The organism is Mycolicibacterium sp. lyk4-40-TYG-92, from assembly GCF_030209435.1.
GTDB lineage: Bacteria > Actinomycetota > Actinomycetes > Mycobacteriales > Mycobacteriaceae > Mycobacterium.
In genome coordinates, this window is sequence record NZ_JARVRX010000030.1 from 1 (window position 1) to 57,086 (window position 57,086).

Sequence of the window (57,086 nt, forward strand, 5' to 3'; positions counted from 1 at the left end):
AACCTCACCCTGGCCTGCGGACCCGACAACCGCCTCGCCGACACCGGCGGCTGGAGCACCACCATGGGCCCCGACGGCCGCACCCACTGGACCCCACCACCACTACTCGATGTCGGCCAACCCCGCACCAACCAGCACCACCGCCCCACGCTGTACACCACAGAGCGCGGCGGAGACGCCGACTGCGATGGTGAAAGCGACAGTCCCGCAAGGTGATACGGCGCGCTGAGCTGGTCGCGCCGGGCTGGCGGCCGCCTTGCTAAGGGGCGGACGGTGTCGCCGCGCGAGCCGTGCGGCTGCGGCAAACCCGCTGCGTGGATAAAGGCGAACAAGACCCTGCCGCAGTGCCTTGGTTCGGCGGGCCGTCCCATGCGCGCGGGTTCGATATGAAGCTTCGGCAGCTATGCACGGGTGGGCCACCGACGCAGGCCCCGCAGACTCCTACCGGTTGGCGACAACTACGAGAGGCGAATATGGTGCGCTGCAGACGAATTGGCTGCGACCTACCACCAAGGGTCGGCGGCGACACCCAGGGCCGCAGTGGTCACCGAGGCAAGTCACGCCGAGGTTCGGTCAGTCAGTAGGGCCGCGGGTCAGGCATGGCGGTCAGGCCGGGAGTCGGTCAGCTCGGGAAGAAGCCGTCACCGGTCTTGAAGCCGGGCTGCCAGCCCTGCGGGCCGAGGCACAGCAGCGGGCGGCCGTCCGGGGCCTGCGCAGCGGTCTGCGGGCCCGGGCACGGCGAACCGATGTCCTTCACACCCTGGATCGCGTAGGAGTAGCCCCAGAATCCGGTGTCGACCGGCGGCCACTGGTTGGGGATCCAGTGACAGGCCATCGAGGCGCCACCCGGGCCGCGGCCGAAGATGAAGATGTCGTGGTTGTCGCACGGCGCGCCGTTGACGGCCTGGTAGTTCATGCCGGGGACGTCGGTGGGGTAGCGGCCGGGATCGTCGCTGCCGCCCAGGGCCGGATCGGCGCTCGCGAACGGTGCCAGCCCGATGGCGGTTCCGGCGATCGCCGCGGCCACCGTCAGTACCCGAAACATCCTGGTCATCTCCCCTCGCACTACTGCCACACGACAATGTGGCAAAGCGTAGCGTGTCAGCCGCGTCGCCGGGGATATTGTCGGAAGGTCAATATCAGTGGGGTTCGGGCCGCGGCGTTTGGTCGTCCTGGGACGGACTCACCTGCTCCGGTGCGTCCAACACACTCACCCCGATGCCGTACGGGAGGAACCTGACCTTCCGGGACGGGTCGGTGTTGTTCTTGTTGGCCCGCAGGGCCTCCAGTTCGGAGGGGTAGACCTCCTCGACGTGTGCCCCGCCGTCCGCGGCCACGGTGTACACCACCCACACTCCGTCGCCCGTGTCGCCGGTGGTCTCGGGCTGTGCGGCGGGCCGCGGCGTCCGGGTCAGGTCGTTCACCACGTTGGCCCAGGCGGCACCGCGCCCGAGGCGGTCGAACACGCCGCGGATGCCCTCGCCCGTCTCGCGCAGAACGCGATCGAACTCTTCCGGATCGATGCCGAACGGGCCGTTGTTGCTCATACCGACCAGTGTGCGCGCCATCGGCCACATCTGCCACGGCGATCCGCCGGCCATCCCCTCGCAGCTGAACTCGGCGGTGGTGGACGATGGAGACATGTCCGTACCGCAATCGCCGACCCGCGACGACCTCCTGGCCACCGTCGAGCGTTCGCCCGCCGCCACGGCCGCGCACGACAAGGCCGCCTGGGTGGGTCTGTTCAGCGCCGATGGCCGCGTCGAGGACCCGGTCGGTTCGCGGCCGCACGTCGGGCACCGCGCCATCGGGCAGTTCTACGACACCTTCATCGGGCCGCGCACCATCGTGTTCCACCGGGACACCGACATCGTGGTCGGAAACACCGTCGTGCGTGACCTGGAGCTGGAAGTGCACATGGGTACCAACGTGCAGCTGCGCATTCCGGTTTACCTGCAGTACGACGTGGTGACCGAGGGGTCCGACCCGTCGCTGAAAATCTCTCGGCTGCAAGCATTTTGGGAGCTGCCGGGCATGGTCGTGCAGTTCGTGCGGTGCGGCGCCGCGGCGCTGCCGGCGGGGTTGGGGCTCTCGGGCGCGCTGCTGCGCAACCAGGGGCCCGGCGGCGCGGTGGGTTTCCTTGCTGGTCTGCGCACCGGTGGTACCCGGGCAAAACGGTCGCTGACCGCGCTGCTGGCCGACGCCGCGACCGGCGACGAGCTGGCGGTCAAGCGGCGGCTCAGCGAGCCGGTACAGCTCACCCGCGGCTCCGACGCCCGGCTCAGCGTCTCCGAACTGGTCGAGGAGCTCGCCGGCTGCCGGGTGCAGAAGGTGCTCGCCGCAGGCCGGTACGTCCTGGCCGGTGTCCGGCGGGACGGCTACCGCGGTGTGGTCATCGCCGAGCTGGCTCTCGCCGGCCGGGGGATCATCGGCCTGCGACTCTTTGCCGAATGAAGCCGCCAGTTGCCGCGGCTTCCGTCCCCGACATGAGAACGTAGTCACACCATGCCAGTGCAACCACAACACGAATACATGTCCTACGAGGAATTCGGCCGACGATTCTTCGAGGTCGCCGTCAGTGAGGAACGTGTCGCGGACGCGATCGGCGGTATCGCCGGTGAGGCCTTCGACATGGGTCCCATCGCGCAGGGCCCCGGCGGGCTCGCGAAGGTCACCGCGCGGGTGCAGATCAAACACCCGGTGGTGGCCAGGACGCTCGGTGAGGAGATCACCTTTGCGATCCGCATCCCGCTGGAGATCGACATGACGCTGGACCTGCGCATCGACCGGCCCCGGTTCATGGTGTTCGGCGAGATCAACCTGACCGCGACCGCGCGGGCCGCCCACCCGCTGCTGCTCGTCATCGACGTCAAGACGCCCCGGTCGTCGGACATCGCCATCCACGTCACGTCGTCGTCGATCCGCGCGGAGCTGCTACGCATCGTCGGTAACGTCGACGGCGAGATCCGGCGGTTCATCGCCCACCATGTGGCAGGCGAGATCAACAGTGCAGATGCCAAGGTCATCGACATCGGGACCCGGATCGCGAGCGCCTGGACGGGCGTCTGAGACGGCCGCGAAGCGGTATCGGCAACCTGCTTCCCCTATGATGAGGGCATCATGAAGAGCACATTCGGCACCGCCATCGCAATCGCAGCAACCACCGTAGGCCTCGTGGGCAGCCTGGTCACGGCCGGTGCGGCCAGCGCCGATGCAGGTGTCGACGCCTTCAACAACGCGCTCAGCAACGCTGACATGATGATGCCGAACGGCTCAGATCCGGTCGCGCTGGGCGAGTCGGTGTGCCCGATGCTCGCTCAGCCCGGCCAGACGCTGGCCGACGCCGCGGCCAAGGTCGCCGACGGATCGGGTATGTCGCTGGGCCCGGCCACGATGTTCACGGGCTTCGCGATCTCGGCCTTCTGCCCCGGGGTCATGGGCGCGCTCGGCCGCGGCGAATCCCCGCTGCCGCTGGGACTACTCGGCCTCGGATAACGCGGGGCTGGCGTCGAGCGGCGCCATGACCGGGCGCTTCGGCTCGAGCCCCTTGCCCCGAGAACTGCCCAACGTGTGCCGCCACACCCAGGGCATCAGCATGTTCTGCGCCCACATCAGCTGCGAGTACATCCGCTCGCGCAGTCGCGGCAGCACGAGTTCGCCCTCGACCTCTGCCCAGCGGTGATCGCTGCCCGGCAGACCCAGCGCCTCGGCGGCGGCATCGGCGAACAGTTGGTGACCGTGCGGGGAGCCGTGCACCCTGTCCACGGCCCAGGTCGCGGGGTCCAACATCGAGGTGGCCGCCGACAGGTCGACCAGCCGGAAGCCGAAGTGGGCCGAGTCGGCCCGGATCACCTCATTGATCCGGCGTAGCCGGCCGCTCAGCACCCGTCCGACCGGCAGGATGCGGGCGATGTCGGGAAACGTCGTCGTGACGACGGTCGCGCCGGTGGCGGCGAGCTCGGTATGCACGCGGCGCATGTCTGCCAGCGCCTTGTCGAAGCTGCGCACCGGCCGTGTCACGTCGTTCATCCCGATGCAGCTGGTGATGAGGTCGGGGTTCATGTCCCGGGCCAGCGGCAGTTGCCGGTCCAGCACGTCACTGATGCGGCGACCCCGCACTGCGAGGTTCGCGTATCGGAGTCCGGGCTGTAGGGCGTTGAGTCGCCAGGCCAGGCGGTCGGCGAAGCCGTGGATCCCCGTGTTGTCATCGCCGTCCAACAGGCCTTCGGTCTGGCTGTCGCCGAGCGCGACGTATCGGGAGTAGCCGATGGTCACGTCCGTGACTGTAATGAAGGATCGGCAGATCTTCAGCGCAGCGGATCAGCCCGGCCAGATCAGATCGAGCGGACGGCCCACGACGCCGAGTTGGTTGATCAGTTCGTCCAGTACGGCGCGTGGCAGGTCGAACCGCCATTCCGGCAGAGTCGCGCCGAACCGTACGACGCCCGGACCGAGCTCAACCGAGGTCACGGTCATGCCGTATGGCAGCTCGGGCAGCCGCACCGGGTATGCCGGGGCGAGCCCGGGCACCGGCACCCGGGCGGAGCCCAGCGTCAGGCCGCGGGGCTTGAGCCACAGCGTGTTGCCGTGCAGGTGGGGATCGACCTCGACGACCCCGGAGCGGAACCGGGACAACCGGATTCGGGCGACGCCGTCCCCGCCGATCTCGGTGCTGACGCGCGGTTCGGCGGCCCGGATCAGCTCATCGAGCGAGTCGGACGGCACCTCCACCGTCAATTCGACGGGTGCGGCGGCCAGCATGGGCGGAACCGAGGGCCGGATATGCAGGTTGTTCAGCTTCGCCGAAATCGAATTCAGCATGGTGCCAGCCCATTTCACCTTGTGTGCGGTGATGCTGACGGTGCCGATGTGGCCGACAGCGAACATGCCGGCATCCCACCGGGAATCGAACTCCGTCACGGTCAGGGCCAGGTCACTGGTGCTCAGGCGGACGGTGATCCGGCGCCCGATCACCAGCGGCCGCACCGTCAGCAACGCCGTCCGATAAGCCGCGGCCGCTCCGGTGCTCACCGGCAGCACCGCGGCGGTCGAGACCACCGAGGTGAACAGGTCGAACGGTCGGAGCGGGTCCCACCGGCGCGGCGGACGCGTCATGGGCTCCAGCATGCCTGGATCTGCCGCCCGTGCACCACTCGGTGCCCAGGGAACGGGCTCCCGGTAGCGTCGAGTCGTGGCTGAGTCTGATGAGCTGTACCGGCAGCGCGACCGAGCTGATTCCTTCGGCGGAGCTGCGCGGTCGTATGACCGGCACCGACCCCGATATCCCGAGGCCATGCTCGACGAACTGGTCGGGGCGGGTTCGGTCCGGGTCCTCGACGTCGGCGCCGGGACCGGGATCGCGTCCCGTCAGCTGATCGCGCATGGGGCGGAACTGGTTGCGCTGGAACCGGATCCGAGGATGGCCGAGATCGCCACCGAGCATGGCGTGGCAGTCGAGGTGGCCACCTTCGAGGACTGGGACGATGCCGGCCGCACCTTCGACGTGGTCCTGTTCGCCCAGTCGTTCCACTGGGTCGACCCGGCCGCGGCACTGCCGAAGATTCGCCGGCTGCTCGCCCCGGGCGGCCGGCTGGCGCTGGCGTGGAACCGCCTGTTCCCGGTTCAGCCGTCGCGGGCGGACTTCGCGGAGGTCTACCGCGACTTCCTCGATGCCGCTTCACCTTTGGTGACCGGGACACCCACCGGCGGAACCGGCTCGGGCATGGACAGCGACGACGTGGTGGCCGATCTGGGGGCCGCGGGTTTCGCGGTGCGGCAGCTGACCTACCCCCGCGGTGAGCAGTACAGCCGCGAGCAGTGGCTGGACCTGGTATTCACCTACTCCAACCACCTGGTGTTGCCCGCCGACCGGGCTGCCGAGCTGCGGGCCCGACTGGGTGCGGTGATCGGCGACGGCGGCGTCCAGGCCGGCGGCGACACGCTGCTGATCGTGGCGGAGCCGACGTAGGCCGCCGCTAGTCCCGCAGGCGGCGGATGGGCCGGGTCTCGATGGCGTTGATCGTCAGGGCGCGGCGCCGGATGCGCCAGCCGTCGCCGGTCCGGGCGTACTCGTCGTCATACCGCAGGTGCCACACCAGATCGGTGACGCCGGAGTCGGCGCCGCGGGTCCAGTGGTGGGCGACGCACGTGATGCGGCCGCGAGCGTGGTCCGCGGCCTCGGAGTAGACCTCGCCGACGATCTCGTGCTGGGTGCGGGCGACACCGGCCAGGGCTGCCATCGCAGCCCGCACCCCGTCGGGTCCGTGCCCGGACCGTACCGGGTCCAGCGCTCGGGGCGGATCCGGCAGAACCAATTCCGCTGTGCTGGTGAAGAGTTCGACGACGTCGTCGAACCGGCGGTCGTCGACGGCCGCGGCGTAGCGATGCACCAAATCCGTCAGCGCCAGCCGGTCGGCGACCGTCAGCGGCACGGCGTGAGCCCGAGTCGTTCAGCGCACGCCGACAACATGTCCCTGGCCTCGTCGATGTCGGTGACCGGTGGCATGGCCAGCACGATGCGGTCGGCGCCCAGCTCCGCGAGCCGGCCCGCCCGGTCGGCGTCGACCTTGGGCACCAGATGTCCGAGGGAGAGTTCGAGGGCATCGGGATCCCGGCCGGCCCGCTCGGCCGATTCCCGCATCAGCGCGATCAAGCCCGACAGTTCCGCGCCGGCGACACCGAGGGGCTGCAGACCATCGCCGCGCCGGCCGGCGCGGCGGGCCGCGGCGCGGCTGTGGCCGCCGATGTGGATCGGTATCGGCGACACCGGCTTGGGATAGCAAGCAGCATGGGCGAATTCGAAGAACTCACCGGAATGGGTTGCCCCGTCCGGCTGGTCCGACCACAGCAGCCGCAGCACGTCGATCTGCTCGTCGGCCCGGCGGCCGCGCTCATCGAACGGGGCTCCGCACGCCTCGATCTCCTCGCGCAGCCAGCCCATGCCGACGGCCAGGCGAATCCGTCCGCCGGACAATGCATTCAGCGTGGTGACCCGCTTGGCGAGCACCACCGGGTGGTGGTTCGGCAGCACCAGCACCCCGGTCGCCAGGCCCAGGGTGCTCGTCTGCCCGGCCAGGAACGTCAGCAGCTCCAGCGGATCCGGGACCGCACAGTCGGCCGGAATGTCGACCCGGCCCGAGGGGTCGTAGGGATAGACACTCGAGTACTCGGTCAGCAGTACCGTATGTTCCACGGCCACAATGGATTCGAAGCCACAGCTCTCCAGGTGGCGGGCGAACTGCGTCATCCAGACCGGATCGGCGGTGACGCCGGCCGCGACCGGGGCGACCACGGCGAACTTGGGTGCCATCAGCGCCGCCGCTCGCTACGGCGAATCTCTTCCCAGCATTGCAGGCGCGTCATCCCGGTCCGGTCCATGCATTCGCGGATCGGCGTTTCCTGTTCCGGCGCAGGCGTTTCGGTGGTGGTCGGGTTGGTCGGGGTGGTGGCCGGCGGGGTGGTGGTCTCGACTGTGACGGTGCTGGTGACCGTCGCCTCGGTGGGTGCGGCGGACGGCTCGGTGGGCGCGACGACCGATGCCGAGCTCGGTGGCGCCGTGGTGGTCGTCGCCGCAGGACGAGGCGCTGCCGGCTGTTCGTCCTTGGCGCGGGTGAACTCGATGGCTGCAAAGACGAGTGTGGCCATCAACAGCACCGTGAGCACCACGGGCAGGATCAGTGAGCGGCGGGTCCGGGTGGCCTTGTCGGGTTGCAGGACCTGTGTCCGGCCGGGCGCGGCGGGCGCCAAGATGGTGGCATCTACGCCCGTACCGCCCAACCCGTGCTGAAGGGCGCGGGCGAAATCGGCGCACTTGTCGAACCGGTCCTTGGGATCCTTGGCAAGTGCTTTGGCCAGCACCGGGTCCAGGGCGGCCAGATCGGGCCGCCGCTCGGAAAGCAAAGGCGGAGCCGCGCTCAGGTGCTTGCCGATGATCACCGCGGCATTGGAGTTCTCGAACGGCGGTGCGCCGGTGAAGAGCTGAAACGCGGTGGCCGCCAACGCATACTGGTCGGCGCGCCCGTCGATGAGGCTGCCGGTCAGCTGCTCGGGGGCGGCGTAGAACACGGTGCCGACCGTCATGTTGGTGGCCGTCAGCCCGGCGGAGTCATTGGCACACCGCGCAATGCCGAAGTCGGCCAACTTGATTCGCCGGCTCGCCGGATCGGTGTCACTGATCAGGATGTTGGCCGGCTTGACGTCGCGGTGCAGTAGATCGTGCTGGTGCGCGTAGTCCAGCGCGTCGGCGACCGCGCTGATGATGACGACCGCCTGATCGTCGGTTACGCCGCCGGCACCCCGGAGCAGGCGGCTGACGTCGATGCCGTCGACGTACTCCATCGAGATCCACAACTGGCCGTCGAACTCGCCGCGGTCGTACACCCCGACGATATTCGGGTGCGACAACGCGGCCGTCAGGTCCGCCTCGCGCAGGAACCTCTCGCGGAACTCCTGATTGGTCGACATCTCAGGGCGCAGGACCTTGAGCGCGTCCTGCCGGGGGAGCCGCGGGTGCTGGGCGACGTAGACCTCGCCCATTCCGCCGGAACCCAGGCACCGGACGATGGTGTACCCGGCGAAGTCGGTCCCCTCGGCCATTGGCATTGGGGCATCGTAAACCGGTGCCGGCAGCACTCTGTCAAAGGTCGAGCGTCAGCGGCCCGTCATCCTGTGCGCGCGACACACAGATCAGTGCCTGACCGGCCTCGCGTTCGGTTTCGGTCAGCAGGCCGTCACGGTGATCGACCGCACCGGCGAGCACCTTCACGCGGCACGTGCCGCAGAAGCCCTGCTGACACGAATACGGTGCGTGCACACCGGCTTTGATCAGTGCCGTCAGCAAGGTTTCGTCGGCCGCGACGGCGACGGTCTGGCCCGTCGACGCGACCTCGACCTTGAACTCGTGGCCGTCGATCACCGGAGGTGCGGCGAAGCGCTCGAAATGCAGTTCGATGTCGTCGGCGTCGACGAGCCGAGCGCGGATGGCGCCCAGCATCGGTGCCGGGCCGCAGGTGTAGACCGCGGTACCGGCCGGGCAGTCGCCGAGCAGATCGTCGGCACTGGGCAGGCCGTGGACATCGTCGGTGCGAATCGTCACACGAGAACCGAATTGGGCGAGTTCGTCCAGGAACGGCAGCGTGTCAGTGCCGCGGCCGGTGTAGATCATCGACCAGTCGATACCGAGCTTCTCGGCGCGGTGGAGCATGGAGAGAATCGGGGTGATGCCGATGCCGCCGGCAATGAACCGCAGCCGTTGCGTGGGTGACCCGAAGCCCGGGACGGTCATCGGGAATGCATTGCGGGGTCCGCTGGTGGTGATCACGTCACCGACCGCGAGCGTATGCGCCTCGATCGAGCCGCCACCGCCGCCCGGTATGCGGCGCACGGCAATTCGGTACGAGCCCTGCTCGTCGGGATTTCCGCACAGCGAGTACTGCCGGATGAGCCCGCTGGGCAGGTGCACGTCGATGTGGGAACCGGGATGCCAGGCGGGCAGGACGGAGCCGTCGGCCGAGCCGAACGTCAGCGCCACCACGTCCTGGTCGTGGGCGACGACCTGCCGTTCGAGCAAGCGGAGCCGAATCTGTCGGTCGACGGTGGCCAGCGGCCGGGTGCGCCGAATGGCCGTCGTCACCGCGAGGCCGCCGCTGATGACGGCGTCGGCAACGGTCACCAGCATGTCGTGGCGCGTCAGCCCGAACACGCTGGGCGGAGCGAGCCGCACCCGGGGGCGGCCGCGCATCAGTGGTGTGCCGCGCGAGCGGCGGGGGAGTTGGCGAGGTACGCGACGGCCTGAGCCGTGGAACCCATGTGTTCGGGGCTGTAGCTGGGTTTGAAGTAGGCCAGGGTCTGCACGAACAGCAGATTCCAGTACTCGGGCAGCAGACCGAGCTTCGAATCGTTCATCCGCATCCGCTGCATCTGCCACCAGCTCAGCTGCAGTTGTGGGTCGCTCTTGACCAGGAACCGCATGCCGCGCTGGAAGAGGACATACAGGCCGCTCCCGGCCACGGCCATGGCGCGGACGCGGGTCAGATAGCTGTCCCGGAAGTAGGTGGCGACGTCATGGGCGACCGAACGGTGTTCGACCTCCTCGGCGCCGTGCCAGCGGTACAGGTCGGTCAGCGTCGGGTCGGCGTCGTAGTCGTCCCAGTTGCAGTTCAGCACGAAATCGCCGAGCACCGCGGTGAAGTGTTCGATGGCGGCGATCAGCCACAGCCGTTCGATGAGGTGGTTCATCTTCCGCCGCGGATTGGTGGTCTTCGACGGGGCCAGGATTCTCTGGAAGACGAATTCGATCTGATCGAGCAGCGGCGCCACGTCGACGCCGGAGGCGATCATGTAGTCGTGCATCACGGTGTCGTGGGCCTCGGCGTGCATGGCCTCCTGGCCGATGAACCCGCGGACATCCTCGGCGAGCTTGGGATCCTTGATGAGGGGCAGTGCCTCGTTGAAGACCTCGACGAACCAGCGCTCGCCGGCCGGCAGCATGACGTTCAGCAGGTTCACGAGGTGCGACGACACCGGGTGGTCGGGAATCCAATACTTCGGCTTGTCCGCGGTCTCGAATGCCACGTTGCGGGCCTGGATCTGCACCGGACCCGGGTCTACCTCGTGAGCGAAACGCTGTGGTCGCAGCATGGAACGGCTACCTCCGGATCCTCAAGCATCGTTGCGAGTGGATTCAGTGTAAGCGTTTTATGTGGGAACGGCGGTACTGGGTTTTGCCGCGATTTGGCGAAGCGGCATCCCGGCAGCTCAAAACAGTGTCTTGACCTGCTGGAATGCCGCTCCGTCAAACAGCTACATACCGGGGACCGACATGCCCGGCTGCGGGCCGACAGGCGTCGCCTGCACCGTCGTCACCCCGTTGGAGCCGACCTGCGGACCCTTGGGTGCGCCGGGAGCGCCGCCACCGGCCGCAGGCGCACCGGCCTGGGCGTCCTCGACGGCCTTGGTGGTGCAGTTCAGCATCAGGATGACGCGGCCGTGGCTGCCCATCTTCTCCTGATCGACGATGCACTGCGCCTGCGGCACATCACTGCCGACCGAGCCGCCGAACGTGGCCTTCACACCCTGGCTCTTGAGAATCGAGACGGCGCGCGCGTAGGACTCACCCACCACATTCATGGAGCTCGAACCGCCGGGATCCGACGTGGCCACCGACGAGCCGAACATCGCAGTGACACCCACCGCCACCGCACCTGCTGCCACGGCACTGGCCGTCAGCATCTTCAGCTTCTTCACCTGACCTCCTCGAGTACAGCGAAGATAGCGCAGATGACGAGGTGGAGAAACTCGAATCAACTCAATCCCGGTGTCACCGCGTCGGCCATCACCTGCGCCAACGCGGCCGCGCGCGGATCGGAAAACAGGTCTTCGAGGAGGATTTTCCGGCCGTCGGGACCCGCCAGCGGCACCCGCCAGTTGGGATATTCGTCGGTGGTGCCCGGCTGATTCTGCGTCCGCACGTCGCCGACGGCGTCGGGCAGCGCCAGCGCCAGAAGCCGCGACGGAGTGCGTGTGAGGTAGCGGTACAGGGCGAGGACGGTCTGGTCGGCGTCGATCGCATCGGGCGCGTTCGGTGGCAACAACCCCGCCGCCCGCAGGACGTCGAGCCAGCGCTGTTGGTCGGCGTGATCGGCCGCGACCTCTTCTTCATAAGGGCGGGTCAGCAGCCCCAGGTCGCGGCGCAGTCGCAGATGCGCGCCGGCCAGGTAGCCGGCCGTCGGCGGCAGGTCATGCGTCGTCACCGCCGACAGGCAGTACTCGCGCCACCGTGGCGCGGGCAGCGGGCCACCGTCCTGATCGGCCTCGAACCACAGGATCGAGGTGCCGAGCAGGCCGCGGTCGCGCAGGTAGTCGCGAACCCACGGTTCGACGGTCCCCAGATCCTCGCCGACCACCACCGCGCCGGCGCGGTGCGCCTCCAGCGCCAGGACGCCGATCATCGCCTCGTGGTCGTAGTGGACGTAGGTGCCGTCGACCGGCGTCGCACCGTCCGGAATCCACCACAGCCGGAACAGACCGATGATGTGGTCGATGCGGACACCGCCGGCGTGCCGCAACACCGCCCTGACCACGGCGCGGAACGGCTCGTAGGCCCGCTCCACGAGCTGGTCCGGACGCCACGGCGGCTGCGACCAGTCCTGCCCGAGCTGATTGAACTCGTCCGGCGGCGCCCCGGCCGACACCCCGGTGGCCAGCACGTCCTGCAAGGCCCAGGCGTCGGCGCCGCCCGGGTGCACGCCGACCGCCAGGTCGTGGACGATGCCCAGGGACATCCCCGTCTGAACCGCGGTGGCCTGCGCGGCGGTCAGCTGGTCATCGAGCTGCCACTGCAGCCACCGATGGAAATCGATACGGCTGCTGTGCTTTTCGGCGAAGACCCGTACCGCCGGATGGTCCGGGTGCTGAAATTCCGCGGGCCAGTCGCGCCAGTCGTCGCCGTGCTTCTCGGCCAGCACGCACCACGTCGCAAAGTCGTCGAGCGTACGTCCGATCCGTTGCCGGTAGCCGTCGTAGGCGACGGCCCGGCCCGCCGAGCGGCCGGCCCGGTACACCTCCTTGAGCGCATTGCGCTTGGACTTCCAGGCCGCGTCGCGATCGATGAAGTCGTTCTTGTCGGCGCGGGACTGGGCGTCGGCCCGCGCCTTGCGCAGCGTGGCCGGCGTGCGGACGGCGGTGTATTCCGGAATGGCCTGCACGCGCAGATACAGCGGGTTGGCGAACTGGCGCGAGGTGGGCAGATACGGCGACGGCTCCATCGGGGCCACCGGGCCGGCGGCGTGCAACGGGTTCACCAGGATGAAATCGGCACGGTGCCGGGCGGCCGACCACACGGCGAGGTCGGTGAGATCCGTGAGATCGCCGGTGCCCCAGGAGTTCTGCGAACGCACGCTGTAGAGCTGCGTGGCCAGGCCCCAGGCCCGACCGCTGCCCAGGCGGCTCGGCAGCGTCAGCGCATCGGGGGTCACGATCAGGACGGCCTCGGCATCCGCCGCAGCGCCGGCCTGGACGTGCAGCCGGTGGTAGCCCAGCGGAAGATCGGCGGGCAGCTCGAAGGTCGCCTCGCCGACCAGGCGGCCACCGAGATCGAACGGCGGCCGGTTGTTCTCCAGCTGGCGCAGCCCGGCCCGCACCGAACCGTCCTCGAGCCGGATCCACACGCCGACAGGTGCGCCGTGGGTGACATGGACCCAGAAACTCGATGCCTGACCCGCCCGGCCGACGATGGTGGGGGACAGGGTGCGCTGCCAGTACGTGCGCTCGTGGTCGGCCAGGGCCGCCGTGCACGCGTCCTCGGAGTCGGCGGGCACGCCCAGCGCCGCGAGCACGGCGACGAGCGTGGACGCGGCGACGGCGTGTTGCGCACCGCTCCAGTCGATGTACTCGGTGGCCACACCGTGGCGTCGGGCGAGCTCGACGAGCGACGCGGTGCGTTCAGTCATGCGCGCCATCTTGCCGCGATTCGGAGCACCATGGGAGCTGAGCCGCTTGTCCGGAACGGGAGGTTGCGGGCGCATATCCGGCCGGCGGACGGTGCGCATCCGGATACGCTGCGCGCGGAGGTGTCGACGTGAGTTCCGATCTGCTGTCCGACGTGCTGCCCACCATGCTGCACGACCCGGTCTCATACGCGATCCCGTTCTTCGTGGTGGCGCTGCTACTGGAGTGGGGCGCGGCCCGCAAGCTCGCGCACGACGAACAGCAGCGGCCACCGTCCGGCGCCTACCTGCGCGCCGATGCCTGGGCCAGCATCTGGATGGGCGCGGTGTCGTTGTTCACCAGCGGTGTGCTGAATTTCCTCGCGCTGGTCGGCTACGCGGCGCTGTACGTGTATGTCGCGCCGTGGCACCTGCCGGGCAACGCCTGGTACACGTGGGTGATCGCGATCCTCGGCGTCGACCTGATCTATTACACCTACCACCGCATGGCCCACCGGGTACGGCTGTTCTGGGCCACCCACCAGGCGCACCATTCCAGCGAGTACTTCAACCTGTCCACCGCGCTGCGGCAGAAGTGGAATCCGTCGGGCGACCTGGCGATGAAGGCCGTGCTACCGGCGCTGGGCGTGCCGCCGTGGATCGTGTTCGCCAGTTTCTCGCTTAATCTGGTGTACCAGTACTGGATTCACACCGAGCGCATCGGAAAACTCTGGCGGCCAATCGAATACATCTTCAACACGCCGTCGCACCACCGTGTGCACCACGGCCGGGATCAGCAGTACCTCGACAAGAACTACGGCGGCATCCTGATCATCTGGGACCGGATGTTCGGCAGCTTCACGCCGGAGACCGCGCGCCCGAACTACGGATTGACCAAACCTGTTGGAACGTATGACATCTGGAAACTGCAGACGCACGAGTATGTCTCGATGGTCCGAGATGTGCGCCAGGCCAATGGATTCGGTGACCGGATGGGTTACGTCTTCGGTCCTCCCGGATGGCAGCAGGCGGGTCCTGGATCCGCGCCAGTTCGCTGACAGGGGCGTCAACACTGTCAGAACGCTGTGATTCCTTCGCGATAACTCATTGTTTGCCAACTGTTTTGATTTCTGCGAGCGCAAAAGCTGGCGTTCCCCGGAACCGTCGGTACTGTCGATGAGCGACAGCGGTCAATCTATTACCGAAGGGCTGGACATTCATGGGTGACACACTTCAAAAGGGCGAGAAGCTCGAGGTCGGCCAGTCGCTGACGTCGAACAACGGTGCCTACCGGCTGGTCCTGCAGGACGACGGCAACCTGGTGCTGTACGCAGGGGAGCAGTCCGTGTGGGCCACCGCCACCGACGGCCAGGACGTCAAGCGCGCCGAGGTGCAGGAGGACGGCAACTTCGTGCTGTACACCCCGGACAAGCCGGTGTGGGCCAGCCAGACCGCCGGCGCCGACAATGTCCGTCTCGTGCTGCAGGACGACCGCAACCTCGTGCTCTACAGCGGCGACGACGCCAAGTGGTCGTCCGAGACCCACACCGACGAGGTCCCCGCGGCGCCCGTCGAGGCCGCGCCGGAGCCCGCGCCCGAGCCCGAGGTGGCTGCCGAGCCGGTCGCCGCCGAGATCGCCCCCGAGCCCGAGCCCGCCCCGGCGCCCGCGCCCGAGGCCCCGGCGGCGCGCACCTACACCGTGCAGTCGGGTGACACCCTGTGGGCCATCGCCGAGCAGTTCTACGGCGACGGCAACCGCTACCCGGAGATTGCCGGTGCCAGCGGAATCGACAACCCGGACCTGATTCAGCCCGGTCAGCTCCTGACTATTCCCTGACCTGGACGGACCCTGGCGGCCCGGATCGAAAGATCCGGGCCGCCAGCGCGTTTCAACGTCCGATTCCGGGGCAGATTGTTTGCTGATGCGGTGCGGGCGCCGGTCGCCCGGGGCGGGGCCTTTCCCGTCCTGGCTTCGGGTTTGCGGGGTAGGCTGGCGCGACGTCCGTCCCGAGGTGATGGGAGCAAGGTCATGTTTGTGGGGGGTTTGCGGGCCGCGGCAGTAGCCGCGGTCGCTGTGCCGATGTTCGCTGTCGGAGGCCCGGCGCCGGTGGCATCGGCTGATCCCGGGGTGCTGGTGTACCCGGGCATGGAGATCCATCAGGGCACCACGCGCTGCACGCTGGGTTACGTCGACCCGGTCGCGCGGACCGGCTACACCGCGGGTCACTGCCGTGGCAACGGCCCGGTGACGGACAAGGACGGCCGCTTCATCGGCACCATGATCACCTTCCGGGACAACACACCGGACGGCGCCACCATCGCGACCGATCACCAGATCTCGGACTGGGAGTCCATCAACATCGCCGGCGATGTCATGGTGAACAACATCCTGCCGGGTGGGCGGATGCTCGTCGCCGATCCAGCGGTGAATCCGCAGCGCGGCGAACCCGTCTGCCACTTCGGCGTCGTCACCGGTGAGACGTGCGGCACCGTCGACGCCGTGAACAACGGCTGGTTCACGATGTCCAACGGCATCGTCAGCCAGAAGGGCGACTCCGGAGGTCCGGTCTACACCGTCACCCCGGACAACCGTGCGGTCCTTGTCGGCGTCTTCAACAGCACGTGGGGGCATTTCCCCGCGGCGGTCTCGTGGAGCGCCACGGACCAGCAGACGGGCGACGGTGTGGTGCAGCAGACGGCCGGCGGGTAGCGGTCAGTCCTGTAGTTCGAACACCGGGATGGTGGGGGCGACCCGGTGCATCTCGCCTTCGGTGGACTGTGGCGTCAGCCCGCCGACGTGACCCTTGACCTCCCAGTACCACCGCTGCAGATACTGCTGCAGCAGTGCGGCTTTCGCTTCGTCGGGCACCTCGACGAGGGCGTGGTCGCGGCTGCGCCAGGTCGGTCCCAGTTGAACGACACCTGCGGCGCGCGCGTTGCGGACCCATTCAGTGTTGCCACGCGGTGAGACGAGGTACCGCCGGCCGTCGACTGTGAGCACGTTGACGACGACTCCGCGAAGTTTGCCGGTGCGCCGGCCACGCACCCGTAGCGCGCTCGTTCCGGCGAGGCTGATGCCGGCCTCGGCCAGCCAGCGGATGACTTCGTTCGCCGCGCGGGTGACGGCTCGGGGTTGGTCGTAGCGAGTGGTCATGGTGGTCCTTTCTGCGATATCTAAAACGAGAGCATTGCTCTCTAATTACGGTGACATGCGCGGGCCGGAAAATCAAGAGCAGTGATCTCGTTTTGTGTCAGACTGGCTCACGTGGGCAAGCGTCAGGACTCGCGGGATCGAATCGAACGTCGGATCATCGAACTCGGCCGTCGGCAGCTGGCGACCGATGGTGCCGCCGGGTTGTCTCTGCGGGCCGTCGCCCGCGACCTCGGCATGGTGTCCTCGGCGGTTTACCGGTACGTCTCCAGCCGGGATGAACTGCTCACGCTGCTCCTGGTCGACGCCTACACCGAGTTGGCCGACGCCGTCGACGCCGCAGTGGCTGCGTCCGGCGACGGCTGGCGTGATCAGGTCAAGGCGCTCGGGCGGGCGACGCGCGCATGGGCAGTGGCGCAGCCGGCCTGCTGGGCGCTGTTGTACGGCAGCCCGGTTCCCGGATACCGCGCCCCGGCGGAACGGACGGTCGGTCCCGGAACCCGGGTGATCGGCACATTGTTCGGCGCTGTCGACGCCGGGATCGCCGCCGGTGCCGTGCGCTCGGCCGAAGTGCCGGTGTCGCAGCCGTTGTCGGCCGATTTTGCCCGTCTGCGCGACGAGTTCGGATTCTCCGGTGACAACGCGGCGGTGGCCAAGTGCATCGTGCTGTGGACCGGACTGGTCGGGGCGGTCAGCATCGAGGTGTTCGGGCAGTACGGTGCCGACACGCTGAGTGATCCGGCTGAGGTGTTCGATCTGCAGCTCGACCTGCTGGTCGGCATGCTGGCCGAGCCGTCGTGAGGGGTCCCGCGGGTCAAAACTAGAACACGTTCTAGCCTTGGTGTCGTCTCGAGGTTATTGTCTAGTCGATCACTGATCAGACACGTGTCCAGGGGCCACCGCACTCGCCGCGCCGGACACCACCGAGACCGGCCCAGGAGAGACGATGCAAACAGTTCCCGAGACCGTCAACGCCGCCGACGTCACCGAATGGTCCGACGAGGCCGACGTCGTGGTGATCGGCTTCGGTATCGCCGGCGGCTGTGCCGCAGTCAGCGCGGCAGCCGCGGGCGCCAAGGTCCTGGTGCTGGAGAAGGCGGCCGGCGCGGGCGGCACGACGTCCATGGCGGGCGGTCACTTCTACCTGGGCGGCGGCACCGCAGTACAGCAGGCCACCGGCCACGACGACTCGGCCGACGAGATGTACAAGTACCTGGTGGCCGTCGCCCACGACCCCGAGCACGACAAGATCCGCGCCTACTGCGACGGCAGCGTCGAGCACTTCAACTGGTTGGAGGACTTGGGTTTTCAGTTCGAGCGCAGCTACTACCCGGGCAAGGTGGTGGTGCCGCCGGGCACGGAGGGCCTGTCCTACACCGGCAACGAGAAGGTGTGGCCGTTCTGTGAGCAGGCCAAGGCCGCGCCGCGCGGGCATTCGGTGCCGGTGCCGGGCGAGTTGGGCGGCGCCGACATGGTCATCAAGTTGCTGCTGAAGCGCGCAGACGAGCTCGGCGTCGAGATGCGCTACGAGACGGGCGCGACCAACCTCGTGGTGGACGACGCCGGTGCGGTCGTCGGCGTCCGCTGGAAGAACTTCGGGGTGACGGGCGCCGTGAAGGCCGGTGCGGTGATCATCGCCGCGGGCGGCTTCGCGATGAACGCGGAGATGGTGGCCGAGCACACGCCGGCGCTCGGGCAGAAGCGAAAGACCAAGCACCACGGCGAAGTTGAGCCCTACATCCTGGGCAACCCGAACGACGACGGACTGGGCATCAAGCTCGGCGTGTCCGCCGGCGGCGTCGCCAAGAACCTGGACCAGCTGTTCATCACCGCTGCCGCCTACCCGCCGGAGACCCTGCTGACCGGCGTCATCGTCAACCAGAACGGTGAGCGCTTCGTCAACGAGGACTCCTACCATTCGCGCACATCGGCTTTCGTGCTCGAGCAGCCCGACCAGGTGGCCTACCTGATCGTCGACGAGGCGCACACCGAGATGCCCGCGATGCCGTTGATCCGGTTCATCGACGGCTGGGAGACGATCGCGGAAATGGAAGAGGCACTGGGGATCCCGGCCGGCAACCTGGCCGCGACGCTGGAGCGCTACAACGCCAACGCCGCGGCGGGCTCGGACCCCGACTTCCACAAGCAGGCGGATTACGTTGCGGCCCAGGACAATGGCCCGTGGGCGGCGTTCGACCTGTCGCTCGGCCGCGCCCTGTACTCCGGGTTCACCATGGGCGGGCTGTCGGTCAGCATCGACGGCGAAGTGCTGCGTGAGGACGGCAGCGCGGTGCCGGGGCTGTACGCCGCGGGTGCCTGTGCGTCGAACATCGCGCAGGACGGCAAGGGCTATGCCAGTGGCACCCAGTTGGGCGAAGGGTCGTTCTTCGGCCGGCGGGCCGGAACCCACGCCGCGACACGCTGATCAGACGCGGGCGGGCGCGTCGTCCTGGTCTTCGATCCGGGTGAGCCGCCAGGTGCCGTCGCCCAGCAGTTCCAGCTCCTGCTGGTGATGCTGTTCGACGGTGCTTCGGTGGCTGACGCTGACCACGGTGGTGCCCGCCAACTCGGTCCGAACCAGTTGGTACAGCATCATTTCCAGGCCCTCGTCGAGTGCCGAGGTCGACTCGTCGAAGAACACGGCCTTCGGCCGGGTGAGCAGCACCCGGGCGAAAGCGACGCGCTGCTGCTCACCCGGGGAGAGCACCTTCGCCCAGTCGTCGACCTCATCGAGACGGCTCGCCAGGTGCGGCAGTGCGACCTTGCCCAGGACCGCCTGCAGCGCTTCGTCGGTGTGGGTGCCGACCTTGCTCGGGTAGGACACCACGGCGCGCAGATCGCCGAGGGGTACATACGGCAGCTGGGACAGGAACAGCGTCTCGTTCTCGTCCATCGGGAAGTGCATGGCGCCGCTGCAGAACGGCCACAGCTTGGCCAGACTGCGCAGCAGGGTCGTCTTGCCGCTGCCGGAGGGGCCGGTGACCACCAGTGCCTCGCCGGGGTACAGGCACAGGTCCAGCGGCGCGATGAGTTCGCGGCCGTCCGGCGTGCTCACCGTGACCTTCTCGAGCGTGATGGTGTCGTCGGGGCAGTCCTCGGTGACGATCACGGGCAGGTGCCGCGCCGCGTCGTTGGCCGTCACCAGACCGTGCAGACGGATGATGGACGCCCGGTAACCGGCGAACTGGTCGTACACGTTGCGGAAGAACGACAGCCCGTCCTGGATGCTGCCGAACGCCGACGCGGTCTGGTTCATGTCGCCGAGCTTGATCTCGCCGGCGAGGAAACGCGGGAACTGCAGGACATACGGCAGCGGCACGATGATCTGGCTCATCGACAGGTTCCAGCCGTTGAACCCGATCATCCGGTTCACGTACCGCTTGTAGTTGTCGACGACCGGCGTGAACAGCCGGCGCAGGCCCGACCGTTCGGCGAGCTCACCGTGGTAGAACGCGACGGCCTCGGCAGCATCGCGCATGCGCACCAGCGCGTACCGGAACGCCGCGTTGAAGCGCTCGTTGTCGAACGACAGCCAGATGATCGGCCGGCCGATCCAGAACGCGACAACCGACGCGATCAACACATAACCGATACCGATCCAGAACATGGCCTTCGGGATGGCGACCCCGGCGACGGTCAGGGTGCCGGACAGATGCCACAGAATCGCGGTGAACGAAAGCATCGACGCGATGGCGTTGATGGCGCCGAACAACAGCGTCGACGTCGACATGTTGTTCGGCGTGTTGGGCAGCGGGCCCACGCCGGCGGTGAAGATGTCGATATCGCTCTGGATGCGCTGATCCGGGTTGTCGATGGTGTCATCGATGAAGCGGGACCGGTAGAACGCCTTGCCCTCCAGCCAGTCACCCGTGAGCCGGTCGGTGAGCCAGGCGCGCCAGGCGAGGATGAACCGCTGCGTCATGAACAGATCGAGCATGATGCGGCCGACGTGCAGCGCTGCCAGCAGCGAGAAGATGCCGATCGACAGCCAGAAGCCGTGTTCGCCCGAGTTCTTCACCGTCTGGTCATGGCCGGCCAGACCGGAGGCCACCACCTGGAAGCTCGTCATGAGATCGTTGCTCTGATAACTGAAAAGCACCGTGAGCCGAACGCCGGTGATCACCGACAGCAGCAGCGCCGCCAGCCACAGCCAGACCTTGATGCTCTCGCGGCCGACGAAGTAGGCGCCGGTGATACGCCAGAACTGCCGGCCCCAGACGGTGAACCGCCCGATGGCGACGAGCACCACCAGCGTCGAGACCGCCGCGATCAGCCAGGCTTTGGCGATCCACCACAGCGAGGTCGTGAGCTCACTGCCCCATTCGAGCGTCGGGGTGAACAAATCCATCCCCGCAAGGTACCCGTGCTCTATTGACGCCGCGCCGCGACAGGCACAGACGGGAGACGTCGGTCACGTTCCGTGGGTCTCCGGCAGGTGGACGGCTGCAGGAGAGCGGATGGAGCGGACCGGTACCTTTGAGCTGTGGCGAAAACCAGCACCGCGAAATCCGGCCGGCTGAGCAGCAAGTTCTGGAAGCTGCTCGGTGCTTCCACCGACAGGAACCAGAACCGATCGATGGATCAGGTTCGGGCGTCGGCGGAATTCGACGACAAGGCCGCGGGGCTGGACGACGAGCAGATCACCAAGGCCGCCAAGCTGCTCGAACTGTCCGAGCTCGCCGATGCCGCCGACATCCCGCAGTTCCTCGCCATCGCCCGGGAGGCGGCAGAGCGCACCACGGGCCTGCGTCCGTTCGACGTTCAGCTTCTCGGCGCCCTGCGCATGATGGCCGGCGACGTCGTCGAGATGGCCACCGGCGAGGGCAAGACCCTGGCCGGCGCGATCGCCGCTGCCGGCTACGCGCTCGCGGGACGGCACGTGCACGTCATCTCGGTCAACGACTATCTGGCCCGCCGCGACGCCGAGTGGATGGGGCCGCTGCTGGCGGCCATGGGCCTGACGGTCGGCTGGATCACCGCCGAGTCGACGGCCGACGAACGGCGCGCCGCCTACGAATGCGACGTCACCTATGCCTCGGTCAACGAGATCGGGTTCGACGTGCTGCGCGACCAGCTGGTGACCCACGTCGACGACCTGGTGTCGCCGCGGCCCGACGTCGCACTGATCGACGAGGCCGACTCCGTGCTCGTCGACGAAGCGCTCGTGCCGCTGGTACTCGCCGGCACCACGCACCGCGAGACCCCGCGCCTGGAGATCATCCGGCTGGTCGGCGAGATGACGTCGGAGAACCGCGTGGACGACTCGCTGCAGTACTACGACACCGACGCCGACCGTCGCAACGTGCACCTCACCGACGCCGGTGCGCGCAAGCTCGAGAAGGCGCTCGGTGGCATCGACCTGTACTCCGAGGAGCACATCGGCACGACCCTGACCGAGGTCAACGTGGCCCTGCACGCGCATGTGCTGCTGCAGCGCGACGTGCATTACATCGTGCGGGACAACGCCGTTCATCTCATCAACGCCTCCCGCGGCCGCATCGCGTCGCTGCAGCGCTGGCCCGACGGCCTGCAGGCCGCCGTCGAGGCCAAGGAAGGCATCGAGACCACCGAGACCGGCGAGGTGCTCGACACCATCACGGTCCAGGCCCTCATCGGCCGCTACCCGACGGTGTGCGGCATGACCGGCACCGCGCTGGCCGCCGGTGAGCAGCTGCGCCAGTTCTACCGGCTCGGGGTGTCGCCGATCCCGCCGAACACGCCGAACATCCGCGAGGACGAGGCCGACCGCGTCTACATCACCGCGGCCGCCAAGAACCAGGCCGTCATCGAGCACATCCAGCAGATCCACGCGACCGGCCAGCCCGTGCTGGTCGGTACCCGTGACGTCGCCGAATCCGAAGAGCTGCACGCGAAACTGGTCAAGGCCGGGGTGCCCGCCGTCGTCCTGAACGCCAAGAACGACGAGGAAGAAGCCGCCGTCATCGCCGAGGCGGGCAAGCTCGCCACCGTCACCGTCTCCACCCAGATGGCCGGCCGCGGCACCGACATCCGTCTCGGCGGGTCGGACGAAGCCGACCACGACGCCGTGGCCGAACTCGGCGGCCTGCACGTCATCGGCACCGGCCGGCACCACACCGAACGCCTCGACAACCAGCTGCGCGGCCGCGCCGGCCGCCAGGGCGACCCGGGATCGTCGGTGTTCTTCTCCAGCTGGGAGGACGACGTCGTCGTCTCGCACCTGGAGCCCGAGAAGCTCCCGATGCAGACCGACGAGGACGGCCGCATCGTCAGCGACCGGGCCGGCCAGATGCTCGAGCACGCGCAGCGCGTCGCCGAGGGCCGGTTGCTGGATGTGCACGCCAACACCTGGCGCTACAACCAGCTCACCGCGCAACAGCGCGCGATCATCGTGGAACGCCGCGAGACCCTGCTGCGCACCACGACCGCGCGTGATGAGCTCAAGGAGCTGTCGCCGGACCGCTACCAGGAACTGGCCAGCCAGATTGGGGAAGCGGGCGCCGAGGACGAGCTCGAGCGCATCTGCCGGCTGATCATGCTGTACCACCTGGACCGCGGCTGGGCCGACCATCTGGCCTACTTGTCCGACATCCGCGAGAGCATCCATCTGCGCGCGCTGGGACGTCAGGATCCGCTCGACGAGTTCCATCGCATGGCGGTCGACGCGTTCGCGTCACTGGCGGCCGACGCCATCGAGGCGGCGCAACAAACCTTCGAGACCGCCAACGTGCTCGAGGACGAGCCCGGCCTGGATCTGTCCAAGCTGGCCCGCCCGACGTCGACGTGGACGTACATGATTCACGACAACCCGCTGGCCGACGACACGATGGCAGCGCTGAGCCTGCCCGGGGTATTCCGTTAGGTTTAGCCCTATGGACCGCCAGCAAGAAGCCGAAGCGGGCGACCGGGTGCTGACGATCCCCAATGCGCTCAGCGCATTGCGGTTGCTGCTGGTCCCGGTGTTCTTGTACCTGCTGTTGTCGGCGCATGCGAACGGCTGGGCTGTCGCGATCCTGATGTTCAGCGGCTTCTCGGACTGGGCCGACGGCAAGATCGCCCGCCTGGTGCCGAACCAGTCGTCGCGGCTGGGCGAGCTGCTGGACCCACTGGTCGACCGGATCTACATGCTCGTCGTGCCGGTCGCACTGGCGATCGCGCACGTCGTGCCGTGGTGGATCGTGCTGACCCTGATCGGCCGTGACCTGGTGCTGGCGGCCACGCTGCCGCTGTTGCGCGGCCGCGGGCTGACGGCACTGCCGGTCACCTACATCGGCAAGGCCGCGACGTTCGCGCTGATGTCCGGCTTCCCGCTGGTGCTGCTGGGGCAGTGGCCGGACGCCTGGAGCCGGGCGGTGCTGGCCTGCGGGTGGGCGTTCCTGGTGTGGGGCATGGCCATGTATCTGTGGTCCGCCGTGCTCTATCTGATCCAGGTCTCCATGGTGCTGCGGCAGCTGCCGCCGGTGACGAGGTCTGCGGCGTGACAGAAGCCGGGACACCTCGGGACCGGGCGCTGGGCGGCTACCGGCCGGAGGCCGGTCGCAACAGTCACGTCGCCGACGAGCCGGTCCGGATTCCGGTGCCGTCACTGCTGCGCTCGCTGCTCACCGACCATCTCGACCCCGGCTACGCCGCCGCGGCCGAGCGCCGCAAGGGTGCGGGTGCCGGCCCGAGCGCGCGCTCGTGGTTCATCGACGGCGCCTGGCTGCTGGTCGGCGTCGCCGCGGTGTCGGTGGTGTTCGTGACGGCGGCGCAGCACGCGGTGTCGATGGCTCCGGCCAACGACCAGACCCAACACGTGCTGTCGGCCAACGCCCGCACCGCCGAAGCGCGGACACGCGACAGCACCGCCACCCGCGACGCCCTGGCCGGTCAGGTGGAGGCTGCCCGCCGCAGCCGGCTGGCCGGTGACGCGACGGGCCGGGAACTGCTGACCGCCCTCGAGCAGGCCGAATTCAGTGCCGGCGTGACCGCCGTGACCGGCCCCGGCCTGACCGTCACCGTCACCGAGCCCCCGGCGAGCCCGAACCTGTCCGACGTGTCCAAACAGCGGGTTGCCGGCAGCCCGCAGATCATCCTGGACCGGGACCTGCAGCTGGGCGTCAACTCGTTGTGGGCGGCCGGGGCCGAGGCGATCTCGGTCGGCGGCGTGCGGATCGGGCCGAACGTGACCATGCGGCAGGCCGGCGGTGGCATCCTCGTCGACAACCAGCCGGTGGCCAGCCCTTACGTCGTCGTGGCCATCGGGCCGCCGCACGCGCTGCAAGAGGTGTTCGAGCAGACTCCTGCCATGCAGCGGCTGATGCTGCTCGCCCAGTCGTACGGGGTGGGAATCAGCGTCCAGACCCGGGACCGGCTCACGGTGTCGGCCGCGTCGGTACGAGATGTCAACTTCGCCAGGCCAAGTGAGCCAAAGTGATTGGAGCCGGATTGAGTACGCGCGCATGATCGGGATCGCGGCACTGGTGGTCGGCATCGTGGTGGGGCTGATCTTCCACCCCAGCGTGCCCGAGGCGGTCCAGCCGTACCTGCCGATCGCCGTGGTGGCAGCGCTGGACGCGGTGTTCGGGGGACTGCGGGCCTACCTGGAGCGCATCTTCGATGCGAAGGTCTTCGTCATCTCGTTCGTCTTCAACGTCCTCGTCGCCGCGGTGATCGTCTACGTGGGCGACCAGCTGGGCGTGGGCACCCAGCTGTCCACCGCGATCATCGTGGTGCTGGGTATCCGGATCTTCGGCAATGCGGCGGCGCTGCGGCGCAGGCTGTTCGGGGCGTGACGGTGGACGAGGAGCACGCGGAAGAGGAACACCACGGCCGGCACGAGCTGCCCGACGGCGTCCCGGCACGGCCGCCGCGCACCCGGTCGCAGTTGATGTTCGGCGCGCTGGCGGTACTGCTCTGCGTGCTGCTGGGGGTGGCCATCGCAACGCAGGTGCGCCAGACCGAATCGGGTGACGCGCTCGACACCGCGCGGCCCGCCGACCTGCTGGTGCTGCTCGACTCGCTGCAACAGCGCGAGGCGGCCCTCAACACCGAGGTCGCCGACCTGCAGAAGACGCTGTCGTCGCTGCAGGCGTCCGGAAACAGCGACCAGGCCGCCATCGAGAATGCGCAGGCGCGGCTGCGTGCCCTGTCGATCCTGATCGGCACCGTCGCGGCCACCGGTCCGGGTGTCACCATCACCATCGAGGACATCGCTCCGGGCGTGTCGCCCGAGACCCTGCTCGACGTCATCAACGAGTTGCGCGCCGCCGGTGCCGAGGCCATGGAGATCCGGTCGGGACGCGGCGACCAGCAGACCGCGGTGCGCGTCGGCGTCGACACCTGGGTGACCGGCACCGCGGGCGCGCTGGTGGTCGACAACGTGACCATGAACCCGCCCTATTCCATTCTCGCCATTGGTGATCCGCCGACACTCGCCGCCGCGATGAACATCCCGGGCGGGGCGATGGACAGTGTGAAACGGGTGGGCGGCACAATGACCGTGCAACAGGCCGACACGATCGACGTGAGTGCCTTGCGGCAACCGAAACCGCGCCAATACGCTCAGCCCGTCAAGTAGACCGCCGGGCCTGATCGTCGAGCCGTATCGTATGTACCCCACCAACACTCAAGGAGCGTCGTGAGCGAAACGCCAGCCGATCTGCTGTACACCACCGAGCACGAATGGGTGCGCCGCACCGGCGAGGGCACCGTGCGGGTCGGAATCACCGATTTCGCGCAGGGCGCGCTGGGTGACGTGGTCTACGTCGATCTGCCCGAGGTCGGCACCACGCTGGCCGCCGGCGACGTGTTCGGCGAGGTCGAATCGCCCAAGACGACCTCGGAGCTGTATGCCCCGATCGCCGCGAAAATCGTTGCGGTCAACGGTGATCTGGAAGGCTCGCCCGACCTGGTCAACTCCGACCCGTACGACGCCGGCTGGCTCATCGAACTGCAGGCCGACGCGGCCGAACTGGACAGCCAGCTCGAAGGTCTGCTCGACGCGGACGGCTACCGGGCGACCCTTGACGAGTAACCCTTTTGTTAGGGTGCTGCGGTCCGGTTCGGCCGTGGCGACACCAAAGTCGGCTCGGCGGATCCGGCGGTGGCGGGCACACCGGCCCGCGCCGCGCGGTACGGTCAATAGTGGGACGTACGCGACATCGATGACTGCTGGCAGCACCTGCCGGCTGGTCGTGCAAAAGAGCGCCACAGCAGCCAGTAGAGGAGCAGCGCGTGACGGATAACGACAGCGGTTCGGGGACCGATTTCGGCTCCGAGGAGGCAACGGTGGAGACCACATCGGTCTTCCGTGCGGACTTCCTCAACGAGCTCGACGCCCCGGCTTCGACGAGCGGCACCACTGCCGTCTCCGGAGTTGAAGGACTGCCGGTGGGCTCGGCCCTGCTGGTGGTCAAGCGCGGGCCGAATGCCGGCTCGCGATTCCTGCTGGATCAGCCGAGCACCTCGGCGGGCCGTCATCCCGACAGCGACATCTTCCTCGACGATGTGACGGTGAGCCGTCGCCACGCCGAGTTCCGGCTCGAGTCCGGTGAGTTCCAGGTGGTCGACGTCGGCAGCCTCAACGGCACCTACGTCAACCGCGAGCCCGTCGACTCGGCGGTACTGGCCAACGGCGACGAGGTCCAGATCGGCAAGTTCCGCCTCGTGTTCCTGACCGGCCCCAAGACCGACGACAGCTCGGCTGGTTAGACCGGCGGTCAGTCCATGACGCAGCCCGACCGCAGTGCAGTGGCCGGGATGTCGATCGGAGCAGTGTTCGACCTGCTCCGGCCAGACTTCCCGGATGTGACCATCTCCAAGATCCGGTTCCTGGAGGAACAGGGTCTGGTCACGCCCGAACGCACTGGGTCGGGCTACCGTCGTTTCACGGCCTATGACTGCGCGCGGCTGCGGTTCATCCTGTCCGCACAGCGCGACCAGTACCTGCCGCTCAAGGTCATCAAGGCGCAGCTGGACGCCCAGCCCGACGGCGCGCTGCCGTCGAACGGATCCGCTTACGGCGTACCGAAATTGGTTCCCGATCTCGACGTCGATGGCGGAGGCCCGGGCCATCCTGATGAGGTAGCGCCTGCCCAGGTCCGGCTCAGCCGCGAGGATCTGCTGCAGCGCTCGGGCGTCACCTCGGAGCTGCTGGCCGCGTTGGTCAAGAGCGGCGTGATCATCCCCGGCCCGGCGGGGTTCTTCGACGAACACGCCGTGGTCATCGCACAATGCGCCCATGCGCTGGGCGAGTACGGTGTCGAACCGCGGCATCTGCGGGCCTTCCGGTCCGCCGCCGACCGGCAGTCGGATTTGATCGCCCAGATCGCCGGCCCCATCGGTAAAGCCGGCAACGCCGGGGCCCGTGACCGGGCCGACGAACTGGCCCGGGAGGTCGCGGCGCTCGCCATCACGCTGCACACTTCACTGATCAAGTCTGCTGTGCGCGACGTTCTCGATCGCTGAGGACTAGACTCGAATTCGTTGATGGCACACGGATTGCGGAGGGCAGACGCTGATGGGCGAGGTTCGTGTGGTCGGCATTCGGGTGGAACAGCCGCAGAACCAACCCGTGCTGTTGCTGCGCGAATCCGACGGCGACCGTTACCTGCCGATCTGGATCGGCCAGTCCGAGGCTGCGGCCATCGCACTGGAGCAGCAGGGTGTTTCGCCGGCGCGGCCCCTCACGCATGATCTGATCAAGGATTTGATTGCCGCGCTTGGGCATTCACTGCGCGAGGTGCGCATCGTGGATCTGCAGGAAGGCACGTTCTACGCCGACCTGGTGTTCGACCGCGACATCACGGTGTCGGCGCGCCCGTCGGATTCGGTGGCCATCGCACTGCGGATGGGTGTACCGATCTACGTCGAGGAGGCAGTGCTGGCCGAAGCCGGTCTGCTCATCCCGGACGAGGCCGACGAAGAGTCGTCGGGGCCGGTCCGCGAGGACGAGGTCGAGAAGTTCAAGGAGTTCCTCGACAGCATTTCGCCGGACGATTTCAAGGCCACGTAGAGAGGTCCGTCCGGGCGTTGTCACGGATGCATCTCAGTTAGGTCAGCGCGTGTCGACACTCGGTGCGCCGTTTGCGGATTCGGCGAATCCGCGCCACATACTTTCCTCGTTCTGGCAACAGTCCGACCGGCGGCTCGCCGCCGATGGGCTGAAGTGGCCCGGCGGGAAGCGTATGCTCGACACATTCGAGCAGCGGACATGCCCGCCGAGCAGCAGCGGCCGCCAGGCAGGGTTAGTTCGATCGGCGAGAGGATCAGGCAGTGGGCGACGAGACGCCACGTCAAGAGCAGTTGGACCTGACGACCAACGGCGCGCCTGAGCAGGCCGCCCCGACACCGGCTCCAGTGCCGGTGCAGGCAGGCCTGTTCCCCGACGAGTCTGTTCCCGATGAACTGGTCGGCTACCGCGGGCCGAGCGCCTGCCAGATCGCCGGCATCACCTACCGCCAGCTCGACTACTGGGCCCGCACCTCGCTGGTCGTCCCGTCGATCCGCGGCGCCGCCGGCTCCGGCAGCCAGCGCCTGTACTCGTTCAAGGACATCCTGGTCCTCAAGATCGTCAAGCGGCTGCTCGACACCGGCATCTCGTTGCACAACATCCGCGTCGCGGTCGACCACCTGCGTCAGCGCGGCGTCCACGACCTGGCCAACATCACGCTGTTCTCGGACGGCACCACGGTGTACGAGTGCACCTCCGCCGAGGAGGTCGTCGACCTGCTGCAAGGCGGTCAGGGCGTCTTCGGCATCGCGGTCTCGGGTGCCATGCGCGAGCTCACCGGTGCCATCGCCGACTTCCCGGGCGAGCGGGCCGACGGCGGCGAGTCCATCGCCACCCCAGAGGACGAGCTCGCATCGCGGCGCAAGCAGCGCGACCGCAAGATCGGCTGAGGCCCCAAAGCAGAGCAACGGCCCCTTTCCCCACGGAGAGGGGCCGTTTGCTGTCGCTTCGCCTCCTTTTGTGACCGACCGGTAGACTGGCGCGCGCATCGTCCCGACGCGGGAGAGTTCTGTGGCCGCCAGCCATGGACGCCGAAGGAGCAATACCTCTCCATCAACCTCTCAGGCCCCCGGACCGCGCCGGAGCCCGATGCCTCTGGAAAGCGGCGAGCTGTGACTCGCCCGCCCATGGGGAAAGGCCGACCACATCGTCGGGCCGAATCTCTCAGGCACCGACGACAGAGGGGGAGGGAAGCCCCTAACGTCTGGAGAGGCCGTCATGACCGACAGCACGTCCCGTTCCTCTGCCGAGCACCACCAACTCCGCTTCGTCGACCGGCACATCGGTCCGGATGCCGACGCGGTGGCCACCATGCTCGGGGTCATCGGCGTCGAGTCATTGGAAGAGCTTGCCGCCAAGGCGTTGCCCGCGGGCATTCTCGACGCGCTGTCCAGCGCCGGCCTGGCGCCCGGTCTCGACGAGCTGCCGGCCCCGGCGTCCGAGGAGCAGTCGCTGGCCGAGTTGCGTGCGCTGGCCGAGACCAACACCGTCGCGGTGTCGATGATCGGTCAGGGCTACTTCGACACCCTGACCCCGGCCGTGTTGCGCCGCAACATTCTCGAGAACCCCGCCTGGTACACGGCCTACACGCCGTACCAGCCGGAGATCAGCCAGGGCCGTCTGGAGGCCCTGCTCAACTTCCAGACCATGGTCACCGACCTGACCGGCATGGAGATCGCCAACGCCTCCATGCTCGACGAGGCCACCGCCGCGGCCGAGGCCATGACGCTGATGCACCGTGCGGTCAAGGGCGACTGCCGCCGCCTCGCGGTCGACGTCGACATCTACCCGCAGACGGCCGCCGTGCTGGCCACCCGCGCCGAACCGCTGAACATCGAGATCGTCACCGTTGACCTGCGCGACGGTCTCCCCGAGGGCGAGTTCTTCGGCGTCATCGTCCAGGTGCCCGGGGCCAGCGGATACGTCAATGACTGGAGCCGACTGGTCGATCAGGCCCACGAGCGCGGCGCGCTGGTCGCCGTCGGCGCGGACCTGCTGGCGCTGACGCTCGTCACCCCGCCCGGTGAGATCGGCGCCGATGTCGCGTTCGGCACCACGCAGCGTTTCGGGGTGCCGATGGGCTTCGGCGGCCCGCACGCCGGCTACCTGGCCGTGCACAGCAAGCACGCCCGGCAGCTGCCCGGCCGTCTGGTCGGTGTCTCGGTCGATGCCGACGGCGCCAAGGCCTACCGGCTGAGCCTGCAGACCCGCGAACAGCACATCCGCCGTGACCGCGCCACCAGCAACATCTGCACCGCCCAGGTGCTGCTCGCGGTGATCGCCGCGATGTACGCCAGCTACCACGGGCCGCGCGGGCTGACCGCGATCGCGCATCGGGTCCACGGCCACGCGCTGGCTGTGGCGATGGGCCTGAAGGAGGCCGGTGTCGAGGTCGTGCACGCGAAGTTCTTCGACACCGTCCTGGCTCGCGTGCCCGGCAAGGCCGAGCAGGTGCAGGCGGCCGCCAAGGAGCGCGGCATCAACGTGTGGCTGGTCGACGCCGACCACATCTCGGTGTCGTGCGACGAGGCGACCACCGCCGACCACGTCGACGCCGTGCTCGCGGCGTTCGGCGCGACGCGCGGCGGCCACCACTGGGACGGCCCCGAGATCCACACCCGCACTTCGGAATTCCTGACGCACCCGGCGTTCTCGCGGTACCGCACCGAGACCGAGATGATGCGCTACCTGCGTTCGCTCGCCGACAAGGACATCGCGCTGGACCGCAGCATGATCCCGCTGGGCTCGTGCACCATGAAGCTCAACGCGGCCGCCGAGATGGAACCCATCACCTGGGCCGAGTTCTCGCGGCAGCATCCGTTCGCCCCGGCCTCGGACACCCCGGGGCTGCGCAAGCTGATCGCCGACGTGGAGTCCTGGCTCGTCAGCATCACCGGCTACGACTCGGTGTCGCTGCAGCCCAACGCCGGGTCGCAGGGCGAGTACGCGGGCCTGCTGGCCATCCGCGCCTACCACGAGGCGCGTGGTGAGGCAGGCCGCAACATCTGCCTGATCCCGTCCAGCGCGCACGGCACCAATGCCGCGTCGGCCGCCATGGTGGGCATGAAGGTCGTCGTCGTGGCGTGCCGCGAGAACGGCGACGTCGACCTGGACGACCTGCGCGCCAAGGTCGCCGAGCACGCCGGTGACCTGGCCGCGCTGATGATCACCTACCCGTCCACGCACGGCGTCTACGAGCACGACGTCGCCGACATCTGCGCCGCGGTGCACGACGCCGGCGGTCAGGTCTACGTCGACGGTGCCAACCTCAACGCCATCGTCGGGCTGGCCCGGCCGGGCAAGTTCGGCGGCGACGTCAGCCACCTGAACCTGCACAAGACGTTCTGCATCCCGCACGGCGGCGGTGGTCCGGGTGTCGGCCCGGTGGCCGTGCGCTCGCACCTCGCGCCGTACCTGCCCGGCCACCCGCTGGCCACCGAGCTCGCCGACGACCACACCGTCTCGGCGGCGCCGTACGGCTCGGCATCCATCCTGCCCATCACGTGGGCGTACATCCGGATGATGGGCGCGGCGGGTCTGCGCGCGGCGACGCTGACCGCCATCGCGTCGGCCAACTACATCGCCCGTCGCCTCGATGAGCACTACCCGGTGCTCTACACCGGCGAGAACGGCATGGTCGCGCACGAGTGCATCCTGGACCTCCGGGCCATCACCAAGGCCACCGGCGTCACCGTCGACGACGTGGCAAAGCGCTTGGCGGACTACGGTTTCCATGCACCGACCATGAGCTTCCCGGTGGCCGGCACGCTGATGGTCGAGCCCACCGAGAGCGAGAGTCTGACCGAGGTCGACGCTTTCATCGCCGCGATGATTGCGATCAAGGCCGAGATCGACCAGGTCGGTTCCGGTGAGTGGCCGGCGGACGACAACCCGCTACACAACGCGCCGCACACCGCCGAGTGCCTGCTGGTCGATGAGTGGAAGCACCCCTACACCCGCGAGCACGCCGCCTACCCGCTGGGCAAGGGCTTCCGGCCGAAGGTGTGGCCGCCCGTCCGCCGCATCGACGGCGCGTTCGGTGACCGCAACCTGGTCTGCTCCTGCCCGCCGATCGAGGCCTTCGCCTGATTCCGCGAGCGGCCGTGTCTGCACACGACACGCCGTGCGTTCCGCGCAAAAACGTCCCGCTCAGAGCTGCTGAGCGGGACGTTTTTGTACATGTCCAGCGGCGTGTTGCCGTACAAACACGGCCGCTCGCGGGAAGTGGGGTTACCTAGGGCAGGGCGGCGGCGACCGCGTTGACCAGTTCAGGGGCCGCCGAAGTGGGCATGCTGGTGAACGTGCCGCCGGTGAGCTGCGCGACGGCCTGCCACGCCGAGCCGTCCGAGTCGCTGCCGATGTCGATGACGTTGACCGCCAGCGGTCGGGCCGGATCGAACGCCGACTTGATGTAGTCCTGCAGGCCCTGGCCGTCCAGCGACTGGTCGGTGTGCGGGCCGGAGGTGATCAGCAGGATCGAGTTCGCCTGGCCGTCGACATATTTGGACATCGCGTCGCCGTAGAGCATGCGCAGCGTCGTGAACGAGACGTGACCGCCGCCCGACGAGCTCTGGTTGTTCAGGTTCGAGATCAGCTGCGTCGAATGCGCCTGGTCGCTCAGCGGAGCCGACGGAATCTCGTTGCGGCCCGACACCCCGTCGAACGTCCACAGGCCCACCGAACTGTTCGGCGACATCGCCTTGAGCCGGTCCATGAGGGCTGTGGTCACGTTGCCGAGCCGGGTCTTGGCGCCGTCACTGGTCGGCATCGACTGGTCCAGCATGATCGTCACGGCGACGTTCTTGGAGGTGCCACCGACGGCATTGGCCAGCGTCGCCCGCGTACCCGTGTCGCCGACTGCGAGGGCGTCGGGCAGGGAGCCGAGGTTCACGACGTCGTTCTTCGGGGGCGTGCCGCCGTCGACGCGGAAGCCGGCCTTGGACAGCTCGGCGAGCTGTTCGGGCTTGCGCAGGAAGCGTTCGAACTCGCTGGCCGCGGTGACCTCCTCGTGCGACAGGCCCTCGGCGGCGAGCAGCACGGCGGGATAGTCGGCGATTGCCGGTGCGCCCGGCGGCAGCCAGGCCGCCAGCTTGCCCTTGGCGTTGTCGGTGTGTTGCGCCCGCTGGTAGAGCTGCTGTTCGGTGGTGACGACGGCGTGCACCGGCGCCGTGGCCGGGTCGCTCGCGGAGATCAGCGCGTCCAGCGCCGTCGAGACCTTGGGATCCGAGAGCTTCGGCTGCGCGGCCGTCAACCGGTGTACGGCACCGGCTCCGGCGTTGACCGGACCACCATTGGCCGCAGCGGAAGCGACGGCCTCGGCGGCCAGGTATGCCGCGTCACTGTTGTCGACGGTCGGCACGGCCAGCCGCAGCGAACCCCAGCCCGGCAGGCTCAGGCCGTCCAGCGCCGTCGGTGTCGTCTGCAGCGCGGGCAGGGTGCCCCAATTCTGTTGGGCCAGTGCATCTTTGAGTTGGGGCCGGACGGCCAACAGCACCGGCGAGGTTGCCAGCGACTTGGCTTCACCGCTGACGGCCTGCTCACCGGCACCGGCCACGAGCCGGGCTGCGGACACCGAGCTGGCCGGAACCCACAACGCGGGCCGCGGCCCCAGGTTCGACGGCCACTTGTTCACCACGCCGTCGACGACGGCGGTCGGATCGGTCGCCTTGACCTCGACCTTGACGCACTTGTCGCCGATGGGCGCGGCGGACTGGTTGTACTTGCCGGCCAGTGAGTTGAGCTGGTCGGAGATCGACGGGTCGGCCAGCACGGGCACGCTGACCGAGCCGGACACGCACCGCGCCGAGGCCTCGCGGCTGCGGTCGGACAGCACGCTGCCGAAGAAGCGCCACAGGATCACCGCGGCGACGACGACCACGACGGTCACCAGCGCGGCGATGACGCCGACGCTGACGCCGCGGCGCTTGGTCTGGATGGCCCGGTGGCTGCCGGTCCATTCGCCGCCCTCCCAGTCGCCGCCGTGCGAGCGGACCGAGGCCCGGCGGGGGACGGACGGGAACGCCTGGGTGACGGTGTCGGAGCCGGTGAGGTCGGGCTGGTCCGAATAGTCGGGCTCACCGTAGTCGGCGTCGGGCTCGTCGGTTTCGTACCGGTCGCCGGGGCCGGCGGGCGGAGCAGCGGCTGGGATATGGGAAGGCGGGGTGGCGGCAGGCGGCATCCCGTGCATCTCGGCCCAGTCGTCCGGGACCCGGAAACCGAGTGCGCCCGTGGCGGTTTCGTCGGCTTCCGGGATGTCCGGCGACAACGCGTCGTTGTCGGAGATCTCGGCGTCGCGTGATTCGTCGGCGTTCGATTCGTCGTCGTCGGGAGCTCTGTGCCTACCCATTGGTGTTTGCTCCTGGTGTCGGCGTGCAATCGGCGGACCCGTGTCGAGTGACGCGGGCCCGCCGAAGTTTAATCAATAGTGATGGGGGAGTTGACCGTTCACGAACCGGCGTGTGCGGCCTTGAACTCCCGCCGGCGCCGATGCAGGATCGGCTCGGTGTAACCGTTGGGCTGGGCGCAACCCTCGAGGATCAGCTCCTGCGCGGCCTGGAAAGCGATGCTGCCCTCCGGATCCGGCGCCATCGGCAGGTACGCCGAGTCGCCGGCGTTCTGCTCGTCGACCACCGCGGCCATCCGGCGCAGGCTCGCCTTCACGTCGTCCTCGGTGATGACGCCGTGCCGCAGCCAGTTGGCCAGCAGCTGGCTGGAGATGCGCAGCGTGGCGCGGTCCTCCATGAGCGCGATGTTGTGGATGTCCGGCACCTTGGAGCAACCGACGCCCTGGTCGATCCAGCGCACCACGTAGCCGAGGATCGACTGGCAGTTGTTGTCGATCTCCTCGTGGATCTCCTCCGGCGCCCAGGCCAGCTCCTTGGCCAGCGGGATGGTCAGCAGTTCGGTCAGCGTGGTGCGCTTCTTGCCGGCCAGTTCCTTCTGGACCTCGGACACGTCGACCTGGTGGTAGTGCATGGCGTGCAGGGTCGCGCCGGTGGGCGAGGGCACCCACGCGGTGGTGGCGCCGGCCTTGGGCTGACCGATCTTCTGCTCGACCATGTCGGCCATCAGGTCGGTCATGGCCCACATGCCCTTGCCGATCTGGGCGCGGCCGGCCAGGCCGCACGCCAGGCCGGCGTCGACGTTGGCGTCTTCGTAGGCCTTGATCCAGGTCTGGGTCTTCATGGCGCCCTTGCGGACCATCGGACCGGCCTCCATCGAGGTGTGGATCTCGTCGCCGGTGCGGTCCAGGAAGCCGGTGTTGATGAACACGACGCGGTCGGCGGCGGCCTTGATACAGGCCTTGAGGTTGACCGTGGTGCGGCGCTCCTCATCCATGATGCCGACCTTGAGCGTGGCCTCGGGCAGGCCGAGGACGTCCTCGACGCGGCTGAACAGCTCGCAGGTGAAGCCGACCTCGTCGGGACCGTGCATCTTGGGCTTCACGATGTACACCGAGCCGGTGCGGCTGTTGGTCAGCTTGCCGTTCTCTTCGGTGGACTTGAGGCCGTGCATGGCGATCAGGCCGGTGAACAGCGCGTCCTGGATGCCCTCGGGGATCTCTGTGACTTCGCCGCCGTCGCCGGCCATGACAATGGCGTCGTTGGTCATCAGGTGACCGACGTTGCGCACGAACAGCAGGCTGCGGCCCGGCAGGGTCAGTTCACCCTCGCCGTCCGGCGTGGTGAACACCCGGTCGGGGTTGAGCACGCGGGTGAAGGTCTTGCCGCCCTTGCTGACCTCTTCGGAGAGGTCGCCCTTGTTCAGGCCCAGCCAGTTGCGGTAGCCGAGCACCTTGTCATCGGCGTCGACGGCCGCGACCGAGTCCTCGAAGTCCATGATCGTGGTGATCGCGGACTCCAGCACGACGTCCTTGATGCCGGCCTTGTCGGTCGAGCCGACCGGCGAGGTGGGGTCGACCAGGATTTCGATGTGCAGGCCGTGGTGCTCGAGCAGCACCGACCACGAGGCGTCCCCGAGCTGGCCGGTGTAGCCGACGAACTCCTCCGGGTTGGCGAGTCCGCTCGAGAGTTCAGCTCCCAGCTCAGCCTGCAAGTGGTGCTCGTCGTCGATCTTCAGGCCGGTGACGTCGGCCCACGAGCCGGCCGCCAGCGGGACGGCCTGGTCCAGGAAACCCCGGGCGTAGGCGATCACCTTGTCGCCGCGCACCTTGTTGTAGCCACCCTTGCCGGCCTCGGCGCCGCCCTCGTCGGAGATGACGTCGGTGCCGTACAGCGCGTCGTACAGCGAGCCCCAGCGGGCGTTGGCGGCGTTGAGCGCGAACCGGGCGTTCAGGATCGGCACCACCAGCTGCGGTCCCGCGGTGCTGGTGATCTCCGGGTCGACGCCCGAGGTCGTGATGCTGAAGTCGGCCGGTTCCGGCTGCAGGTAGCCGATCTCGGACAGGAATTCCTGGTACGAGGTCTTGAACTCGTCGGTGTCGACGGGATCGATGACGCGGGCGCGATGCCACTTGTCGATCTGCGCCTGGAGGTCGTCACGGCGGGCCAGCAGGTCCTGGTTCTTCGGGGTCAGGTCGGTGACGACCTTGTCGACTCCCGCCCAGAAGCTGTCAGGATCGACCCCGGTGCCGGGCAGAGCCTCGTTGGTGATGAAGTCGTGCAGTACGCGGGCCACCCGCAGATTTCCCACCGTCACACGATCAGTCATTTTCTTCTTCCTCCTAAGCAGCCCATCCGGCGACCATCCACTTTACCCGCGGGTAACCGCAGCTCACCGGCGTGTCGGCCAATGAGAACCCGGTCACACCGTCATCGGGGTGTCGAGCCGGGCAAACCGACGGCGGGGACGCCGGGCGTATGCAGCCGTCCGGCCAGCCACGGCAGGGCCGCGGCGAATACCTCTGCGGCACTGGGGAACGTGTGGTCACCGCCGTGCGGGACCACCGAGCACTCGATACCGGCGGCGCTGACCAACGCACACATGTAGGTCGCGACGGCGGTGTGGCTCTCCGGATTGTCCGGCGGTTGCACGTTCGCCGGCGCGCCGGCCTGCGCCGGTTGATACACCACGGGCCCGTTCTCCGACACCGCGAACCAGCCTGCGATGCCGGTATACGGGCCGCGCTTGCGTACCACGGTCGCCGGGTCGAAGTGAGCGAATGCCGCCGCGTCACCGCCGAACAGGCGCGCGATGGTCTGGGGTTCGGAACCGGCGTTGGGCCCGACCTGGCCGTCCATGTCGACGAACGTCTGGAACAGCTCGGGGTGCATGACCGTCGTCATCACCGCGCACGTGCCACCGGCGGACCAGCCGACGATGCCCCACCGCGACGGGTCGGAACTCGCCGAGAATGTCGAAGCGACGAATGGCACAACATCTTTGGTGAGGTGATCGGCGGCCATGCCGCGCGGCCCGTTGACGCACTCGGTGTCGTTGGAGAACTGACCGCTGGTGTCCACGAACACCAGGATCGGCGCGTTGCCGCCGTGGGCGGCCGCGAACTCGTCGGCGGTGCGCTGGGCGCCACCGGCCGTCGGCCAGTCGGCGGGCCAGCCGAACTCGCCGCCCACCATGACCACCGCGGGTAATTGCGGGGCGTCCTTGGCGAACCAGGCGGGCGGCAGATAGACCAGCTCCGGACGGGCACGGAAACCCGATGCGGTGGTGGGAATCTGCACCGAGACGAGGACACCGCGGTCTGGACGTTCGCCCGAGCGGCGCATGGTCAGCGCGGTCTGCAGGTCGATCTCGCCGCGCAACTCGGCGCCGGTGGCGCGCTGCCACAGCGCCTCGACGGTCGGCAGGTAGCCGGTCCAGGTGTTCACCGCCAGCCCCGCGCACACCGCGCACAGTGGCACCACCGCAACGGCCACCGCGCGGCGCCACCAGTGCAGGCCCGGCCACCCGGCGATGGCGACGACGAGTGCCACCCCGGTCAGCACGAGCCACACCCACAGGGACGTCGGGGCCGGCCCGCCCGCGAGGCCCTGGTCGGAGATGAACCAGCTGGCAGCCAGCGCCAGGACGACGCCGGTCCCGAAGGCCACCGGCAGCCACAGCCGCAGCCAGCGCGGCGATCGCCGCCCGACCGCGACGACCAGCGCCAGCACCGTCACCACCTGGATCAGGGTCGGGAGCCAGCCGTCGAGCAGGCCGATGTTCATTCGGCGTCTCCGAGGTCCGCCGGCGGCGGAGGTGCGGGCTGCTCGTGGTGCGACGTCTGCACGGTGTCCGAGCTGGGCTGTTCGGCGGTCGAGGTCACCCCTTCGGTGTCCGAGCCCGACTGCCCGGTGTCGGAGTCGTCCGATTGCGAACTGGCCGTCGACGTCGGGGTGGTGGCGGTCGGGGTGGCACCGGAGCAGGTGTTCGGCGCGGGCACCCCGTTGAACCGGTCGGTGATCCAGCCGAGGGCGTCGGCCTGGTCGGGCTGGACGTAGTCGATGACGTCGCCCATGGCGCAGGCGCGTTCGACGGCCGCGGCGGTCTGTTCCGGCGGCACCAGCCCGTCGGGCGGTCCCGGCGTGATCAGCATCGGCGCGGCGGCCGGCGCCTGCGGCAGCGTCGCCTTGCGCAGGTAGCCGCGCAGCGCGTCGGCGGCGGCGGGCGTCGTCGGGCCGAGGTCGTTGGGGCCCAGCGAATCCAGCACGCCGGTGCGGTCGGCGACCGCCGGACCGCGGCAGGCCGACAGTGTGTCCCAGTGGTCGCGGGCGGCGCCGCGGCGGTAGTCCTCGATGGGGAATCCGGGGTAGGCCTGCGGCATGACCGCGAGGTACTGCTGCAGCATCAGCTGCTGGTCGCGGTTGAGATTCCCGTCGGCCGCGGCGGCGGCCAGCCATTCGAGCGCTGCGGTCGGGGCCAGCGCGACGGCACCCTGCGGGCGGAGCCCGCCGCCGTAGTCGGTGGCGAGCTCGGCGGCCGCCCAGGCCGCCTGACCGCCCTGCCCGGTGCCTACCGCGACCCAGTTCGTGGACGCGGCGGAGACCAGTTTGCGCGTCGCCCGCGCCAGGTCGATCAGGTTGAAGCCCTCGGTCGTGGAATCGAGATACGGGTGATAGGTCTCGTCGAGGCCGATGCCCTGATAGTCGGTGATCGCCACGAGATAGCCGGCGCCGACCATGAGCCGCACGGTCGGCAGCAGGCCCAGCAGGCTCGGCGACGACGACGGGGCGCAGCCGGATTTGATGCCGCTGCCCGGGTTGGCCAGGGCGATGATGCGCCAGCCGCCCTCGGGCGGTTTGCCCTTCGGCAGGAACACCGAGCCTGTCACCTTGGGGTGGCTGTCGTTGATGCCCGACGTGGAGACGTAGGTGATCCGCGCAGAGATGGCGGTCAGCCCGGCCAGTTCGGGGTCGACGGTTGTCAGCGGCTGCGCGGCGACGAGCGTGCCGGGGCCGGCGCCGCTGTAGTCACCCGGCAACACCTGACCGCTGCGCTGCGGGCTGCGTCCGGGTTGGTCGTCGGAGCAGCCGGCGACGGTCAGCACGACGACCAGGGCCGCGGCCGCGATGCGCAGCAGCGTCCGGGCCGTCACAGGATGCCGCCGTCGGTGTCGTGGTCGAGCAATGCCCGGCATGCAGACAGCAGTGAGTCCCGAAGCGGCACAGCGAGATTGGCGATGTCCTGCTGGCGGCGCACATACTCGGCGCGGCCCGTCGGGTCCTCGATGGCGATCGGCTCGATGCCGTAGTCGCTCAGGTCGTACGGGCTGGCCCGCATGTCGAGGACGCGTGCGTCCGCCGCGAGGTCAAGGCAATCCATCAAAAGATTCGACTCCAGCAAAGGTCCGAGCTTGTAACTCCATTTGTACAAGTCCATATTTGCGTGCACACAGCCCGGCTGCTCGGTGGCCGACTGGGCGTGTCGGGACAGGGTTTCGCCGTTGCGCGGTGCGGCCGCCTCGGTGAAGAACCGGAAGGCGTCGAAATGCGTGCACCGCAGCGGCATCGACTCGACCACGGCATCGGTGTCCGCGGCGCTCAGCCGCAGCGGCACCCGCGCGTGCCGCACCTCGGGAGCGCGGTACACCATGGCCCATTCGTGCAGCCCGAAGCAGTTCAGCCGCGCCGGGCGGGCCGCCGTCGCAGCCAACAGGTCCGCGACGAACGCGACGGTCTCCCGGCGGCCGGCGAGGTACGCAGGCGTCACCGTCACGGCGTCACCGCTGCGGCCGTACCCCGTCCGGTCGGTGAACCGCAGCGCGCCAGGACCGGTCAGCGCCCGGCCGAAACCCGGATGCCAGCGTCGCAACTGGCGGGGTTTGAGGCTGTAGTACGTGAACAGGAAGTCCCACACCGGATGCGGCTCGCCGGCCCGCATCCGTCGTTCATGCGGCGCCAGGAAGGTGTCGACGCGGTCCAGGTAGCGCTGTTCGCGCGTCGCCCAGTCGTTCTCGTCCAGGATCTGCAGCGGCGCGCACACCGTCTCAGACACGGTGGGTACCGTCGCGCACCACACCGACCAGGTCCTCCACGAGGTCTTCCAGCGTCACCATCGCGGTGACGTAGCCGTCGGTGGTCACCAGAGACAGGTGACTGTTGTTGCGGCGCAACCACGACAGCGCGTCGGCCACCGGCAGCGTCGAGGCGACCATGGGCAGTGGCCGCACCATGGACCGGTCCAGCACCGCGTCGTTGTCGTCCATGCACGGCAGCACGTCCTTGATGTGCAGATATCCGAGGTAGGCGCTGTGCCCGTCGGTGACGGGGAATCGGGAGTAGCCCGTCTCGCGCAACGCCTGGGCCACCGCACCCACCGTGGGACCGGTACCCGGCGCCGCGATCGGTACCGCGCGGATGTCCGGAAGCGGTATCGCGACGTCCTTGACCGTCCGGGTGCGGATGTCCAACGCGCGGGTCAGGCGGACGTGTTCCTCGGCGTCCAGCAGGCCTTCCGACAGCGATTCGGTCAGCATCTCGGACAGCTCGACCGACGAGACCGTGACGTCCAGTTCGTCCTTCGGCTCCACCCCGAGCAGTCGCAAGGTGCTGTTGGCGCACCAGTTGTAGAAGATGACGAACGGCCGGGCGATGCCCATGTAGACGAGGTATGGCGGGATCAGCAGCATCGCGGCCTTTTCCGGCCCGGCGATCGCGATGTTCTTCGGCACCATCTCGCCCAGCAGCACGTGCACCGTCACCACGATCGCCAGCGAGACGCCGAATGACACGGTGTGCAGCACCGTCGCCGGCACGCCGAGCGCGTCGAAGGGCTCCTCGAGTAGGTGCGCGACGGCCGGCTCGCCGACGCGGCCCAGCAGGATCGAGCAGATGGTGATGCCCAGCTGAGCGCCGGCCAGCATCATCGACAGCCGCTCACCGGCCCGCAGCACGGTGACGGCGCTGTGCTTGCCCTGTTCGGCGAGGGCCTGCAGGCGGTCACGGCGCGCCGAGATCAGCGCGAACTCGGCGCTGACGAAGAACGCGTTGGCGCCCAGCAGCACCATGGTCAGCAGGATGCCGAGGACGTCATTCATGGTCGGCTCCCGACTCGGCCGTTCCCGGTTCGCTGCCCAACTCGGTGAGTTCGAGCTGGTCGATGCGCCGGCCGTCCATCCGGACCACCGTCGCCTTCCAGTACACCGGGTCCAGCTCGGGGTTGTCCGGGTCGAACTCGGTCAGCACGACGGTGTCGCCGACATCGGGGATGTGGCCGAGTTCCTTGAGGACCAGGCCGCCGATGGTCTCGTAGTCGCCCTCGGGCGCGCGGAACGGCGTCTCGGTGTCCACTTCGTCGATCCGCATCAGACCTGACACCAGCCAGCCGTCGCGCACCTCGACGACGTCGGGGGTGGCGTCGTCGTGTTCGTCGCGCACATCGCCGACGATCTCCTCGATGAGGTCCTCGACCGTGACCATGCCGGCGGTGCCGCCGTACTCGTCGACCACCAGTGCGGTCTGCACGCCGTTGGCGCGTATCTGGGTCATCACCGCGTCACCGTCGAGGGTCGACGGTACCGTGGGGACGGGCCGCGCCAGCTGGGCCAGGCGGGTGCCGGCGCGCAGCTCGGTGGGTATCGCGAAGACCTGTTTGACGTGCACGATGCCGACGGTCTCGTCGAGGTCGCCGGCGACGATCGGGAAGCGCGAGAACCCGGTGCGGATGGCCGTCTCGATGAGGTCGGCGGCGGTGTCGGTGACTTCCAGCGACTCGATCATGGACCGGGGTGTCATGAGCTCCTCGGCCGTGCGGCCGCCGAATTGCAGTGAGCGGTCGATCAATTCGGCCGTCTGCGCATCCAGCGAGCCGCTTTCGGCGGAGTTGCGCACCAGCGCCAGCAGCTCTTGCGCCGACCGCGCCGAGCGGAGTTCCTCGGCGGGCTCGACCCCGAGCCGGCGCAGCACCCAGTTGGCGGTGCCGTTCGTCAGCTTGATCACGGGGGAGAAGACGAGGGAGAAGAACCATTGGAGCGGCACGGTGGCGCGCGCGGTGGGGACCGGCTTGGCCACGGCGAGGTTCTTGGGTACCAGCTCGCCGAACACCATCGATACCGAGGTCGCGATCAGCAGGGCCAGCGTCAGGGCCACCGCGTCGGTGAACGTCTCGGGCAGGCCGACGGCGTGCAGTGGGCCGCGCAGCAGCCGCGCCACCACGGGTTCGGCGAGATAACCGGTGATCAGCGTGGTGATCGAGATGCCGATCTGGGCACCCGAGAGCTGGAACGACAGGTTGCGGTGCGCGGTGCGGATGATGCGGTCGCGGCGGCCCCCGTCGCGGGCGTTGGCCTCGACGGTGCTGCGTTCCAGGGCCGTCAGGGAGAACTCGGCGGCGACGAAGATCGCCGTTCCGAGGGTGAGCAGGATGAACGCGGCAAGGCTCGCGATGGTCAGCGCGGTGGTCACCGTCCACCACCGCTCGGGGCGCCGGGCTGACGGCCCGGCCGGCTACTGGGAGGTTCGGAGTCGATCGCCTCGGGGCCCGGCTCGGGGAGCGCGTGATCGGCCTGGCACGCTCCCGACTGGCTCGGGGCGGTCAACGCCCCTACGGGTGCCTGCGGCACGTGCTCCCTTTCGCTGAATCGACACTCGACGGCCGTCCGACGCCTGCTGCGTTCACCGGCCGTACCGCAATGGTAGCTGGTCGGACCTTTCGGGCCTGCTCACCAACCCGTCGGCAGCGGGTGCCCTTCGGCGAATCCCGCGGCCGACTGCACCCCGAGCACCACCTTCTCGTGGAGCTCGGCCAGGTTTGCCGCGCCGACGTAGGTGCAGGTGCTGCGGACGCCGGAGGTGATGTGGTCGAGCAGGTCCTCGACCCCGCCGCGCACCGGGTCCAGCGCCATCTTCGACGACGAGATGCCCTCTTCGAACAGGGCCTTGCGGGCCCGGTCGAAGGCGCCGTCGGCGGCGGTGCGGGCCGCCACCGCGCGCTTGGAGGCCATGCCGAAGCTCTCCTTGTAGACGCGGCCCTCGCGGTCCATCAGCAGGTCGCCCGGTGACTCGTATGTGCCGGCGAACCACGAGCCGATCATCACGTTCGAGGCGCCCGCGGCCAGGGCCAGGGCGACGTCGCGCGGGTGCCGGACGCCACCGTCGGCCCAGACGTGGCCGCCGAGTTCCCTTGCCGCCGCGGCACATTCGACGACGGCGGAGAACTGCGGGCGGCCCACCCCGGTCATCATGCGGGTGGTGCACATGGCACCGGGACCGACACCCACCTTGACGATGGACGCGCCCGCGTTGATCAGGTCCCGGGTGCCGGCGCCCGACACCACGTTGCCGGCGGCCAGTGGCAGGCCGAGATCCAGCGCCGCCACCGCGGACAGCGCGTCGAGCATCTTCGACTGGTGTCCGTGCGCGGTGTCGACGACCAGGACGTCCGCTCCGGCTTCGGCCAGCGCCCGGGCCTTGGCGGCGACGTCACCGTTGATGCCGACGGCCGCCGCGATCCGGAGCCGGCCCTGCGCGTCGACGGCGGGGGTGTAGATGCCGGCGCGGACCGCCCCGGTGCGGGTCAGCACGCCGGCCAGCGAGCCGTCGGCGTTGGTCAGCACCGCCACGCCCGTTGGGGAGTGCTCCAGCAGGTCGAACACCTTGCGCGGCTCGGTGCCCGCGGGCGCGGAGACGAAATCGGTGGTGGCCACATCGCGGACCCGCGCGAAGCGGTCCACCCCGGCACAGCCGGCCTCGGTGACGAGGCCGAGCGGACGGCCCTCGTCGACGACCACCGCCGCGCCGTGGGCCCGCTTGTGGATCAGGGCGAGCGCGTCGGAGACCGAATCGTCGGGAGCCAGCACGACCGGGGTGTCGACCACCAGGTCGCGGCTCTTGACGAAGTCGACCGTGCCCCGGACCACGTCGACGGGCAGGTCCTGCGGCAGCACGACGATGCCGCCGCGGCGGGCCACGGTCTCGGCCATCCGCCGGCCCGCGACCGCGGTCATGTTGGCGACGACGATCGGGATGGTGGTGCCGGTACCGTCCGTCGTCGCCAGGTCGACGTCGAAGCGGGACGTCAGTTCCGAGCGCCCCGGAACCACGAAGACGTCGTTGTAGGTCAGGTCGTACGGGGGCCGGTGGCCGTCAAGAAACTGCACACTGCCAGCCTAGTGGTCCGGTTCCCTCGCGAGCAGACTGTTAAGCCTCGACCTCGGTGCGGTCGCCGCTCCACAGGGTGTGGAACTTCTTGCCCTCCGGCGCGTCGGTGCGGCCGTAGGTGTGGGCGCCGAAGAAGTCGCGCAGGCCCTGCGTCAGCGCGGCGGGCAGCCGCTCGGTGCGCAGCGCGTCGTAGTAGGACAGCGACGACGCGAAGCCCGGGATCGGGATGCCGAGCTCGGTGGCCGTCACCACGACGCGGCGCCAGCTGTCGATGCCCGACTCGACCGCGGCGCGGAAGTACGGCGCGGCCAGCAGCGTGGCCAGCTCCGGTTCGGCGTCGAACGCGTCCTTGATCCGGTTCAGGAACTTGGCGCGGATGATGCAGCCGCCGCGCCAGATGGTGGCCAGGTCACCGGGCTTGACGTTCCAGCCGTATTCGGCGCTGCCGGCCTCGATCTGGTTGAAGCCCTGCGCGTACGCGACGATCTTGGAGGCGTACAGCGCCTGCCGCACGTCTTCGATGAACTTCGTGGCGTCGCTCGGCTTCTCGCCGAGGTGGCCCGAGGCCAGGCCGACGGTCGCGCGGCGCTGCGGCACCGAGCCCGACAGGGCGCGGGCGAACACGGCTTCGGCGATGCCGGTGATGGGGATGCCGAGGTCCAGCGCGGACTTGACGGTCCAGCGGCCGGTGCCCTTCTGCTCGGCCTCGTCGACGATGACGTCGACCAGCGGCTTGCCGGTCTTGGCGTCGACCTGCTTGAGCACCTCGGCGGTGATCTCGATCAGGTAGCTGTCCAGGTCGCCCTTGTTCCATTCGGCGAACACGTCGGCGATCTGCCCGGCCGCCATGCCCAGGCCGTCGCGCAGCAGCTGGTAGGCCTCGCCGATGAGCTGCATGTCGGAGTACTCGATGCCGTTGTGCACCATCTTGACGAAGTGGCCGGCGCCGTCGGGGCCGATGTGCGTGCAGCACGGCACGCCGTCGACGTGCGCGGAGATCTCTTCGAGCAGCGGCCCGAGCGAGACGTACGACTCGGCCGGGCCGCCCGGCATGATCGACGGGCCGTTGAGCGCGCCCTCCTCGCCGCCGGAGATGCCCGCACCGACGAAGTGCAGCCCGCGCTCGCGGATGGCCTTCTCGCGGCGGATGGTGTCGGTGTACAGCGCGTTGCCGCCGTCGATGATGATGTCGCCGGGCTCCATGGCGTCGGCGAGCTCGTTGATGACGGCGTCGGTCGGATCGCCGGCCTTGACCATGATGATCACGCGGCGTGGTTTCTCCAGCGCGTCGAGGAATTCCGCGATGGTCTCACTGCGGACGAACTTGCCCTCCGAGCCGTGTTCGGCGATCAGGGCGTCGGTCTTGGCGACGGAGCGGTTGTGCAGCGCGACGGTGTAGCCGTGGCGGGCGAAGTTACGGGCGAGGTTGGAGCCCATGACGGCCAGGCCGGTGACCCCGATCTGGGCGGTAGCGGTGGTTGATTCCGGGTTTCCCGACGAGCTCACGGCTGGCCCTTTCGTTGTTTGGTTGTGGCGCACAGCATTTCGCACCGGCCAGGGCCGGTGCGGCGTCATCCGCCACCGAAGCTGATGCTGCCAGTCGCAAAGTCTACGAGAAGAACAACCGGTGCAACTCAGTGAGCCAGGGCACAGCCACCGCGACGGTCGGTACGACCAGTACGGAGGCGGCGGCCAGGTAGGCAGCCGCGGCGACCCATGAGCTGTTGGGTTCGCCGGCCAGGCGCTGTACCCGCAGAACGGTGGTCGGCCCGCCGGCGGCGAGGGCGCCCTTGGGCGCGCGTCCGGACGCGCAGGCGACGAGGGCGCGGGCCAGCGGTGTCGGGCCGGTGGCCCGGACGGCGGCGTCGTCGGCGAGCAGTTCGATCAGGAAGCGGACCGCATCGAGGGCGCTGGCGCTCCGGACGAAGCGGGGGAAGGCGGCGTGCACGGCGATGAACATCTCGAGCACCAGGTCGTGCCGGGCGCGCAGGTGTGCGTGTTCATGGCTGAGGATGGCGGCGATCTCGCTGTCGTCGAGGTGCTTGAGCGCGCCTTCGCTGAGCACCACCCGGCTGCGGACGCCGGGCAGGCAGTAGGCGAGGGGCTGCTGGACGTCGAGGATGCGCAGGCCGTGGCCGATGAGGTGACGGGCCTGGGGCGCGGGTGCGGTGTCCCGCGAACAGTCGAGCAGGTCGACGATCATCCGGTGGTGGGCGCGCCGGCGCCGGGTCGCGATGGCGACCTGGACGAATGCGATGGCCAGCCGGGCGCCGACGACGAGGGTCAGTGCGAAGACCGCGACGTGGGTGAGCCACAGCGGCCAGCCCATGACGCTGATCTCGCTGGTTGCGGTGGTTGTCGGGCGACCGTCAGGGCCGGGCGCGAAAAGCCTGCTGGCGACGGCGATACCGGCGCTGAACGCGGACAGCACGGCGGCGATGGCGATGGACTGCCACAACACGATCGCGGCCCGGGGGGCCCGCTGCGGCCACGATGCGCGCGCCAGCACGGCGGGTACCGGCCCGACCAGCAGTAGCGCAACGAGAGTGAAGGCCAGGGCGGACACGCGCTAAGTGTCTCTCAGTCGGTGCCGGAATTGCCAGTCGCCGGTGGGATTCGGTGCTTGGCTTCCAACTCATCGAGGGCGCGCCGGAGCGCATCGGCCTCGTCGACGCCGACGCGCTCGACGAAATGAACCAGCGCCGCGACGCGGCTGCCGGAGTCAGAGGCCTGGTCAAGGGCGTCGACCATCAGCCCGGCGACGAGCTCGTCGCGGCCGTGGGTCGGCGCGTAGCGGTGCGCGCGGTCGTCACGATGCTGGACGACCAGATTCTTCTTCGCCAGGCGCTGCAGCACCGTCATGATCGTGGTGTAGGCCAGGTCCCGGCGCTCCGCGAGGGCTTCATGCACCTGACGCACGGTCTGTGGCTCGCGCGAGGACCACAGGTGGTCCATCACCTCGCGTTCAAGCTCGCCCAGTCGCGTCAATTTCGCCATGTCCTATTTCACTCTTTCGGCAGTGTTTCCAGGGTACTACGCATTTACTACCGTGCGTCGTATCCATTTCGGATGTTCTCCCCAACGCCCCGGCGGCGCGTCGCGGTTCCCGGTCAGGGTCTTTTTTCGGTCACTTGTGAGTCCCGTCACAGCGGTTTACATCTCGCGAGTCGTCACTATAGTAAGGCTAACCTAACTTAAGGATGTGTTCATGCCCTCCGCAGTGACTGACCCGCTGATCGCCACGATGGACATCCGCCGGATGCTTCCGCTGCACGAGTCGAGCCGGCGGCTGCGCGAGTTGTGCCCCAGCGATCCCCGGGTCTACGGCGTTGCGGTGATGGACGACATCTCGCGTCGCCGGTGGTGGCCGCTCGCCGAAGCCGTGACGGCTGATCGGCTGCAGGCCATGTTCGACACGGCGATGGGCGACACCGGCAGTCACGCGGTGGCCGCCCACCAGGTGGCGGCGATGCTGGCGCACGTCGTCGTCGGCCGGGTGGTGCCGCTGCTGGTGCTGGAGGGGCGGGCCTGGGATCCCGGCCTGGAGAACCTGTGGGTTCACGTCGACTCTGAGGGTGGCATCGACTGGGTTGGCGTCGCGGACCCGACGCTGCGGGTGCTGCCCGGGGACCCGGTGTTCGGCGGCCGGGGCGTGCCGGCGACGCGCCGGATCGGGGAGGGTGTCGTCGCCTTCCCGGGTGAGGAGGCGCTCGCGACCTGGCTGGCCCATCGGTGCCACCGCGCGTTGACTCCGCTGTTCGCGAAGCTCTTCGACGTCTGTGGCGGCATCCTCGCGGTGTCGGCGATGTGGCACATCGTCGGCGCATCCGTGGTCACTACCGCAACCCAGGTGCCACTGCTGGCCGGCGTGGGGGAGGCCGACGGCATGCGTCGCGCCCAGGCGGTGCTGGACACCTTGGTGAATTTCGGCGCACCGGTGCGCGGGCGCGATCGGATGCAACTGGCAAGGGCTTGCTAATTAGGCAAGCCTTGCCTACTATTCAGGAGTCGAAAGACCAACGGACCGCGCCGGAATCCTGAGGGCTGCAGTGATTCCCGGTCCATTCGAAGAGCAGGCCCCGCACCATCGGTGCGGGGCCTGCTCGCTTTCGTGCACCTGGGTGTCGAACTCGCCGCCGCCGGTGCTCGTGTAGACAGCTAGTCGTGACGACATCTGTGCCTGAGGGCCTCGGCAAGGGCTTCGACAACGAAATCGGACTGACCTACCTCGAGGTCACGCCGGACGGCGGCCGCGCCCAGCTGACCATCACCGAAAAAATTCTGCAGCCGTGGGGCATCGTGCACGGTGGTGTCTACTGCGCCATCGTCGAGGGTCTGGCCAGCGTGTCCGCTCACGTCTGGCTCGGCGAGAACGGTGGCGGCACCGTCGTCGGCGTCAACAACAACACCGACTTCCTCCGCGCGCTCAGGGCCGGAACCGTCACCGCGACCTCGACGCCGATCCACCGCGGCCGGCGTCAGCAGCTGTGGCTGGTCACCATCACCGACGAGGACGACCGGCCGGTGGCGCGGGGCCAGGTGCGCCTGCAGAACCTCGAGGGCTGAAAACTCCCGGCCGACATGCCATTCCCGGCGCGTCGTGGCAATATCGCCCCTTATGCGTTTGACGCCGCATGAGCAAGAACGCCTGCTGATTTCGTACGCCGCCGAACTGGCGCGTCGACGGCAGGCCCGAGGGTTGCGCCTGAACCACCCCGAGGCGGTCGCCGTGATCACCGATCACCTGCTGGAGGGCGCCCGCGACGGGCGGACCGTCGCGGAGCTGATGGTCAGCGGCCGTGAGGTGCTCGGTCGCGACGATGTCATGGAGGGGGTCCCGGAGATGCTGCCCGACGTACAGGTTGAGGCCACCTTTCCCGATGGCACCAAACTCGTCACCGTCCACTACCCGATCGCCTGAGGACCGACGATGACCGAGCGCGCGGCCGTGGCGGGGACGGGCCTGATTCCCGGTGAGATCCTTTATGGCGACGGCGATATCGCCATCAACGCCGGTGCGCAGCGGCTGACCCTCGACGTGGTCAACACCGGCGACCGGCCGGTACAGGTCGGCAGCCACGTGCATTTCCCGCAGGCCAATTCCGCGCTGGACTTCGACCGCGAGGCGGCACACGGGTACCGGCTCGACGTGCCGGCGGGTACTGCGATCAGATTCGAACCCGGGGTGGCCCAGACGGTTTCACTGGTTCCGTTGGGTGGGACGCGGGAAGTCTATGGGCTGTCGCTGACTCCGCCCGGAAAGCTGGATGCGTCATGAGTTCCCTTTCCCGCGCCCGGTATGCGGCGCTCTTCGGGCCGACGACAGGTGACCGGATCCGGCTGGCGGACACCGATCTGCTGATCGAGATCACCGAGGACCGCAGTGGCGGCCCGGGGCGCTCGGGTGACGAGGCGGTCTTCGGCGGGGGCAAGGTGCTGCGCGAGTCGATGGGGCAGGCCCGCGCGACCCGGGCCGACGGCGCCCCGGACACCGTGATCACCGGCGCGATCATCATCGACTACTGGGGAATCATCAAGGCCGACATCGGGATTCGGGACGGCCGCATCGTCGCCATCGGCAAGGCCGGCAACCCCGACATCATGTCCGGGGTGCACCCCGACCTGGTGGTGGGGCCGTCCACCGAGATCATCGCGGGCAACGGGCGCATCCTCACCGCGGGCGGCATCGACTGTCACGTGCACTTCATCTGTCCGCAGCTGCTGGAGGAGGCGATCGGCGGCGGCATCACCACCATGATCGGTGGCGGCACCGGGCCGGCCGAGGGCAGCAAGGCCACCACGGTCACGCCCGGCGCCTGGCACCTCGGCCGCATGCTGCAGGCCCTGGACGGCTGGCCCATGAACATCCTGTTGCTCGGCAAGGGCAACACCATCAACCCCGACTCGATGTGGGAGCAGTTGCGCGGTGGCGCAGCCGGTTTCAAGTTGCATGAGGACTGGGGCACCACGCCGGCCGCCATCGACGCCTGTCTGCGGGTGGCCGAGGAGGCCGACGTTCAGGTGGCGCTGCACTCGGACACCCTCAACGAGATGGGCTTCGTCGAGGACACGCTTGCGGCCATCGCCGGACGGGCCATCCACGCGTACCACACCGAGGGCGCCGGCGGCGGCCACGCGCCCGACATCATCACGGTGGCCAGTCATCCGAATGTGATGCCGAGTTCGACCAACCCGACGCGGCCGCACACCGTCAACACCCTCGACGAACACCTCGACATGCTGATGGTGTGCCACCACCTCAACGCGGCCGTGCCCGAGGATTTGGCGTTCGCGGAGAGCCGGATCCGGCCGTCGACGATCGCCGCCGAGGACCTGCTGCACGACATCGGCGCCATCTCGATGATCGGCAGTGACAGCCAGGCCATGGGGCGCATCGGCGAAGTGGTGATGCGGACCTGGCAGACGGCGCACGTGATGAAGAAGCGCCGGGGGCCGCTGCCCGGCGATGGGGCTGCCGACAACAACCGGGTCCGCCGCTACGTGGCGAAGTACACCATCTGCCCGGCGGTGACCCACGGTATCGATCACGAGCTGGGCTCGGTGGAGGTCGGCAAGCTGGCCGACCTGGTGCTCTGGGAGCCTGCGTTCTTCGGCGTCCGTCCGCACCTCGTGCTCAAGGGCGGCGCGATCGCCTGGGCGGCGATGGGCGACGCCAACGCCTCGATCCCGACGCCGCAACCCGTCCTGCCGCGGCCGATGTTCGGCGCGCACCCGACGGTGGCGGCCGGTCTGGCGGTGCATTTCGTCTCGCCCACCGCCATCGAAGACGATCTTGCGGCGCGACTCGGCCTGCGGCGCCGGCTCGTTCCGGTCAAGAACGTCCGGGGCCGGGGCAAGGCGGACCTGCCGCTCAACGACGCCATGCCCGACATCCGCGTCGACCCCGACACTTTCACCGTCCGTATCGATGGGGAGGTCTGGCAGGAACAGCCCGCCGCCGAGCTGCCGATGGCGCAGAGATACTTCCTGTTCTGATGGATGGCGGCCTGGCCACCCTGCTGGCACTGGCGGATTCCCGGTTGCCGACCGGCGGGCACGTGCACTCCGGCGGCGTCGAGGAGGCGGTCACCAGCGGCCTGGTGACCGATGTGGTGACGCTGCGGGCCTACCTGCGCCGGCGGATCCGGACCCAGGGGCTCGTCACCGCCTCCATCGCGGCGGCAGTCCACGGCGGGCTCGACATCGTGGTCGCCGACCGCGAAACCGACGCGCGCACACCGGCTCCCGCGGCCCGGCAGGCCTCCCGGGCACAGGGACGTGGGCTCGTCCGGCTGGCACGCCGGGTCTGGCCTGATGCCGACTGGCAGAAGGTGGGCACCCGGCCGCACCTCGCGGTGGCCTCGGGCGTGGTGGGCCGCGTCAGCGGACTTGATCCCGAACAGACCAGCGCCACAGTCGTTTACACCACCATGACGGGTTCCGCGACGGCGGCGCAACGCCTGCTGGCGCTCGATCCCGCCGACGTCGCCGCGCTCACCTTCGAACTGTCGGGGCTGTGCGACGCCACCGCCGCCGAAGCCGCGAAAGGCATCGCAGACCTGTCCGATCCACTGCTCGACGTCCTGGCGCAGCGACACGCCGGCCGCGACCGCCCCCTGTTCGCCTCTTGAGCCGAAAGGTCAACCATGCCACCACATTTCATCGACGGTCAGCCGCACCATCACCACGATCGGCCCAAGCGAGAGCGCCGGCCCGGTGAGCCGCTGCGCATCGGCGTCGGCGGCCCGGTCGGCTCCGGCAAGACGGCGCTGGTGGCCGCGTTGTGCCGGCAGCTGCGCGACGAGCTGTCGCTGGCGGTGCTGACCAACGACATCTACACCACCGAGGACGCCGACTTCCTGCGCCGGCACGCCGTGCTGCCCGACGAGCGGATCGCCGCGGTCCAGACCGGCGGCTGCCCGCACACCGCGATTCGCGACGACATCACCGCGAACCTCGACGCCATCGACGATCTCATCGAGGGCAACGACAAGCTCGACCTCATCCTGGTCGAGTCCGGGGGAGACAACCTGACCGCGACGTTCTCCTCCGGCCTGGTGGATGTGCAGATCTTCGTCGTCGACGTGGCCGGTGGTGACAAGGTGCCGCGCAAGGGCGGCCCCGGCGTGACGTACTCGGATCTACTGGTGGTCAACAAGACCGATCTCGCGCCGATGGTCGGCGCCGACCTGGACGTCATGCGGCGCGACGCCGGGCAGGTGCGCGGTGACCGTCCGACGGTTTTGATCTCGCTCACCGAGGACCCGGCGGCGTCGTTGGTGCAGGCCTGGGTACGCGAACAGCTCGCGGGCGCCGGCGTCACGAACGCCTGATTCATGCACACCCAGGTTCTGATCGTCGCGACCCCTGGCCGGGGCCCGCGCATCGAGTGCGCCGGCGGGGTTGCCGCGCGCCGCACCGCCCCCGACGCCGTCCACCTGGTGTCCACGGCCGCAACACCGTTGGGGGGCGACACCATCGACGTGCGCGTCATCGTGGAGGCCGGTGCCCGGCTGCGGGTACGCAGCGTCGCCGCGATGGTGGTGCTGCCCGGCGCGACGACGACGCAGTCACGCTCGGGGTGGGAGCTCGAGGTCGCCGGGGAACTCGACCTGGACCCGGAGCCTACGGTCATCGCGGGCGGCAGCAGCCATCAGGCGACGACGCGGCTGCAGATCGCCGAGGCGGGCCGGGTGCGGCTGCGTGAGCGGGTACAGGTCGGGCGTGCCGGCGAACAGCAGGGCTTCTGGGAGGGGGCGCTGCGCGTCGACCACGATGCGCTGCCGGTGGTGCGGCACCGCGTCGAACTCGGTGCCGGTGCGGTCGGCGACGACGAGATTGCCGCCGCCCGCGCCTATGTCAGCGAATTTCGTTACCCCGAAAGCGATTTCGGCGTGATTCGTACCGCCGAGCGGTACGAATCACGCCGAGATCAGGTGGTCATGGCCCTGGCCGACGGCGGGTGCCTGTCAGCCTGGCAGGGACCGCGCCTCTAAGTCAGGAAGCCACCGGATCGGGCGTGGCTTGGACCGACGACGCGATCTCTTCCAATTCACCGATCCGGGTGCGGGCGTAGGCCTGCTGCTCGGTGATGGTCAGCTGACCGCGCTGGCGGCTCAGGAACGTCACCGTCCACGACAGCAGCGTGGCGATCTTGGTCTTGAAGCCCACGAGGTAGATCAGGTGCAGCCCCAGCCAGGCCAGCCACGCGATGAAGCCGCCGAATTCGAGCTTGGACTTCTCGCCGAGCGGGATCTGGGCGACGGCGTTCCACTTGGAGACAGTGGCCATCGAGCCCTTGTCGAAGTACGAGAACGGTTCGCGTGGTTTGGGCTTGGTGCCGTGCGCGCGGGCCTTGGCCTCGTTCTTCAGGATGGCGGCGACGTGCTTGCCGCCCTGGATCGCGCCCTGTGCCATACCTGGCACACCCTCGACGAAAGCCATGTCGCCGACGACGAACACGTTCGGGTGGCCCGGGATCGACAGATCGGGATTCACCTTGACGCGGCCGGCCCGGTCGATCTCGGTGTCCGACTGGTTGGCCAGATCGCGGCCGAGCGGGCTGGCCTGCACGCCGGCAGACCACACCTTGCATGCCGACTCGATGCGCCGGATGGTGCCGTCCTTGTCCTTGACGGTGATTCCGTTGCGGTCGACGTCGGTGACCATGGCGTTGAGCTGAATCTCGACGCCCATCTTCTCGAGCCTGTTCTTGGCCTTGAGGCCCAGCTTCTCGCCCATGGGCGGCAGCACCGCGGGCGCGGCGTCGAGCAGGATGACCTTGGCCTCGGTCGGGTCGATGTGCCGGAAGCTGCCCTTGAGCGTCTGGTCCGACAGTTCCTGGATCTGGCCGGCCATCTCGACACCGGTCGGCCCGGCGCCGACGACCACGAAGGTCAGCAGCTTCTTGCGGCGCTCCGGGTCGCTGGACCGCTCGGCCTGCTCGAACGCACCGAGGATGCGGCCGCGCAGCTCGAGCGCGTCGTCGATGGTCTTCATGCCCGGCGCCCACTCGGCGAAGTGGTCGTTGCCGAAGTACGACTGACCGGCGCCGGCGGCGATGATCAGGCTGTCGTACGGCGTGCTGTAGGTGTGGCCCAGCAGGATCGAATCGACGGTCTGGTTCTCCAGGTCGATGTGCGTGACGTCGCCCAGCAGCACCTGGGCGTTCTGCTGATTGCGCAGGATCAGCCGGGTCGGTGGGGCGATCTCACCTTCGGAGATGATGCCCGTGGCCACCTGGTACAGCAGCGGCTGGAACAGGTGATGGGTGGTACGGGCGATCAGTTTGATGTCGACGTCAGCGTTCTTGAGGGCTTTCGCACTGGTCAGGCCACCAAAGCCCGAACCGATGATGACGACTTTGTGGCGATCCGATGCCGTAGCTCCGGGGTGGACCATGTTGAGGGGCTCCTCGACCTACTACAAGACTGTTTACATACACAGGCTAGTCGCAGCTGAATCGATCAATGCAGTGAGATGCCCCACCGACTCCAGTTTTCACCTGACCTGCAGGTTCACTTCGCCAGGAGCGGCTTGAGTAATTCCGCGACGGCGGTGATGCCGCCGGGCTGGTAACCGTTGAGGCTCGTAACCGGGCTGATGATGACGCCGTCGATGCCCGCGTCGAGCACCTTGGTCTTGATCTGGTCGGCCACCTGCTCCGGGCTGCCGTAGACGGCCTGCTGCTTGAAGTCGTCGGGGATGACGTCGGCGGTGACGTTCTCGTCGATGATCGCGATGGCGAGGTGGCTGGTCTCCAACGTGGCCGGGTCGCGGCCGATCTTCTCGCATGCCTCCTTGACCACCTGCACCTTGCGGGGCAGCTCGTCGAAGCCCGCGATGACGTTGAGGTGGTCGAAGTGCTTGGCGGCCAGCGGAATGGTCTTCTTCTCGCCGCTCCCGCCGATCATCAGCGGGATGTGGTCGCGGAAGCGCGGCTCGGCCATCGCCTCACGTGTCCGGTAGTACTTGCCCTCGAAGGTGGGCCGTTCCCCGGCGAGCATGGGCAGGATGATCTCGAGCGCCTCGTGCAGCTTGTTGAACCGGTCGGTGAACGTCCCGAACTCATAGCCCAGCGAATCGTGCTCGAGTTCGAACCAGCCGGTGCCGATGCCCAGGATGGCCCGGCCCTGACTGATGACGTCGAGCGTGGTGATGGCCTTGGCCAGCAATGTCGGGTTGCGGTAGGTGTTGCCTGTGACCAGCGTGCCGAGCTGCACCTTCTCGGTGGCCACGGCGAGCCCGCCGAGTGCGGTGTAAGCCTCCAGCATGGGCTGGTCGGGAGTACCCAGCCCGGGCAGTTGATAGAAGTGGTCCATCACGAAGACCGAGTCGAAGCCGGCGGCCTCGGCTTCCTGGGCCTGGGCGATGACGGTCGGGAACAGCTCACCGACGCCGGTGCCGTAGGAGAAATTGGGGATCTGAAGTCCGAGTCGAATCGTCACGATTCGACCCTAGCCACCAACGGTGCTGTGGCGTCACCCTTTTCGCCGGGCGCGAAGCCCGGCGAAAACGGGAATAAAACTCGGTCGGGTCAGGCGAAGGTCGCGAGTGCGCCGGCGCTCACGTGCAGCGTCTCGCCGGTGATGTGGCGGGCGGCGGGCGTGGTCAGGAAGAGCGCGAGCTTGGTCAGCTCCGATCCGACGGTGGCGCCGCTGTTGTCGACGCCGTCGTAGCCCGCTTCGGAGCCACGGCCGGCGGCGACCACGTTGATCGTGATGCCGCGGATGCCGAAGTGCTCGGCCTGGCCGGCGGTCCAGTTCGACACGGCCGCCTTGATCGCGGCGTCGGCGGTGCCGTCCTTCGGGCACTCCGGCACGACGGTCACGATGGCACCGCCCGAACGCATCTGGTCGCCGAGGATCTGGACGGTCAGCACCGCCGACAGCAGCGAGGAGTCGAGGGTGTTGCGCCACACGGCGGCGCGCTCGGCCAGGGTGTAGGTGCGCGGGTCGCCGGCGGACCAGACCGGAGCCGGGACGTTCACGATGGCGTCGAGGTGCTGCGGCAGCTTGTCGCGCATCTGCTCCAGCGCGGCGCCG

55 protein-coding genes, 1 pseudogene and 1 riboswitch (1 of these 57 running past the window's edge) are annotated in these 57,086 nt (G+C 68.7%); of the genes and pseudogenes, 29 read left to right on the forward strand and 27 right to left on the reverse strand.

The window, feature by feature from the left end; all coding sequences use genetic code 11:
• A pseudogene (locus tag QRN63_RS28695) lies at positions 1-216 on the forward strand (HNH endonuclease signature motif containing protein); the annotation flags it as partial.
• Positions 217-622: 406 nt separating this feature from the next.
• Here the strand turns inward: QRN63_RS28695 and QRN63_RS28700 are convergent.
• Complete coding sequence (locus tag QRN63_RS28700; protein ID WP_138249432.1) at positions 623-1,045, reverse strand: hypothetical protein; 423 nt, start codon at positions 1,043-1,045, stop codon at positions 623-625.
• A 94-nt stretch (positions 1,046-1,139) separates the two neighbouring features.
• Entirely contained in the window at positions 1,140-1,547 is a 408-nt protein-coding gene (locus tag QRN63_RS28705; RefSeq protein WP_285034541.1) for an Rv0313 family protein, read from the reverse strand.
• Positions 1,548-1,641: 94 nt separating this feature from the next.
• Between QRN63_RS28705 and QRN63_RS28710 the strand changes: the two genes are divergently transcribed.
• Genes QRN63_RS28710 through QRN63_RS28720 form a run of 3 tightly spaced genes read left to right on the forward strand, consistent with a single transcriptional unit; the run spans position 1,642 to position 3,495 of the window.
• Positions 1,642-2,454: a nuclear transport factor 2 family protein gene (locus QRN63_RS28710; RefSeq protein ID WP_285034484.1), complete on the forward strand. Its 813-nt coding sequence runs from the start codon at positions 1,642-1,644 to the stop codon at positions 2,452-2,454.
• 51 nt (positions 2,455-2,505) lie between these two features.
• Complete coding sequence (locus QRN63_RS28715; protein WP_036420306.1) at positions 2,506-3,069, forward strand: hypothetical protein; 564 nt, start codon at positions 2,506-2,508, stop codon at positions 3,067-3,069.
• 51 nt (positions 3,070-3,120) lie between these two features.
• Positions 3,121-3,495: a DUF732 domain-containing protein gene (locus tag QRN63_RS28720; protein ID WP_267317695.1), complete on the forward strand. Its 375-nt coding sequence runs from the start codon at positions 3,121-3,123 to the stop codon at positions 3,493-3,495.
• Here QRN63_RS28720 and QRN63_RS28725 read toward each other — a convergent pair.
• Positions 3,478-4,275, reverse strand: coding sequence for an SGNH/GDSL hydrolase family protein (locus QRN63_RS28725; protein WP_285034485.1), 798 nt, complete (start codon positions 4,273-4,275; stop codon positions 3,478-3,480). The genes QRN63_RS28720 and QRN63_RS28725 overlap by 18 nt on opposite strands.
• Before the next feature lie 45 nt (positions 4,276-4,320).
• Positions 4,321-5,115, reverse strand: coding sequence for an LmeA family phospholipid-binding protein (locus tag QRN63_RS28730; RefSeq protein ID WP_285034486.1), 795 nt, complete (start codon positions 5,113-5,115; stop codon positions 4,321-4,323).
• Between the two features lie 94 nt (positions 5,116-5,209).
• Between QRN63_RS28730 and QRN63_RS28735 the strand changes: the two genes are divergently transcribed.
• Positions 5,210-5,968: a class I SAM-dependent methyltransferase gene (locus QRN63_RS28735; RefSeq protein WP_285034542.1), complete on the forward strand. Its 759-nt coding sequence runs from the start codon at positions 5,210-5,212 to the stop codon at positions 5,966-5,968.
• Positions 5,969-5,975: 7 nt separating this feature from the next.
• On the opposite strand, the gene QRN63_RS28740 is transcribed toward QRN63_RS28735, so the two are convergent.
• From QRN63_RS28740 to malQ, 7 genes are all read right to left on the reverse strand, one after another.
• Positions 5,976-6,431 carry a nuclear transport factor 2 family protein gene (locus tag QRN63_RS28740; RefSeq protein WP_267317692.1) on the reverse strand — a complete coding sequence of 152 codons (456 nt, stop codon included), beginning with the start codon at positions 6,429-6,431 and terminating at the stop codon, positions 5,976-5,978.
• Complete coding sequence (locus QRN63_RS28745; protein WP_285034487.1) at positions 6,422-7,309, reverse strand: LLM class F420-dependent oxidoreductase; 888 nt, start codon at positions 7,307-7,309, stop codon at positions 6,422-6,424. Before QRN63_RS28745 ends, QRN63_RS28740 begins: the two co-directional genes overlap by 10 nt.
• The gene (locus tag QRN63_RS28750; RefSeq protein WP_285034488.1) at positions 7,309-8,601 is read right to left on the reverse strand and encodes a serine/threonine-protein kinase; all 1,293 of its coding nucleotides are present in this window, start codon (positions 8,599-8,601) and stop codon (positions 7,309-7,311) included. Before QRN63_RS28750 ends, QRN63_RS28745 begins: the two co-directional genes overlap by 1 nt.
• Positions 8,602-8,635: 34 nt before the next feature.
• Positions 8,636-9,739 carry a PDR/VanB family oxidoreductase gene (locus tag QRN63_RS28755; RefSeq protein WP_285034489.1) on the reverse strand — a complete coding sequence of 368 codons (1,104 nt, stop codon included), beginning with the start codon at positions 9,737-9,739 and terminating at the stop codon, positions 8,636-8,638.
• Positions 9,739-10,638 (reverse strand): metal-dependent hydrolase, encoded by a 900-nt coding sequence (locus QRN63_RS28760; RefSeq protein ID WP_267317688.1) that lies wholly within the window; start codon positions 10,636-10,638, stop codon positions 9,739-9,741. The genes QRN63_RS28755 and QRN63_RS28760 overlap by 1 nt, the downstream gene beginning before the upstream one ends.
• Positions 10,639-10,800: 162 nt before the next feature.
• A complete protein-coding gene (locus QRN63_RS28765) occupies positions 10,801-11,244 on the reverse strand; it encodes a hypothetical protein (protein ID WP_285034490.1) in 444 nt (147 codons plus the stop codon).
• 56 nt (positions 11,245-11,300) lie between these two features.
• Positions 11,301-13,448 (reverse strand): 4-alpha-glucanotransferase, encoded by a 2,148-nt coding sequence (gene malQ, locus QRN63_RS28770; protein WP_267317686.1) that lies wholly within the window; start codon positions 13,446-13,448, stop codon positions 11,301-11,303.
• 164 nt (positions 13,449-13,612) lie between these two features.
• Here malQ and QRN63_RS28775 point away from each other — a divergent pair, with 164 nt between their 5' ends.
• The 3 genes from QRN63_RS28775 to QRN63_RS28785 all read left to right on the forward strand — a co-directional run bounded on the left by QRN63_RS28775 (position 13,613) and on the right by QRN63_RS28785 (position 16,134).
• Positions 13,613-14,482 (forward strand): sterol desaturase family protein, encoded by an 870-nt coding sequence (locus tag QRN63_RS28775; RefSeq protein WP_285034543.1) that lies wholly within the window; start codon positions 13,613-13,615, stop codon positions 14,480-14,482.
• Positions 14,483-14,643: 161 nt separating this feature from the next.
• Positions 14,644-15,261, forward strand: a complete 618-nt coding sequence (locus tag QRN63_RS28780) for a LysM peptidoglycan-binding domain-containing protein (protein ID WP_267317685.1) — start codon at positions 14,644-14,646, stop codon at positions 15,259-15,261.
• A gap of 192 nt (positions 15,262-15,453) precedes the next feature.
• Complete coding sequence (locus QRN63_RS28785) at positions 15,454-16,134, forward strand: Rv1815 family serine proteinase (protein WP_410506055.1); 681 nt, start codon at positions 15,454-15,456, stop codon at positions 16,132-16,134.
• A 3-nt stretch (positions 16,135-16,137) separates the two neighbouring features.
• On the opposite strand, the gene QRN63_RS28790 is transcribed toward QRN63_RS28785, so the two are convergent.
• A complete protein-coding gene (locus QRN63_RS28790) occupies positions 16,138-16,578 on the reverse strand; it encodes a nitroreductase/quinone reductase family protein (protein ID WP_285034491.1) in 441 nt (146 codons plus the stop codon).
• Between the two features lie 111 nt (positions 16,579-16,689).
• On the opposite strand from QRN63_RS28790, the gene QRN63_RS28795 reads away from it, so the two are divergent.
• Positions 16,690-17,376, forward strand: a complete 687-nt coding sequence (locus QRN63_RS28795) for a TetR/AcrR family transcriptional regulator (protein ID WP_285034492.1) — start codon at positions 16,690-16,692, stop codon at positions 17,374-17,376.
• A gap of 145 nt (positions 17,377-17,521) precedes the next feature.
• Positions 17,522-19,000 (forward strand): FAD-binding protein, encoded by a 1,479-nt coding sequence (locus tag QRN63_RS28800; RefSeq protein ID WP_285034493.1) that lies wholly within the window; start codon positions 17,522-17,524, stop codon positions 18,998-19,000.
• Here the strand turns inward: QRN63_RS28800 and QRN63_RS28805 are convergent, their stop codons facing one another.
• Positions 19,001-20,923: an ABC transporter ATP-binding protein/permease gene (locus QRN63_RS28805; protein ID WP_267317681.1), complete on the reverse strand. Its 1,923-nt coding sequence runs from the start codon at positions 20,921-20,923 to the stop codon at positions 19,001-19,003. It abuts the gene before it with no gap.
• Positions 20,924-21,058: 135 nt separating this feature from the next.
• On the opposite strand from QRN63_RS28805, the gene secA2 reads away from it, so the two are divergent.
• From secA2 to gcvP, 11 genes are all read left to right on the forward strand, one after another.
• Positions 21,059-23,416, forward strand: a complete 2,358-nt coding sequence (secA2, locus tag QRN63_RS28810) for an accessory Sec system translocase SecA2 (RefSeq protein WP_285034494.1) — start codon at positions 21,059-21,061, stop codon at positions 23,414-23,416.
• Between the two features lie 10 nt (positions 23,417-23,426).
• On the forward strand, positions 23,427-24,035 hold the full coding sequence (locus QRN63_RS28815; RefSeq protein WP_267317679.1) for a CDP-alcohol phosphatidyltransferase family protein: 609 nt from the start codon (positions 23,427-23,429) through the stop codon (positions 24,033-24,035).
• The gene (locus tag QRN63_RS28820; RefSeq protein WP_285034495.1) at positions 24,032-24,970 is read left to right on the forward strand and encodes a DUF881 domain-containing protein; all 939 of its coding nucleotides are present in this window, start codon (positions 24,032-24,034) and stop codon (positions 24,968-24,970) included. Before QRN63_RS28815 ends, QRN63_RS28820 begins: the two co-directional genes overlap by 4 nt.
• A gap of 25 nt (positions 24,971-24,995) precedes the next feature.
• On the forward strand, positions 24,996-25,328 hold the full coding sequence (locus QRN63_RS28825; protein ID WP_053856224.1) for a small basic family protein: 333 nt from the start codon (positions 24,996-24,998) through the stop codon (positions 25,326-25,328).
• Complete coding sequence (locus QRN63_RS28830) at positions 25,325-26,113, forward strand: DUF881 domain-containing protein (RefSeq protein ID WP_285034496.1); 789 nt, start codon at positions 25,325-25,327, stop codon at positions 26,111-26,113. Before QRN63_RS28825 ends, QRN63_RS28830 begins: the two co-directional genes overlap by 4 nt.
• A gap of 60 nt (positions 26,114-26,173) precedes the next feature.
• Positions 26,174-26,569 carry a glycine cleavage system protein GcvH gene (gene gcvH / locus QRN63_RS28835; RefSeq protein WP_267317676.1) on the forward strand — a complete coding sequence of 132 codons (396 nt, stop codon included), beginning with the start codon at positions 26,174-26,176 and terminating at the stop codon, positions 26,567-26,569.
• Between the two features lie 200 nt (positions 26,570-26,769).
• Positions 26,770-27,246 carry a glycogen accumulation regulator GarA gene (gene garA / locus QRN63_RS28840; RefSeq protein WP_267317675.1) on the forward strand — a complete coding sequence of 159 codons (477 nt, stop codon included), beginning with the start codon at positions 26,770-26,772 and terminating at the stop codon, positions 27,244-27,246.
• 15 nt (positions 27,247-27,261) lie between these two features.
• Entirely contained in the window at positions 27,262-28,002 is a 741-nt protein-coding gene (ftsR, locus tag QRN63_RS28845; protein WP_285034497.1) for a transcriptional regulator FtsR, read from the forward strand.
• 52 nt (positions 28,003-28,054) lie between these two features.
• The gene (locus QRN63_RS28850) at positions 28,055-28,549 is read left to right on the forward strand and encodes a bifunctional nuclease family protein (RefSeq protein ID WP_061002591.1); all 495 of its coding nucleotides are present in this window, start codon (positions 28,055-28,057) and stop codon (positions 28,547-28,549) included.
• Positions 28,550-28,809: 260 nt separating this feature from the next.
• Positions 28,810-29,436 carry a MerR family transcriptional regulator gene (locus QRN63_RS28855; RefSeq protein WP_267317673.1) on the forward strand — a complete coding sequence of 209 codons (627 nt, stop codon included), beginning with the start codon at positions 28,810-28,812 and terminating at the stop codon, positions 29,434-29,436.
• A 99-nt stretch (positions 29,437-29,535) separates the two neighbouring features.
• A riboswitch (glycine riboswitch) is annotated at positions 29,536-29,633 on the forward strand.
• A 131-nt stretch (positions 29,634-29,764) separates the two neighbouring features.
• Positions 29,765-32,635 (forward strand): aminomethyl-transferring glycine dehydrogenase, encoded by a 2,871-nt coding sequence (gene gcvP, locus QRN63_RS28860; RefSeq protein WP_285034498.1) that lies wholly within the window; start codon positions 29,765-29,767, stop codon positions 32,633-32,635.
• Between the two features lie 145 nt (positions 32,636-32,780).
• Here the strand turns inward: gcvP and QRN63_RS28865 are convergent, their stop codons facing one another.
• The 11 genes from QRN63_RS28865 to QRN63_RS28915 form a co-directional block, all read right to left on the reverse strand.
• Complete coding sequence (locus tag QRN63_RS28865; RefSeq protein WP_285034499.1) at positions 32,781-34,892, reverse strand: hypothetical protein; 2,112 nt, start codon at positions 34,890-34,892, stop codon at positions 32,781-32,783.
• Positions 34,893-34,990: 98 nt separating this feature from the next.
• Entirely contained in the window at positions 34,991-37,216 is a 2,226-nt protein-coding gene (locus tag QRN63_RS28870) for a malate synthase G (RefSeq protein WP_267317670.1), read from the reverse strand.
• Between the two features lie 101 nt (positions 37,217-37,317).
• Positions 37,318-38,673, reverse strand: a complete 1,356-nt coding sequence (locus QRN63_RS28875; RefSeq protein ID WP_285034500.1) for an alpha/beta hydrolase — start codon at positions 38,671-38,673, stop codon at positions 37,318-37,320.
• A complete protein-coding gene (locus QRN63_RS28880) occupies positions 38,670-40,040 on the reverse strand; it encodes a lipase family protein (RefSeq protein WP_285034501.1) in 1,371 nt (456 codons plus the stop codon). Before QRN63_RS28880 ends, QRN63_RS28875 begins: the two co-directional genes overlap by 4 nt.
• The gene (locus tag QRN63_RS28885) at positions 40,037-40,939 is read right to left on the reverse strand and encodes a 3-methyladenine DNA glycosylase (protein ID WP_267317667.1); all 903 of its coding nucleotides are present in this window, start codon (positions 40,937-40,939) and stop codon (positions 40,037-40,039) included. The genes QRN63_RS28880 and QRN63_RS28885 overlap by 4 nt, the downstream gene beginning before the upstream one ends.
• Positions 40,932-41,981 (reverse strand): hemolysin family protein, encoded by a 1,050-nt coding sequence (locus QRN63_RS28890; RefSeq protein ID WP_267317666.1) that lies wholly within the window; start codon positions 41,979-41,981, stop codon positions 40,932-40,934. The genes QRN63_RS28885 and QRN63_RS28890 overlap by 8 nt, the downstream gene beginning before the upstream one ends.
• Positions 41,974-43,347, reverse strand: coding sequence for a hemolysin family protein (locus QRN63_RS28895; RefSeq protein WP_267317665.1), 1,374 nt, complete (start codon positions 43,345-43,347; stop codon positions 41,974-41,976). Before QRN63_RS28895 ends, QRN63_RS28890 begins: the two co-directional genes overlap by 8 nt.
• A 257-nt stretch (positions 43,348-43,604) precedes the next feature.
• Positions 43,605-45,041, reverse strand: coding sequence for a GuaB1 family IMP dehydrogenase-related protein (locus QRN63_RS28900; RefSeq protein ID WP_267317664.1), 1,437 nt, complete (start codon positions 45,039-45,041; stop codon positions 43,605-43,607).
• Between the two features lie 40 nt (positions 45,042-45,081).
• Positions 45,082-46,548 (reverse strand): NADP-dependent phosphogluconate dehydrogenase, encoded by a 1,467-nt coding sequence (gene gnd, locus QRN63_RS28905; RefSeq protein WP_267317663.1) that lies wholly within the window; start codon positions 46,546-46,548, stop codon positions 45,082-45,084.
• Positions 46,549-46,651: 103 nt separating this feature from the next.
• On the reverse strand, positions 46,652-47,608 hold the full coding sequence (locus QRN63_RS28910; protein WP_267317662.1) for a M56 family metallopeptidase: 957 nt from the start codon (positions 47,606-47,608) through the stop codon (positions 46,652-46,654).
• A 14-nt stretch (positions 47,609-47,622) separates the two neighbouring features.
• Positions 47,623-48,039: a BlaI/MecI/CopY family transcriptional regulator gene (locus QRN63_RS28915; RefSeq protein WP_267317661.1), complete on the reverse strand. Its 417-nt coding sequence runs from the start codon at positions 48,037-48,039 to the stop codon at positions 47,623-47,625.
• 211 nt (positions 48,040-48,250) lie between these two features.
• Between QRN63_RS28915 and QRN63_RS28920 the strand changes: the two genes are divergently transcribed.
• From QRN63_RS28920 to QRN63_RS28955, 8 genes are all read left to right on the forward strand, one after another.
• On the forward strand, positions 48,251-49,021 hold the full coding sequence (locus QRN63_RS28920; RefSeq protein ID WP_285034502.1) for an iron reductase: 771 nt from the start codon (positions 48,251-48,253) through the stop codon (positions 49,019-49,021).
• Between the two features lie 185 nt (positions 49,022-49,206).
• Positions 49,207-49,608 carry a PaaI family thioesterase gene (locus QRN63_RS28925; protein WP_285034503.1) on the forward strand — a complete coding sequence of 134 codons (402 nt, stop codon included), beginning with the start codon at positions 49,207-49,209 and terminating at the stop codon, positions 49,606-49,608.
• Between the two features lie 52 nt (positions 49,609-49,660).
• Positions 49,661-49,963 carry an urease subunit gamma gene (locus tag QRN63_RS28930; RefSeq protein WP_267317658.1) on the forward strand — a complete coding sequence of 101 codons (303 nt, stop codon included), beginning with the start codon at positions 49,661-49,663 and terminating at the stop codon, positions 49,961-49,963.
• Between the two features lie 42 nt (positions 49,964-50,005).
• Positions 50,006-50,320: an urease subunit beta gene (locus QRN63_RS28935; protein ID WP_267318028.1), complete on the forward strand. Its 315-nt coding sequence runs from the start codon at positions 50,006-50,008 to the stop codon at positions 50,318-50,320.
• Complete coding sequence (locus QRN63_RS28940) at positions 50,317-52,038, forward strand: urease subunit alpha (RefSeq protein ID WP_267317657.1); 1,722 nt, start codon at positions 50,317-50,319, stop codon at positions 52,036-52,038. Before QRN63_RS28935 ends, QRN63_RS28940 begins: the two co-directional genes overlap by 4 nt.
• A complete protein-coding gene (locus QRN63_RS28945; protein WP_267317656.1) occupies positions 52,038-52,673 on the forward strand; it encodes an urease accessory protein UreF in 636 nt (211 codons plus the stop codon). The genes QRN63_RS28940 and QRN63_RS28945 overlap by 1 nt, the downstream gene beginning before the upstream one ends.
• 15 nt (positions 52,674-52,688) lie before the next feature.
• Positions 52,689-53,375, forward strand: coding sequence for an urease accessory protein UreG (gene ureG / locus QRN63_RS28950; protein ID WP_267317655.1), 687 nt, complete (start codon positions 52,689-52,691; stop codon positions 53,373-53,375).
• 3 nt (positions 53,376-53,378) lie between these two features.
• Complete coding sequence (locus QRN63_RS28955) at positions 53,379-54,038, forward strand: urease accessory protein UreD (RefSeq protein WP_267317654.1); 660 nt, start codon at positions 53,379-53,381, stop codon at positions 54,036-54,038.
• Position 54,039: 1 nt separating this feature from the next.
• Here the strand turns inward: QRN63_RS28955 and QRN63_RS28960 are convergent, their stop codons facing one another.
• From QRN63_RS28960 to QRN63_RS28970, 3 genes are all read right to left on the reverse strand, one after another.
• Positions 54,040-55,443 carry a type II NADH:quinone oxidoreductase Ndh gene (locus QRN63_RS28960; protein WP_267317653.1) on the reverse strand — a complete coding sequence of 468 codons (1,404 nt, stop codon included), beginning with the start codon at positions 55,441-55,443 and terminating at the stop codon, positions 54,040-54,042.
• 116 nt (positions 55,444-55,559) lie between these two features.
• A complete protein-coding gene (locus QRN63_RS28965) occupies positions 55,560-56,489 on the reverse strand; it encodes an LLM class F420-dependent oxidoreductase (RefSeq protein ID WP_267317652.1) in 930 nt (309 codons plus the stop codon).
• Between the two features lie 89 nt (positions 56,490-56,578).
• A protein-coding gene (locus QRN63_RS28970) for an SDR family oxidoreductase (RefSeq protein ID WP_285034544.1) crosses the window boundary here: on the reverse strand, positions 56,579-57,086 show its 3' portion. Its footprint extends 164 nt past the window's final position; the window shows 508 of its 672 coding nt (coding positions 165-672); the start codon falls outside the window, past its right edge; its stop codon occupies positions 56,579-56,581.

Bases quoted from the DNA above. Each gene is read 5' to 3' on its own strand.
- QRN63_RS28940 (WP_267317657.1), top strand. From the start codon at position 50,317: ATGAGTTCCCTTTCCCGCGCCCGGTATGCGGCGCTCTTCGGGCCGACG.
- QRN63_RS28805 (WP_267317681.1), bottom strand. From the start codon at position 20,923: ATGGATTTGTTCACCCCGACGCTCGAATGGGGCAGTGAGCTCACGACC.
- QRN63_RS28875 (WP_285034500.1), bottom strand. From the start codon at position 38,673: ATGAACATCGGCCTGCTCGACGGCTGGCTCCCGACCCTGATCCAGGTG.
- QRN63_RS28700 (WP_138249432.1), bottom strand. From the start codon at position 1,045: ATGTTTCGGGTACTGACGGTGGCCGCGGCGATCGCCGGAACCGCCATC.
- malQ (WP_267317686.1), bottom strand. From the start codon at position 13,448: ATGACTGAACGCACCGCGTCGCTCGTCGAGCTCGCCCGACGCCACGGT.
- QRN63_RS28850 (WP_061002591.1), top strand. From the start codon at position 28,055: ATGGGCGAGGTTCGTGTGGTCGGCATTCGGGTGGAACAGCCGCAGAAC.
- QRN63_RS28785 (WP_410506055.1), top strand. From the start codon at position 15,454: ATGTTTGTGGGGGGTTTGCGGGCCGCGGCAGTAGCCGCGGTCGCTGTG.
- ureG (WP_267317655.1), top strand. From the start codon at position 52,689: ATGCCACCACATTTCATCGACGGTCAGCCGCACCATCACCACGATCGG.
- QRN63_RS28800 (WP_285034493.1), top strand. From the start codon at position 17,522: ATGCAAACAGTTCCCGAGACCGTCAACGCCGCCGACGTCACCGAATGG.
- ftsR (WP_285034497.1), top strand. From the start codon at position 27,262: ATGACGCAGCCCGACCGCAGTGCAGTGGCCGGGATGTCGATCGGAGCA.
- QRN63_RS28710 (WP_285034484.1), top strand. From the start codon at position 1,642: ATGTCCGTACCGCAATCGCCGACCCGCGACGACCTCCTGGCCACCGTC.
- QRN63_RS28870 (WP_267317670.1), bottom strand. From the start codon at position 37,216: ATGACTGATCGTGTGACGGTGGGAAATCTGCGGGTGGCCCGCGTACTG.
- QRN63_RS28865 (WP_285034499.1), bottom strand. From the start codon at position 34,892: ATGGGTAGGCACAGAGCTCCCGACGACGACGAATCGAACGCCGACGAA.
- QRN63_RS28955 (WP_267317654.1), top strand. From the start codon at position 53,379: ATGCACACCCAGGTTCTGATCGTCGCGACCCCTGGCCGGGGCCCGCGC.
- QRN63_RS28815 (WP_267317679.1), top strand. From the start codon at position 23,427: ATGGACCGCCAGCAAGAAGCCGAAGCGGGCGACCGGGTGCTGACGATC.
- QRN63_RS28760 (WP_267317688.1), bottom strand. From the start codon at position 10,638: ATGCTGCGACCACAGCGTTTCGCTCACGAGGTAGACCCGGGTCCGGTG.
- gcvP (WP_285034498.1), top strand. From the start codon at position 29,765: ATGACCGACAGCACGTCCCGTTCCTCTGCCGAGCACCACCAACTCCGC.
- QRN63_RS28960 (WP_267317653.1), bottom strand. From the start codon at position 55,443: ATGGTCCACCCCGGAGCTACGGCATCGGATCGCCACAAAGTCGTCATC.
- QRN63_RS28775 (WP_285034543.1), top strand. From the start codon at position 13,613: ATGCTGCACGACCCGGTCTCATACGCGATCCCGTTCTTCGTGGTGGCG.
- QRN63_RS28745 (WP_285034487.1), bottom strand. From the start codon at position 7,309: ATGGCACCCAAGTTCGCCGTGGTCGCCCCGGTCGCGGCCGGCGTCACC.
- QRN63_RS28730 (WP_285034486.1), bottom strand. From the start codon at position 5,115: ATGACGCGTCCGCCGCGCCGGTGGGACCCGCTCCGACCGTTCGACCTG.
- QRN63_RS28705 (WP_285034541.1), bottom strand. From the start codon at position 1,547: ATGAGCAACAACGGCCCGTTCGGCATCGATCCGGAAGAGTTCGATCGC.
- QRN63_RS28755 (WP_285034489.1), bottom strand. From the start codon at position 9,739: ATGCGCGGCCGCCCCCGGGTGCGGCTCGCTCCGCCCAGCGTGTTCGGG.
- QRN63_RS28720 (WP_267317695.1), top strand. From the start codon at position 3,121: ATGAAGAGCACATTCGGCACCGCCATCGCAATCGCAGCAACCACCGTA.
- QRN63_RS28750 (WP_285034488.1), bottom strand. From the start codon at position 8,601: ATGCCAATGGCCGAGGGGACCGACTTCGCCGGGTACACCATCGTCCGG.
- QRN63_RS28890 (WP_267317666.1), bottom strand. From the start codon at position 41,981: ATGAATGACGTCCTCGGCATCCTGCTGACCATGGTGCTGCTGGGCGCC.
- QRN63_RS28945 (WP_267317656.1), top strand. From the start codon at position 52,038: ATGGATGGCGGCCTGGCCACCCTGCTGGCACTGGCGGATTCCCGGTTG.
- QRN63_RS28825 (WP_053856224.1), top strand. From the start codon at position 24,996: ATGATCGGGATCGCGGCACTGGTGGTCGGCATCGTGGTGGGGCTGATC.
- QRN63_RS28930 (WP_267317658.1), top strand. From the start codon at position 49,661: ATGCGTTTGACGCCGCATGAGCAAGAACGCCTGCTGATTTCGTACGCC.
- QRN63_RS28920 (WP_285034502.1), top strand. From the start codon at position 48,251: ATGCCCTCCGCAGTGACTGACCCGCTGATCGCCACGATGGACATCCGC.
- QRN63_RS28915 (WP_267317661.1), bottom strand. From the start codon at position 48,039: ATGGCGAAATTGACGCGACTGGGCGAGCTTGAACGCGAGGTGATGGAC.
- QRN63_RS28790 (WP_285034491.1), bottom strand. From the start codon at position 16,578: ATGACCACTCGCTACGACCAACCCCGAGCCGTCACCCGCGCGGCGAAC.
- QRN63_RS28780 (WP_267317685.1), top strand. From the start codon at position 14,644: ATGGGTGACACACTTCAAAAGGGCGAGAAGCTCGAGGTCGGCCAGTCG.
- QRN63_RS28715 (WP_036420306.1), top strand. From the start codon at position 2,506: ATGCCAGTGCAACCACAACACGAATACATGTCCTACGAGGAATTCGGC.